We start from the raw sequence: 57671 nt of genomic DNA, 5'->3' as shown, positions 1-57671 counted from the left end.
CGATAAAGGCAAGCTGTATCGTTAGGATTGCATTTGACGATCTCTACTCCCCATATTATGATTAACAGATGTGATCTATTAAACCAACTCATGGATATACACACCCAATAATAAAACGATTTGCATCCACACTTCTTATGACATAGGTAACAGGGGAGATAGCATGACCATACTATACGAAGCGCGTTATCAGCCATTTGGGGTGACATCACAAAGCATTCCGAAAGCTGAGGAGGCGGAAGTGAAAACAAGTGTGGAGCTCGTTCCTCATGATGAGAGCGATGCTCCTTTTTTTCGTCTGCTGGAAGCGCAAGGTTTATTTTTAAATGAAAGACAGATCGAGGCTTGCCGGCACGGTGAGGGACCATTATTGACATTAGCTGGGGCTGGCACAGGGAAAACAACCGTCCTAGTCGCCCGAACCGCCTACCTGATACAACATCTGCAGGTCGATCCCAGACACATCTTGCTCATGACGTTCACTAAAAGAGCGGCGGAGGAAATGCGCCAACGGATTATCCAGCTTGTGGGACAGAGAGGAACACAAGTCGTATCGGGAACCTTTCACTCTATCTTTTACCGCCTACTTCGCCATAAAGGGTTACAGGAGACACTATTAGTGGGAGAAAAGCGTAAACAAACAATCGTCAAGATGATATTAAAAGAGAAAGGACTGGACCAATCACACCAACCAGAAACACTTTTAACCACTTTATCCGATCATAAACGCAAGGGTCAAACAGTCCATAGCCTTCCTCGAGAAAAACCGGGTGAACAAAAGGTTTATGAGGTCCTCACACAATATGAAGAGTGGAAGAAGGCACAGCAATACATAGACTTTGATGATATTTTACTGAAAAGTGAAGCCTTACTTAAACGCCAAACGACGTTACTTGCCCAGCTGCAACGTCGTTTCCAGTATGTCATGGTGGACGAATTTCAGGATACGAATGCGATCCAATACCATTTAGTCCAACAGCTGGCCCAACCGCAAAACAATGTGATGGTCGTGGGAGATGAAAAACAGTGCATTTATTCGTTCCAATCCGCTGATCCCAGTATCATCCTCAATTTCGATCAGGACTATAAACACGCGCGACTGATTGAATTGGATATCAATTATCGTTCATCTAGTCGAGTGGTGGGCTTAGGTAACCAAATCATAAAGCATAATCAAACCACTAAGTCTGGCGATCTCAAAGCCACACACGACGGGCCTATCCCTTGTTACTTGAGACCTCAGGACACAGATGAAGAGGCCAAAGCGATCATACAAATGATTCAAGACGAAGTGAAAACTGACAAGAGACGTTTTGGTGATTTTGCCATATTGCATCGTACATTGACGTCCAGTCGAAGTTTATTTGAGCAGCTTGTCATACAGGATATCCCATTTATCTCATATCATGATGGAGAGCACTTTTACGAGCAACATACGGTTAAAACGGTGATAGATCACTTGCGTCTTTCCTTTCAGCCTTGGGACAAAGATGCGCTGATGCAAGTCATTCCTACACTGTATTTAAACAAAGAGAACGCGATGCGTTGGATAGAGGAAAGGGAGGTGACATCACCTGAAGCGACCCCTTTTGACCATCTCATGCACCAACCTCATCTCCGGCGTTTTCAACAGAAAAAAATAGAAGAAAAAAAGCGGATGATCGAGGGGTTGAAGCGTCAATCGCCGTATGCCGCAATATTAGAGGTTCGTGCCACCTACGATAAATTTATAGAGGCGAGAGATCAAACGAACACCTTAGTGAAGATGATGCTCAAAGAAACATTAGAAGAGTTAGAGACATCCGCGAGACGTTTTGAAACCGTTGCTTCGTTTCTTGAATTCATCGACACCATCATTGAACAACACCATGATATGGGTCAAAGGACGGCCAGTGATGCCCAAGATGCGGTTACCTTAATGACTATTCACAAGGCTAAAGGATTAGAGTATCCTGTTGTCTTTGTGACGGGCGCTTCAGAATCTATTCTTCCTCATAGTAGCGCGTTAACTGAAGATCCACCAAAGGATGTCGCCTCTTCGATTCACAATCCGCTTGAAGAGGAGAGACGTCTCACTTACGTTGCTGTAACAAGAGCAAAAGAGGCGTTATATGTAACCTCCCCCAAACGTTACAGGGGGAAAGAAACGTCCGTCAGTCGCTTTTTTAAGGAAGCTTTTTAAATAAACGCATGCACTAAAAATTTCCTTTTGCATATATTGAAATCATTGAAATATGAATGCAGAAGGTGATGTTTGTGCACAAAAAAGGACCCATTACGTACCGCAATAAAAAGTACGGTTACACCTTAATGTTTCCGAGATGGTGGAAAAATCACGTATTCTTGAACGTGTCAGCTGGAGAGGAGGCAGAAACGGTTTATGAGTTTAATCTAAAGTATAGAAGATGCTACCGTGGCCACTCATGGACCAACATATTTAAATTATGTGTCTTCAACATGAACCGTCAGCAGTGGGAACACCTCTACGGTGATTCTCCGTATACGTATTTAGATGAGCGTGACGGAAACGTTTTTGCCTATCTCACACCACAAGAACCACCAGAAGAATTCTTGAAAAAAGACAAGAAAGAATACAATCGACAGATTCCTGAGTTGCGTTGGTTAATCAAAATGGTCAATGACGATGTTCCGCGTATTGTAGAAACCTTTCGTTTCTATCAGTAAAGCAAAAAACATCCCCACAGGGTGATGACCTTGGGGATGTTTTTGTTCGTCATAGTGATGATAGTGACCATTCATAGATATGAATCGACTCTATGTTGTGGCGTTATGTCTTCTGTTGGTGTAAGGGAGCACAAAACGGTTAATTCACCGCTTCTTTAAGCTGTTTTCCGGCTTTGAATGCAGGCACTCGACTTTCTGGAATCGTAATCTCTTGACCCGTTTGAGGGTTACGTCCTTTTCTAGCAGAACGATTACGTGTTTCAAAATGGCCAAATCCTACGATTTGTACTTTTTCACCAGCTTCAAGTGTCTCTGTAACGGATTCGATGAATGCATTCACTGTTAACTCAATATCTTTTTTAGACAATCCCGTCTTATCCTTTAACTGTTGAATTAACTGTGTCTTGTTCATCCGTCATCCCTCCTTTCAGCAAATAGGATATATATGGTAAAGGGGAATTTATTACGAGTATGGACCGCCTCATCGGGAAATATACCATGTTCTCAAAAAAATAGTGTTGCTCCCTGATCTTAATCAGACCGGAAATTCATAGGTGTGATGTGGGATGAGAGTATTGACGTTTGAAATATGGTTAGAATGGGAAGTGTACATAGATGGTCATAGACTCAATGGAGGAGGTAGAATAATGAAAGCAATTATTATTGAACAGTATGGTGGACCAGAACAGCTAAAGGAAGTAGAAGTACCAATACCAACCCCTGAGGCGAATCAGGTTTTAATAGAAATGCACGCCACATCCGTTAATCCCATCGACTGGAAAGTCAGAGCAGGTCACTTAAAAGAGATGCTCAGCTTTGAATTCCCGATTATCTTAGGCTGGGATGCAGCTGGCGTCGTGAAAGAAGTAGGTGCTGATGTCACGGCCTTTAAGGTTGGAGACCGTGTCTTTGCCCGCCCTGATACGACGTCCAACGGGTGTTACGCTGAGTATATCGTCACAGAAGAGAAGTACTTAGCTAGAATACCTCATAACATGGGTTTTGGAGATGCTGCTTCTGTGCCCCTTGCAGGTCTCACCGCATGGCAATGCCTGATTGATTTTGGTCAACTCAAGTCTGGCGATAAAGTACTGATACACGCCGGTGCAGGTGGTGTCGGAACATTTGCGATTCAAATTGCTAAGAGCGTAGGCGCACACGTCGCTGCAACGGCCAGTGAGAAAAATGAAGCGTTGCTTCAATCACTCGGGGTGGATACTTTTATTAACTATAAAGAGCAAGACTTTGAGAACGTCATTGCAGATTATGATCTCGTCCTTGACTCTATGGGGGGAGACATTCAAGAGAGAAGTTACGACGTATTGAAAGCAGGAGGCAAACTCGTCTCTATTGTAGCACCACCGGATGAAGAGCAGGCCAAGGCACACGATGTAACAGCAGGTTTTCTATGGCTTAACCCCAACGGTGAACAGTTGCAAGAACTCGCTGACTTGATGGAGAACGAGCAAGTTAAGCCTATCGTAGGTCATCATTTTCCTTTGACAGAAGAAGGGCTCCAAGAGGCGCATCAACTGAGTGAAAGTCATCATGCTAAAGGGAAAATCGTGATTAATGTTCGGCCATAATAGATTCTCAAGAGAAGATGACGGCGAAGATCTGTGCAAGACCATTGTACGCTCGTCTTCAATTATTTTAAGCTATACAAGCGTTTGCTATAGATGTCTAAGCTATACAAGTTTTGCTACATAAAAGAGAAAGACAAGAGCAGAAAGCCTATCACGGGACTCTCTGCTCTTTTACATTTTCAATTTATTGTTCAGCCGCCATCCGAATTACATTCTAATACTCTTTTACGATGTCGTTTGATCACTTCTTAACCAAACGAGCATTTCACCTTCTCCCCGGTTAGCCCAAGTGTAATAAGGGATCGCCTTAAACTCGAACGGAATCTTAGGATAGACCTGGGTGGTATAAAGTTGGTCTGGTACATGGGTAGAGTCCGTGCGATACGCTTTCCCGGTAAGAACCGTCACCCCGTTTAGCAGGCTGGGTTCAAAGGTTGATTGAACCGATGCGTCTTGGGCTAAATGGATATCATGGAGGTTGCGACCGTTATCAGCTTCTTCTAGGCAGTACACAATAGGGCCACGCTGTAAAGCGACCTTGCCCGCATTTTCACGAACTTCAGGATGGGCGTGAACGATATTGATTGGCATCTCCATCTCTAGGGTAAGCTGATCACCTGGATGCCATGTCCTTTGAAGTTTGATATAGCCTTTGTTAGTCGTATATGAGAGTGTCTGGCCATTCAGCTGTACGGTTGCCTGTTGACACCACTCCGGTTGACGTATGTTTAGTGTAAAATCAACGGGTTGTGCTGCTGAAACCGTAAAGTTGGCCTTGCCCTCCCATGGGTAGTCGGTCCTTTGTTTTAAACAGACCGTTTGATTGTTAAAATCGAATTGTGTTTCACTGCCAATAAACAGGTGCACATAAGCTTCGGTATCATTTGCTGAGTAAATATATTCCCCTAAAGAGGCGAGCAGTCTGGCAATGTTAGGGGGACAACAGGCACATCCAAACCACGGTTGTCTCGTTGTTTTCACTGTGTGCATATCATGCCGGTGATTCGCGGTATGTGGCCATACTTCTAACGGATTGACATAGAAGTAACGTTTACCATCAAGCGATATGCCGCTTAACGCGCCATTGTATAAGGCACGTTCCATGATATCTGCGTAACGGGCGTGACCATCAACCTGAATCATTCGCTGTGCCCAGAAAATAAGTGCAATCGCAGCACACGTTTCTGTATAGGCGCGGTCGTTAGGAAGGTCATAATCGACGGTGAACCTTTCCTGGTAGGCGGAAGAACCGATGCCACCTGTAATATACATTCTTTTATTGACTGTATTCTCCCATAACGTTCTGCTCACCTGTAATAACTCATCGTCGCTTAATTCAACCGCTAAATCTACAATGCCACTGTATAAATAAACGGCGCGTACAGAATGGCCCTCTGCTGTCGTTTGTTCCCTCATTGGGAGATGGGCTTGAAAATAGTCATAGTTATGAACGCCCCGTTGAACTTGATCATCGCCACGTTGTTCAATTTCCACATCATAATAATGGGGCGATTGCTTCCCGCGTTCATCTATAAAGAATTGGCACAGCTGAAGATACTTTTCCTCTTTTGTGACGCGATAGAGCTTAATTAGCGCTAATTCAATCTCGGGGTGTCCGGGATAGCCTCTTTTTTTCCCGGGTTCTGGCCCCAGCACGGTCATGATGTGGTCGACTAATTGACCCACAATGCGGATGATTTTTTCCTTCCCTGTTGCTTCATAGTAAGCGACAGCGGCTTCTATGAGATGTCCCGCGCAGTATAGTTCATGATCGTCCTTGAGATTGGTCCATTTTTCTTCTGGATGACTCACTGTGAAATACGTGTTAAGGTATCCATCCTCTTCTTGGGCTTGTTCTAGCAGCTCAATAACCTCATCCATGACCTTTTCCCATTTCTCGTCTCGATTAGCTGCGAGAACGTAACTCACCGTTTCCATCCATTTATATAAGTCACTGTCCTGGAAGACCATGCCGTAATGTTGACCTTCTTTTTTCCCTGCTGCGATCTCAAAGTTATCTATCGTGTGGCTTGGTGCCGCCCCTGGGATGCGATCGTTCAAAGCGTCCCACTGATAGGAAATAATGGTATCCTTGACTAGGGCTTGCCATGGTGACCAGAATGCGTCTGTCACTTTCACATATTTTAAGTTGACGGGTCGCATCAGACCTGTTTGGGTATGTTTCATATCATTTCAACTCCTTAAAAAAAGTAAGTTATATAGGAAGGGGTGGCTTGCCCCCATCACTACTCTTTTAAGCCGGATAAAGTAACCCCTTTGATAAAGAAATCTTGTGCCAAAAGGAAAATCATGATCACTGGCAGTATACTAATGACTGTCCCCGCCATCAGAACGGGCCAGTCGGTCGCATACATGCCTTGCATAGAGGCTAACCCGAGCGGTAGCGTCATTTTTTCTATGGAGTTGATAAACACTAGGGGGCCCATAAAATCATTCCATACAAACATGAAGATAAAGACACCGAGCGTGGCCAAGGCAGGTTTACAAAGGGGCAAGAAAATGCGCCAGTATATACCAAACGGTGTACAACCATCGATCTTCGCTGCATCTTCTAGTGACTTAGGGATGGTTAGAAAGAATTGTCGAAGCAAAAATGTACTAAACGCGTTGGCCATCTGCGGGAGATATAGCGCTGCGTGAGTGTCAACGAGGTTATAGTGCGTCATCGTGATAAAGTTAGGAATCATCGTCACTTGAGGTGGTACCATAAGGGTGGCCAGATATAGGGCGAAGAGGACATCACGACCCTTGAACTGTAAACGAGCAAAGGCGAATCCAGCCATAGATCCTGTTATCAGTTGAGCGATGACCACGATACTCGTCACCTTCAGACTATTCACGAAAAACTGACCAAAAGGAAAGCGTTCAGACACTTGCAGATAGTTATCAAATCGAATGTCCTCCCCAAAGAATGTCGGAGGGAAGACAAACACTTCACTGATATCTTTAAGCGAGGTGCTGATCATCCATAAAAAAGGGAATATCATGGTTATGGCGCCCAACCCGAGGAATGTGTGAGCGATTATTTTACTTCTAAGAGACCTTCTCACGTTCGCACCTCCTAGTAAACACTTTTCTTTTTATGGCGCCAAAATTGTATGATGGTGAAAATGAACACAAGAAAGAATAAGACATAAGCCATCGCGCTCGCATACCCCATTTTGAAGTACTCAAATGCGTTTTGGTAGAGATAATGGACAATGACGGAAGATGAGCGTCCAGGTCCGCCTCCAGTCATCAGATAGACGGTATCAAAGACTTGGAAAGAGTTGATTACGGACATGATAGTAACGAAAAACGTCGTTGGTGCTAACAATGGGAGCGTCACATGAAGAAATTTCTGCACCATGGAGGCCCCATCCAAGTCTGCCGCCTCATAATAGTTGTCCGGAATACCCTGGAGTCCTGCTAGAAAGATCAGCATATTAAACCCGATACCCTTCCAGATACTGGTGAGTATAATGGCCGGCATGGCCCAAGTCTCACTGCTTAACCAGTTTGGTCCGTCTATACCGACCACACTTAATAGAAAATTAAATAATCCATACTCTGGGTTATATATCCATTGCCAAATCACGGCAACAGCGACCATTGAAGAGATGACGGGTAGAAAGTAGGCTACTCGATAGAACTTTATCCCTCTTATCTTTTGATTGAGTGCAACGGCGAGTACAAGAGAGAGACATATACCAATAGGCACGGATACGACTGTGAAATAGATGGTGTTCCAAAACACTTCAACAAATACGGCATCGTTTAGCAGTGCCACATAGTGACTGCTCCCCACCCATTCGATGTCCCCTATAAGATCCCACTGTGTAAAGCTTAATAAGAAGGAACCAACAACGGGAAACAACATGAAGGCACAAAATAGGACGAGGTGGGGAAGCAAGAAAATGATGGCCCATGTCCGGTCTTGGTAAAAAAATGATTGAAACCAAGATTGAAATGGACGCTTTTCTTTGTGGCTCAGATTAAATCGATGTTGATCATGACCATTGGGGTGATGTTCAGGCTTCAAAAGACTCCCCCCTTTCTCCCTATTGATTTATTTCCCTAGTTCAGCTTGCCCGCGTTGCTCAATAGCTTGGAGCGTGTCCTCTACAGACTGTTGACCATAAAAGAACTTGTCAAGCTCTTCTGTTATGATATCGTTAATCGCAGCCTTATCATTTAAAGCGAATGGAAACGGTTTCGAATCTTTGAAGAACGAAGTCATGGCCACAAAACCTTCAGGGTGAACATCTGGATTGTGCCATTGATCAATCCATTCTTGTGTATACATATTGGTTCTGTTCGGCATCCACAGTCCTTCACGTATTAAATCTAATTGATAAGACTCAGATGAGAGGTACTTTATTAAAGCCCAGGCCTCCTCTGGATGCTCCGTTTCACTCCAGGCAGCATTTAAATGAGCCTGGCCATGTGTGGTGGCTTGCCCCCCAAACTTCGGTAGCGGGGCCACACCGACGGGGAATCCCATTTGGGCCAGCTCTTGTAAAGCCCAAGAACCGTCTACCATCATGGCTATTTTGCCTGTTTGTAACATCTGGGCTGCATTCATACCCACGTTTTCTAGATATCTCGCTTCCGGGCTAACGCCATGTTCTTCTCTTAGTGCTTTAATCGCTGTTAAGACGTCTTGAGATGCAGGAGAGTTAAGGACGATATTCTTTTGATCGTCCCACACCTGTCCCCCATTGCTCAGGATGAGGCCCACATGCATATAAAAGGCTTCTAAGCCATAGACCCCATACTGCTCCGTTTGACTGCCTTCTGTAAAGGTGAGTTGTTGGGCCACGTCAACAAACTCAGCCCATGTCCAAGCGTCTTGTGGGTCGTGGGGTGGGTAGGGGACATCGGCGGCGTCAAAAATGTCTTTGTTGTAGAACAGGACGGGGGACACGGTCGTACTGCTAATGCCGTAAATCTGGTCATCAATGGTCATAATGTCTTGTGATGAAGGAATAAAGTCATCTAAAGAGAAATCCTGTCCAAATAATTCAGTTAGATTCATAAGAACATCTCGGGATTGAAAATCGCGGTACTGTTCAGAACCTATGAAGAATACATCAGGTGCCGTTGATCCTGCCATCATCGTTAACAGTTTTGAATGGTATTGTTCATTAGGGACCGGTGTATAGACCACATCAATATGAGGATGATCCTGCATGAAATTGTCCAACCCTCTCTGCACGCTTTCGGTCTCTAGCGGGCTTGCTTCCCACCCCATGAACGTAAGGGTCACCTTATCATCGTTTGGATCGTGATTCATAGCCGTTTGTTCAGTGGATCGGTTCAAACAACCGGCGAGTAAACTCATACAAAGCACCATGACTAGGAACATGACAATAGGCCTTCTCAAAATCGATACCTCCTCCTTACACATATTTGATTTAAAACAATATTATCAGCTCATGTTTCACTCGTCGGTAGCCATTAAACAATAAAAGGTGGACGATTTTGACTTTAACTGAGTAATGCGAAAAATAGAAGGTGTGAGAAAAGGGGGATGGAATATGAAATACCTTAAATTAGATATTGAACGTCCGGTGGAATACATCTCTGGGGGGCGGTTTGTCACAGAAGTACCTTGGACACATTCCAAAAGGGTGATTGACAGTTATGAACTGATTATTGGTGTAAATGAAACACTTTATATGGAGCAGGACGGTGTGCAATATGAAGTGAATCCCGGTCAAGCCGTGATCCTCCTTCCCCATTTAACCCATCGCGGTTACCGTGTGTGTCATAAAAATGTGTCCTTTTACTGGTTTCATTTCTTATGTTCAAAATCCTTAATTGACGACCAGAAATTGAACGATGAGATCCTTGCCATGCGTACTCAACCCCACACAAAAAACGATATCAAACAGATTTACTTATCTTTGTTTACAACGCCTTCAGCCATTGAGCGTTTGAACATTTTAGCTAATCAATTATTGCATGTCGATAACGCCAACTACTACACACGAATGAGTATGAACTACTTGATGACGTCAGTCCTCATCGAGCTTTCTGAACAAACATTATCTGATTTATTACTGGATTCGGATAGCGCCAAAGATGACATTCAAATATATGATATTATGGAATGGACGCGTATTCATGCTACTGACATGTTATCAGTCTCAGATATTGCCAATAGATTTAATTATCACAAAGATTACTTATCACGACTGTTTAAAAGGAAAACGGGCATTACGTTACAGGAATATATTCATAGAATGAAGCTATCAAAAGCCAAAGACCTTTTAACGGGTACGAGACTCACGGTAAAAGAAATTTCATATCGAGTGGGGATAGTAGACGAAAAATATTTTATGAGATTATTTAAAAAGTACGAAAAAATAACCCCAACAGAATATCGTAGGGCTTTTTGCAAGATCCATTTTAATAACCATTAGTCATTTGCTGGATAAGGATAAGAGAAGCTCATAAACATGGTTTGACTCACAATTATTGTCATATCATTCTACAAATGGTATAAAAATTTAATAAAAATTGTAGATAAATGAAGTAAAATATGAAACCATTATAGAAGTGTTTCGTATGAGATAATGTAATAATATTTAAGATTGTTTTTTAAAGCGAGGTGAGTGGAGTGGGGATTTTCGATCGTTTGTTTAACAAGAAAAAGTCTGTACCGACAGTAGAGGAAAGAACAGTACATAATATGAAGGTGGGTGACATTGTCACATATGACCTTGAGGACTACCAAGTGGTTGGCCGATTAGATTATAACGATCATGGTTTCAAGTGGACAGCGTACCAGCTTCAAGGAGATCAGAACACCATTTGGTTGAGTGTTGAAATGGACGACGAGCTAGAATTGGGTATTTATCGTAAGGTACCTTCGCTTAAACTGACAGAACCAATACCAAAGGACATCGCATACGATGGGGTGAAGTACCATCTTAACGAGCAGGGTAGTGCGCGCATTAAAGGCACTGGGCGTTGCCAAAATGTGGATGGTATGACCATCGATTATTACGACTTCTCTGATGACGAGGAGGAGCAATTTCTATCCGTGGAAAAATGGGGCAGTCAAATTGAGGTCAGCTCTGGCTATGAGATAGAGGAGTATGAAATAAAAATCCTGGCTGGTAGCTAAAAAATTCGTTATTGGAAAGACTTTTGAAAAAAAGTATGCTGAACCTTTTATTTAATAAAAAAATCATTGGGAGGAATGAAGATGTTTAAAATGTTTAAGCGTGTTAAAACGTTGGTGAGCTCAGAGTTGAATACCATGTTAGACAAAGCCGAAGACCCGGTTAAAATGCTCGATGAGTTCATGCGCGAGATGGAAGCGGATATTCGTGAAGCCGAATCTTCTGTCGCCAAACAGATTGCTAATGAAAAAATGCTCAAGAAAAAGTACGATGATGCCGAGAGCTTGGTGGAGAAACGTGAAGCCCAGGCCATGAAGGCGTTAGAAGCAGGTAACGAAGACCTCGCTCGCCGTGCCCTAGAAGATAAGAAACAACAGCAAGAGCAAGCAGATACGTTAAAAGAGTCTTACGATCAAGCAAAAGCCGATTCCAATCAATTACGTGAAAAGCTAGATGAAATGAAGAAAGAATACCAAGAAATGAAGCTGAAAAAGGATACGTTAAAAGCCCGTGCTGAGTCAGCTAAAACTAGGACTAAAATGAATCGCGCCATGTCCAATGTAGGAAACGATGAATCCAAGCGTGGGTTTGAACGTATGGAAGAGAAAGTCATGCGCTTTGAAGCAGAAGCTGAAACGAGCGAAGACCTTAAATCCGCTAACCGTAGTTTGGATGATGAATTAGATGCGTTAGATGCTAACAGCGATGTCGATGACGAATTAGCAGCGTTGAAAAAGAAGATGGGGAAAGAATAGGCGCGCCTTACTGCCTATTCTCTTTCTTAAGTGTCAGTATAACAAGGCCTTTTATTTAATTAATTTTACTTTAAGAAGTCGTATCATTCGAGGTGTTCTTATGAAGCAACTATTCGGGGGTGTGATGCTCCTTTTTATTCTAATCTTAGCAGGGTGTGGACTACAGGATATTGATGAAATCGTAAGTCAAAAATATACATTCGTGGATGTTATCACAAGCAGTAGCCATCATAGCGATGTATCTCGAGTATATCGGGCAGACGACGAATCTATTGACCAAGTTGTGAACTATTTAACAGAGCAAAAGGAACCACAGGAAATATCGACCAAAGTCGACGATAAGCAATCTCTCATCTATGATGACCACTTTGTGATCTTAACGAAAGATGATGAGAACAATACTTTAATCGAAGTGGCCACTTATGGTTTCGTGCGTGAGAATTACCGACCTAGCTTTTTTCAAGGTATGTACACCTATATGCTACTAGATCGAATGCTAGATACTAGGAATTGGAAAACGAAGCAAGCCAATCGGTGCCAAGAGTCAACCTCTGGTGAATGTTATGGGGGGTATAACACTGTCGGTGGTGGATATTACAGAGGACCAACCGCTCCCCCTATTAGTAGAGGAGGATCAACGCGAGGTGGGGGACCCGGAACGGGCAAGTAAACGGCTACAATAAAGAATAAAGTGACACACGCAAGGGGAATCTGTCATTTGAGGCCCAATGGCGTTGGCGAACCTTGTACGATGTCAAAATTTATAAGAAGTAGGAGGAGTTAAAAGGATGATGAACTTATTTTTAATCACGTTTTACTATTTTATTATTTCAATCGCCATTGTAGGTGTAGGTTTATACGTTTTTGAGCTAGTGACAACCAAATACAAAGATTGGGAAGAAATTGAAAGTGGTAATAAGGCCATCGCGTTATCAGTGGGCGGTAAGATTATAGGGATTTGCGTGATTTTAGCGTTTGCGATTTACCATAGTAACATCATCATGGATACGGTGATCTGGGGATTATATGGTGTGGTCCTTCAAATCGCGGCGTATTTTATCTTTGACTTTTTGACACGTCGTTTTACTGTTGGCGAACAGTTGAAAAATGGTAACATTGCAGTCGGTATTGTCAGTTTCTGTGTTTCTGTTGGGCTTGCGTTCGTCGTTGGCGCGTCTATCACTTAATGGCAATGTGAATGGCTAGTGCCACACATACACAAGACAGGACTCAGTAAGAAAGGCTTGTCATGCACAACGTGATGGCAAGCCTTTTATCAGTATGAAAAACACACGATTTAGGTGATAGTAATGGCAATGGACCAACATAAAGTGACGCAGAGTAAAACGATTTATTGGGCTTCTGGGATCGTGTCCATTTGTGGGATTATCTTCGAAGTTTTGTTTGGAGCTCTAGGTTCCTATTTATTAGGAGACGGTGTCAAACAGTATACCCTGACTATTTCCTTGTTTTTAACGGGAATGGGGATTGGTGCGTCACTAAGTGAAAAGGTAACAAAAGGTCTGATATTATCTTTTATATGGATAGAAATATTGATCGGGATTATCGGTGGATTTTCTAGCTTCCTCATGTTTGGTATTACAGCTTACCTTGGTAGTGGATCGGACGCGTTATTCTTATATCTCGTAACTTTAACGATCGGGGCATTAACCGGTATTGAACTGCCCATTCTTATTCGTAAAGCGAATGAGATCGGTGTGACTCTACAGAGAAGCACCGCCCGTGTGCTGTTCTCAGATTATGCTGGCGGGCTCATAGGGGGACTTTTGTTTGTTCTTCTTCTTCGTCCTCAATTTGGTATGGTCAAAACGGCTTTTTTGGTGGCCATTGTTAACATCTTAGTAGCGATGTGGTTACTGTACATGTTTCGCCATGAAATTAAGCATTTACGCAAGCATGCTGTGCTGGCTAGTGTCATTCTGGCTATACTTGTCGGGGGCGCTATTGTGGGAGAAGAGGCCGCTTTATCCTTTGAGCAAAAGCTCTACCGTGATCCCATTATCCATTCAGAGCAAACCACTTATCAAAAGATTATCGTGACAAAAGAACAGGGGGATACAAGGCTATATTTAGACGGTTCGCTTCAATTCAGTTCAAGTGACGAACATCGTTATCATGAAACGTTGGTACACCCGACGATGTCTGCAAGTAATACTGATCGCGATGTGCTCGTACTGGGGGGTGGAGATGGTTTAGCCGTACGTGAGCTTTTAAAGTATGATTCGGTCCAACGTATCACGTTAGTGGATCTCGATCCAAGGATCGTTGAACTTGCTCGGACGAACCCTCATTTCACTGACTTGAATCACTATGCCTTAGATGACCCTCGCGTGAAGGCCATTAGCATGGATGCGTTTGAATTTATGGAGGATACGGATAAATTCTATGACGTGATCCTCGTTGATCTTCCTGACCCTAACAATGAATCTCTAAACAAATTGTACACTAAAGAATTCTACTCTCTACTTAGAAACCGTCTGCAACCCGGTGGCGCCATGATGGTGCAGGGGACAAGTCCAGTTTTTGCTAGAGAAGTTTATTGGACGATTAGCAAAACGATTGAAAGTACGGGACTCTACGTGGAAAACTTTCATGTTGACATCCCAAGCTTCGGAAACTGGGGATTTGTTATGGCCTCTCGAGAGCCTATAAACGTTAATCAATTGAAGGTGGAGGTAGACACTAAGTTTTTATCTCATGATGTGCTACCTGCCCTCATGCAATTTGGAAAAGATGAAGGGCCAAATGTGGTAGACAAGGATGGTCAACGTGTAGAACTGAAGCCAAACACACTCATAGATCCTCATCTTATAGAGAAGTATGAGAGAGCTTGGCGGCATTATTAAAATAAGGTAGAGATATTGAAGAAGGTACTATTCACGAACATTTCAGTGTGTTTCATCGTCTCCTAGTTCAATGCAAGGAGGCGTTTTTTTTTTTGGCTCTACAGTCAAGCGTGCAATTGAACCGTCAGTAGTTAGTATTAATCTGTTCAAATGGGGTAAAGGAGTAGGCGTGTGCGCTCCAACCCCCACCCATGGTAATGGCTAGATGAACTCAGAAATGCGACATGATGGGAAGTGCTGGCGGGTTTACCTACCGCCCAAAAACACGATTAAAGGCCTAGTTTGCTGATATAGTAAGGGTTTTAACCTTTATTGAGGTTATATTATATGCATTTCTAACAAAATAGGCTCAAACATGATCATTTACGACAAAACATAGACGACCCAATGTGACACAATTCCGTTTGGACAAGCATTAAGATAAAGGTGATGATAAGTGAATCAAAATTTTAGGAAGGAGAAATAATCATGGGACGTTTAAAACGTGTAAGTATGGTGGTATGTAGTTGTTTATTCATGGTGAGCGTATTAGCACCAACGTTAGGGCACGTGGATGCACAGAGGATTCAGTCCCCTGGCACACCAAGCCAGCAACATTATTCCGTAGACGGTTTTATAAGTTATGAACAGTTAGGGCGCAGTCTAGAGCAAATAGAGCATAACAGTAAGGGACGCGTACAGGTTGAAGTCGCCGGAAACTCTCATCAGGGTCGTCAAATCTATAAGGCTACAGTAGGGACTGGAGAACGGGTTATCCTCATACAAAGTGAGATCCACGGTAATGAGAAGACAGGAACGAATGCGCTTCTATCCGTCCTCCAATATTTAGGCTCAAGTCAGTCATCACACGCGAAGGAAATAAGAGACAATGTCACTTTAGTGGCGATACCCATGATGAACCCTGACGCTTCGGAGTTGAACCGAAGAGCGAATGACATGCGTTGGGATGACGTTGTGGAAAAATTTCCTCACCTAGCGGATAGTCAACCGACTTGGAACTATTATACGAGAACGTTACAAGGCCATCCATACGGGGAACGTCCGGGCTTTGATGTCAACCGTGATTTTAACCCTGACCTTGATTATGAACCACAGGTGGCCGATTTTCCTGGCCGTTCTTCGCAGCCCGGGTGGTACATTACCCCTGAAGCCCAAACGGTGAGGGATGTATATAAGTCACTTCTGGAGGAGCATGGCCAAGTAGAAGTCTTTGTTGATTTACACCATCAAGGTCCGTATTACTATGTTGAAGATACGGATGATTTGGTCACCATGTCCATCTCAGGCCAATTTGTCCCACACCCCTCAAGTGAAGAAGGGAAAAAGTATCGGGCATACGCAGAACAGTATCGCTATGATTTCTCAAGACAGTTGAATGTGGCCGTGTATGATAGCCTACAAAAGATGGGGAATTCTCCTTTCGATAACATCACACTCTATCCTCAAGGACTTGACTTACCTGGAACAGCGTTAGGTTCCTTCGCTTTAAATGGCAGTGGCACAGTGTTGTTTGAAGTGCGGGGGCAAACCCAGAGCTTTGGTCAGAAGAAGAAGGGACAACTCGTGAAGGCTGTAGAGACAGGTATTTACGGAATATTAGAAGGTGTTGCAGATGGATCGGTGTATGATCTAGATCCTGAAGCTTATGAGCATATTCCTCTGACTGATCGATAGGCAGATGGTTTTGGCGGACAACAATGGCACCCTTCATGCGAAAATATAGAATATATCGAGACCGTAGATCCTCTCTGCGGTCTTTTTAATGTCTCTATGACTGCTATGCTTATAAGTATGGTATAAAATACGAGGTACATCATCGTTATTGTCACTTTAGAAAGGAGCTACACCATGACACACCATGATTTTAACGCACTGATATTCTTTATGCTTACGATTATATGGGCCTTTGGCATGATTAATCCTAAACTGATCCTCCGAAGCACGAGACGCCCAACAAGAAAAAAGTTAACCTCGATTATCATCATTTTGTTGACGTTGCTTTTCCCCGTAACAGAACCCGGAGAAGAGTGGATGCAAGACAACTTTGAAGCGAACCTAACCGCACTATCACAAACCTTATTGTCTGGCGCTGCAGAAGATGGGCAAGATGTCCAGGATGAGGATCAGAACCTGTCCGGAGCAACGCATCCATCGGGCGAGCTAACAGTGCATTTTATAGATGTAGGTCAAGGAGATGCGACGTTGTTCCAAGGGCCCGATTTTACTATGTTGATCGATGCCGGACGTCACAATAGAGATGACGTCGTTTCGTATTTACAAACGCTCGGGATAGAAGAAATAGATGTGATTGTAGGCACACATTCACACGCAGACCACATTGGGCAGATCGATGAAATTTTACATGTATTTGAGGTGGAAGAGATATGGTTGAGTGGAGAACCGCATACGTCACGTACTTACGAGAATATGCTTGAAGCAATAGATGCTACGGATGTGACCTACCACGAACCACGAGCGGGTGAACATTATGACGTAGGATCCCTTATCATTGATATCTTAAACCCTGATACCTTAACAGGTGATGTACATGGATCTTCGCTCGCTGTACGTCTTCGTTACGGAGAGATTAACTTTGTGTTCACCGGAGATGCGGAAGCTGAAACAGAAGAAGCAATCATTGCTCGCGGACAAGATATACAAGCACAGATCTTTCACGCTGGACACCACGGAAGCGCGACCTCGAATACGACAGTATTTTTAGAGGAAGTCCAGCCTGAAGTGGCCATTTATTCAGCAGAAGAAGATAATTCCTACGAGCATCCACACAGGGAAGTGGTAGAACGCTTTGAGCAACGCGGCATCCCTCTTTACGGTACAGATGTATATGGTACAATGCTTGTTACAACGGATGGAGAAGACTATGAAGTAGTACTAGACTAGCATACTGCAGGGAGTGTACGAAGATGAACACTAAGAATCAGAAAAAGAGAGCGGTCATCGACCGTATGGACGCTCAGCGGGCGACTTTGTTAGTGGGAGATGAGGAGACAGAACGTACGGTTCTAGTAGAGAATTTGCCCCAAGGCGCAAAAGAAGGGATGTGGCTCACTTTAGAGGAAACCGAAGAAGATCTTCTCCATATTCAAATAGATGAAGAAGAGACCGTAAGGCGGAAAAAACTGATGAAACAGAAGTTGGACAAATTGCGCCAACGTTCCAAAGGCAGTAAGTTTAGAAGGCTTTAACACTTAACGGCCTGAGGCAAGCTGAAACGACTAAGAAGCTGAAACTGCTAAGGCAAGCTGAGCAACACCATGGTTTGACTGACGATAAATAGTAGTTTAGAGGGGGATGGCACATGGAGCAGGCAGTGTACAGACCCCACAACTAGAATTTCTTAGCTGTGGGCAGAAAAATCGTTACGGTGGTACCTTGGCCCGGTTCGCTGGTAAGTCTTAATCGTCCCCGTAAGGACTGAATAATCCGGTAAGTGACCATAAGGCCAATCCCTGTCCCTTTGTCTTTGGTCGTGTAAAAAGGCTGCCCCAGTCTGTTTAACTGTTCTTTTGACATACCACTTCCCGTATCTTTGATTTGCACGATGACATACTGTCTCTTTTGAAAGGCATGAATCCATACGTCTCCTACATCCTCATGGCTTTCAATAGCGTTCTTCACTACGTTCATGAAGACTTGCTTCAGTTTCGGGGGATCTCCAAAAACATACAAGTCCTGGTTGATATCCGTGTGAATGCTCACGTTACGGATTACAGCATAGGACGAAATGATCGAACTCACTTCATAGAGGAGATCACCAACTTCTAATACTTCTCTCACCTCTGTTTGAGGTTTAGCTAAATTGAGGTATTCTGTGATCATTCTTTCGGCACGGTCAAGTTCTGAGATGACGAGCTTCGAGTAATTTTGTTTCGTTTGGTCTGTAGGATCGTTTAATAGCTGAATAAATCCACGTACGACAGTAAGAGGATTACGAACCTCATGAGCGACACTTGCAGCAAGCTCGCTTACCATGTTAAGTTTCTCTGATGCCGCTAATTGTCCTCTGATAAATGTCATCTCCCTCACATGCTCACACAACATGATCACAAGTAAAAGACTAAGGGTGTGGGCAATACCTGAGTAAAGCAGAAAATCGATATTCTCCTGACCTAGAATAAAAGATTGCGTATTCACTTTCCCGTGAATCGCAATGGCGCTAAAACTAGCAAGTTGCTGCAATACCCCAAGGCCCAAGGCGACCTGGATTTTTTTTCTTTTACCAAGACGGAACCATTTAGAGGTCATAAGCAGCGGCGCCCATATGTAAAGGGAAAAAGCGATCGCGGTAGGTAGCATACTTTGTGAACCAAATTGAAAGAATTCATAAGCAAACATAACGGATGCGCTGCTGATCCCAATACTCATACCACCATAGAGGGTGCCGACTATAATAGGTATAGCTCGAAGATCCACAGATAATCCCTGGTCGATCACGATTGGGAAAGTCATACATAATAAAATGGAAAAAATGGCAAGAAGACCTATCAGATAGCGATTCTGTTTCACATTGGTAGCATGGAACTTGTCCAACCACAAGGATTGATAGAGTAAGATCGGAAAAATAATAAAGAAAAGGTGTAACAGGACGTCCTTTATAAAAGACAACAGTATCTCACCACTTTATAGTAGAATTTTCCCACCTATCTATAAAGTACCATGAAACAAGGGGAAATAAAACTAAATTTTATAAATATTATAAAAACAGTGCGATGTTTGTCGTTTTTAAATTTAAAAACAGTAGCAACCCGGATAGGCTGCTACTGTTTGATGATCGTTCTATGGTCCTATAGATCTGTTTTAGATAGATGGAATGACAGTTACTGACACTAACGAAAAATTTGGACGTAAGGGTCTTCTATTATTCAATAAACTGATCAAAGAAATCTAAAACAGCCCGATAAACTTTCATTTCGTTTTCTTTTTTGGAAAAGCCATGTCCTTCGTCTTCTAACACCATATAGGAGATAGCCGTGCCGTTCTTATTTAACGCTTCAACCACTTTATCAGATTCAGCCTTGACGACCCGTGGGTCCTTTGCCCCTTGTATGACTAGCATCGGTTTGGTCATCATGTCGACATAAGTGATGGGTGAGTCCTTAATAAACCTTTCTCTGTCCTCAACGGGATCTCCAACCCATTGTTTCATGATAGGCTTCCAGTGTTCAGGAACGGAGTCGACAAAGGAAAACAGATCACTGACCCCAAAAATATCAACGACCGCCTTAAAGTAATCAGCATGTCTCCCATGCAGGAGAAGCGCCATATAACCCCCGTAGCTCCCCCCCATTAAGAGGATTTTATCTCGGTCAGCATAACCTTGCTTGATGATATACTCTAAGCCTTCAACGTTATCCAGCCGGGGCCCATGACCCCAGTCTCCTTCAACCATCTTCATAAATTTAAGTCCATATTGACTAGATCCGCGGAAATTTGGCGCAAATATGCTATACCCACGGTTCACTAGAAATTGAAATAACGCTCTGAACCATTTTCGCTCAGCAGATTGTGGCCCGCCATGTGGCCACAAAATCACATGACCATTGTTTACATCCTCTTTTGCCTTGAAAAACAGGGCTTCGATTTCCATTCCGTCAAAGGAAGGATATTTGAGGATCTCGGGTTCAACGAGGGTGTTTTCAGGTACGCCTGGCACTTCATACGCGGTTAAGGGTGACCATTCGGTAGCGTTGTGTGGTTTAGTATAGATATTATGGGGGCGAGTGGCGTTACGCCCTAAAAGGTATAAGTTGCCTTTCTCACTGACAACCAGCTTCTCAATGACGCTCGTTGGAGAATCGATAGAATTATTCTCACCCGTATTTAGATCGTACTGGTATAAACGGTCTTCAACCCCTTTGGCCCCAATGAGATACAAGTGTTGATGTGTTTGATCATAGTGAACAGTGCTCAAAGAGATGCCCTCTATGTCTATGACTTTGGAAAATGATTGTGTTTGAAGGTCATACTTTGCGAGATAGGATGTATCGGCGTGATAGTTTGTAACCATATAGATGTCGTGTTCAGAGATGAATGTAGCGTCACTCACCGTATGTTGTTGGTCCGTTGGTGGCGTTAGCAGGATATCTTCTCCCTTATGACGCACGTACATCAAGCTATATGTATTGGCGAAGTGCTTAGAGTATAAGTAACTCGATTCCTCCGGGCCCACTTCGACGAGAGTGGTCGCCGCCTCCGTTCCTTCAATGAGGCGTGATTCCTCATCCTTCTCTAGGTCATAAACATAGACGTTCAAGTATACTTCGTTATCCTTGTTAGACGTATAATATAGTCTTTGACCATCCTTAGAAAGTTGCGGTTCCATATGTCTGTAGCCTTGTTTGGTGCGCACTGGTTGTAGTGTCCCGCCTTGTGGAGGTAGCGCGTATAATTGTGTATTCTCATCTCCATCCTGATCAAAGCCTGCAATCATATAACGTCCGTTCTTATCGAAGGTAAGCGCTTGACAGCTCTGGTCAATAAATGTCAATGGCTGAGGAAACTGATGAGGGAGATTCATAGACCATAAATTATATTTCCCACTTAAATTGGTACTAAACACGACCTGGGATTCATCAGGACTGACGGCAAAGGTCTGTATGCCGTAGGTACGAAAAAATTGTTCAACATCCGGTTTGTTAAAAGTGATCATAAGGACATTTCCTCCTATCATGTTATTGTTATGGTACTGAATTATAGTTACTATTCCATAAAGAGAAGCAAAATCCTTTTGAATTATTTCGTTATTCGAAAAAAAGCGAGGGAGATGCCTGCTGGGTATCTCTTTTTGTATTTTAAAAAAGGGCTGTATCTAGAGTCGATACATGGAGCAAAAGGTTGTACAAATCTCCCACTCATATTCTTTTAAATCGTCTATATACATATAACAAGTACTCTATGCTCGGAAGGGTCGAGGGTCAATGTTCATGAGGAGGGATCCTATGCTTCACATCGTGGCCTGTATTAAACAGGTGCCTGACACCAAAGTGATTAAAATGAATCCAAAAACAAATACCATGGATCGTGCCAGTGCACCCGCCATTCTCAATCCATATGATGCACACGCTGTTGAAGAGGCAGTGAGAATCAAAAAACGCTATGGTGGGACGGTATCAGTTCTAACCATGGGACCACCCCCTGCCGTTAAGGCCATTCGAAAGTGTATTGAAATCGGTGCCGACGAAGGTTACATGATCTCAGACAAGCGTTTTGCTGGTGCAGATACGTTAGCGACGAGTTACGCTCTAACAAAAGCGTTAGATAAGATCGGTAAGCAAAAACCGATTGACCTTATCGTTTGCGGCAAAATGACGATCGACGGGGATACGGGACAGGTCGGGCCAGGGATCGCAAGAAGATTAGATATCCCACCTTTAACGTCAGTAAAGGAAGTGAAAGAAGTCAATAAGCAGGACGGGTATGCTATTGTGCACCGTAAACTTGAAGACGGATATGAGGTGGTGCGTTCCTCTCTGCCTTGCTTATTCGCTGTTGAGAAGGACATTAACGAAGTCCCTTACTCTCCGTTACCTAATATGATTAAGGCTGCTCAGTATAAGCCCCAAATCTGGGCTGTGAATGACTTGGAGGATGTTGATGTTAAACAGCTGGGTCTAAAGGGGTCACCAACGATCGTGGCCAAAGTATGGCCGCCAGAAAAGCCCCAAGGAGGCGAAATGATAGAAGGTTCAGCTGAGGACCAAGCACGGAAAGTCGTCAATATTGTCATGGAAAAGAAAGAACTGTTTCGTGAGCGGGGAGGGGTATCATGAGCTTTGAAGATTATCGGGGGACGTGGGTATTTTTAGAGGTGAAAGAAGGCAAGATCGCCCAGGTGTCACTGGAATTACTTGGTGCGGGGCGAGAGTTAGCGGATAAACGAGGGGATCAACTTGGAGGGATTTTGATCGGTGAAGGGGTGAAGGAACTAGCAACAGACGCTTTTACATACGGAGCTGACGTCGTTTATGTGTACGACGACCCCATCTTTAAACATTATCGAACGGAGCCGTTTATGGAAGCCCTCATGCATTGTACCAACAAGTACAAGCCGGAAGTTATTCTGTACGGCGCCACATCAAAAGGAAAAGACCTCGCCAGTGCTGTGGCAACGGATTTACCAACCGGGTTAACCGCGGATACCACCCTCTTGGACATCGAAGAGGACACGGGACTGCTATTAGCCAGTCGACCTGCCTTTGGTGGAAACATCATGGCTACGATCCTCTGTAAAAAATATCGGCCTCAGATGGCGACCGTGCGTCCTAAAGTGATGAAAGCCTTAGAACCTGAGCCAGGAAGAAAGGGGGAAATAGTAGAGGAATCGTTGTCCTTAAAGGAGGAGGACGTGCGGACGAAGGTCCTAGAAATCGTACTGGATACGCAAAAACGTGTACGCATCGACGAAGCGGATATTGTCGTCGCTGGAGGCAAAGGGTTAGGAAGTCAAGAAGGCTTCGAACTTATTCACCAATTAGCCAAGGTGCTCGGAGGGGCTGTCGGAGCGAGTCGTGATGTCGTAGAGTCGGGGTGGATCGATCATCATCACCAAGTAGGACAGACCGGAGTAACCGTAACACCGAAGATATACTTTGCCATCGGCATATCTGGCTCTATCCAACATCTCGTGGGAATGCAAAACTCCGGGCTTATCATCGCGATCAATCATGATCCGGACGCCCCTATATTCCAAGCATCACATTATGGCATTGTAGGAGATGCGTTTGAAATCGTGCCGTTACTCATAAAAGAATTTGAAAACGTTTTAGGGTTAGGAGATGTGAGCCATGTCGGAAAAGTTTGATGTGATCGTTGTCGGTGCCGGGCCAGCAGGAACGGCTTGTGCTTATGAATTAGCAAAAGCGGGGGGCGACGTCCTACTGATGGAACGCGGGGAGTATCCTGGTTCTAAAAATGTAATGGGCGGGGTGCTCTATCGTCAAATGATGGAGGACGTGATTCCTGAGTTTTATAAAGAAGCACCGCTCGAACGTCCGATCGTTGAACAACGGTTTATGATGATGGATAAAGCTTCAGCCGTTACCTTTGGATATAAAGGTTTAGAATGGGGAGAAGAACCGTATAACAACTTTACTGTGTTACGGGCCAAGTTTGATCAGTGGTTTGCGGAGAAAGCCGTTGAACAAGGCGCCCTACTCGTAAACGAAACGGTGGCTAGAGCATGTATCGTTGAAAACGGCAAAGTCGTGGGTGTACGAACGGATCGGCCCGACGGTGATGTGTATGCGGATGTGGTCGTTTTGGCGGACGGAGTAAATTCTCTTCTGGCAAAGCAACTCGGCTTTCACCGTGAATGGAAACCGGATGAAGTGGCATTAGCGACCATGGAAGTGATTAAACTCGACAGTAAAACGATTGAAAGTCGATTTAATCTAGAGAAGAACCAAGGCTGCACCATTGAAATGTTCGGAGACGCCACCAAAAACCTTATGGGCACAGGATTTTTATATACGAATAAAGACACGATCAGTATTGGCATTGGAACGTTACTTTCTGGCTTCATCAAGCATAAAATGAAACCATACGATCTACTCGAATATGTGAAGGAGCACCCGATGATTCGACCGTATATCCAAGGTGGCGAATCGAAGGAATACTTGGCTCACCTTATACCGGAAGGGGGCTATCATTCTATGCCACGCGTCGCTGGAAACGGGGTTGTTGTGGTCGGAGACGCCGCACAATTAGTGAACGCCATACACAGAGAAGGGTCTAACATGGCGATGACCTCGGGCAGACTGGCAGCAGAGACCATATTAAAAGCCAAAGCAGAGGATGATTATTCTGAGGACGTATTAGATGAATATCGGATGAAACTCATGAATAGTTTTGTTGGTAAGGACATGGAAAAATACAAGGATACCGTACACACCTTTGATAAATTTCCGCAATATTTTGAAGAATATATACCCATGATGAACAAAGCGGCCAGTCAAATGCTCACTGTAGATGGTGTCCCCAAAAGAGAGAAACAAAAGAAAATATGGAGAGAAATCGGGACCGCTGGAGAGAAATTAAAAATCGCCCGAGACATATACCGGGCTTGGAAGGTGATGAAGTGATGAGCGAGCCAAAACTGGCACAGACCATTGAAGAAAAGCAGTATTTGGTCAGGTTTAACGCGGACACGGAATCCCATCTTCACGTCAAGGATCCCGAAATCTGTATGACTGATTGTCCCGATAAGCTGTGTACCATATTTTGTCCTGCAGAAATCTACAAGTGGGAAGACATCCGCATGCATGTCGGCTATGAGGGCTGCCATGAGTGTGGAGCCTGTCGCATCGGTTGCCCTTATGAGAACATCGACTGGGTGTACCCAAAAGGCGGCCACGGTATCGTCTTCCGTTTGGGGTGAATCATGTACAAGATCGGTGATCATGTCATTTATGTTCGCGATGGTGTTAGAGGGGTTGTGATGGGCGTACATGAGCGGAAGTGTCATGTCATTTGGGAAGATCATTTTTGTAGCTGGGAGGCGTTTGAGCTTATTCAGCTAGATCTGTCGGCTAGAGAGAAAGATCTAAGATAATTAAGCTCAAATCATGATAATTGAAGTTTACACGTCATGAAGGTAAAAGGAGACGTAAAGTCTCATTTTGCCTTCTTTTTATTTTACCGCCCATAAACGAGTCTCGTTATGATATTGTAGATGTAAAGGACCTTGTTCCTGTCATAAGAAACATTATCACTTGGAGGACACCATACTATGTCACCGACGAATGTGGAGCACAATACATCCACTCAACTACCAGTACATAAACAAAGAAGTTGGATTAAAAGAATGTTTAGTAAGAAGGGCTTATATGCAGGTGTGGTGTTAACCTTACTCATAGCTCTACTCGCGGGACAACTCGTTGCTTTGCCTTTGTTGTCCATCATGGGCGTTATGATTTTATCTATATTACTCGGGATGGGATGGAAAGCCACTTTCGGCGTTCCAACGTTTGCCACTGAGGGCGTACAATTCAGTACAAAGTATCTGTTAAGGGCCGGTATTATCTTAATGGGACTTCGCTTAAATTTAGAACAGATATATGCGGCAGGTATGACCGTTTTAGCCGTGGACCTTATTGTCATTGTGTTCACCCTAGTCATCATGCTTTACTTAGGGCATAAGCTTGCAATCGATGCGCATTCATCCGCTTTAATAGCAGTAGGGACTGCTGTTTGTGGGGCAGCCGCGATTGTCGCCGTAGCCCCCCTGATTGGGGCTAAAAAAGCCCAAACGGCGATCGCTGTCTCCTATATCGCGGTGTTAGGGACGATTGGCACCATGATTTATACATTTATATACCCGTTCCTCGGGGTGACACCTGATACTTATGGCCTATTTGTAGGTGCGACGTTACATGAATTGGCCCATGTGATTGCCGCCGCAGCACCCGCAGGTGAAGTGAGTAGTGAAACGGCTATTCTCGTCAAGCTAGGTAGAGTCGCTCTGCTCATTCCTGTCGCTTTATTCCTTGCGTATTGGTTTGAACGAAAGGAAGGTGCTCAACACCCGCATCACCGTCAGGATAACCAGACATTAATGCATCGTTTTAAAAACCTGCCGATCCCTTGGTTCGTCATCGGATTTTTATTGCTCAGTATGATTAATACGCTAGGTGTTGTACCTATAGGGCTTACACACTTTCTCATTGCATTAAGTGTGCTATTCTTATCGATGGCTATGGCCGGACTTGGACTAAGTATTCATGTTAGAGAATTTAAGCAAATAGGACTACGCACCGTTAGCTACGGTGTGCTGGGTTACGCAAGCCTAGTGATACTAGGGGTGCTTCTCGTAAACATCCTTTCACATTGATGTTCTAGTAAAAGTCACGCTAGCTAGTGCTAATTAAGGCTAGCTTGTGAACCCGCGTAAAAGGAGTGTATTAAAGAAAATCTTAATCTATAGAGGGAGGTTCAATGATGAGCTTTAGTTATGTTACGCATTTATACTGTCCCAAATGTGATGCACATTACGATGTTAATCAAGCGCATCATTTGTGTCAGTGTGGCTCGCCCTTGCTCGTCGACTATGATCTTGATGCCCTATCAGACAATTTTAAAACAACGATGTTAAAAGAGCGTAAGCCCACACTTTGGAGATACCATGAGTTACTCCCCGTTAAGCGTGAAAAACATGTCGTATCCCTAGGAGAAGGGATGACACCGCTTCTCTCCATGCCTCGTATTGGCGAGAATATGGGCATTCCTCATTTATATATGAAGGATGAAGGGATGGTCCCTTCTGGTTCATTCAAAGCGCGTGGCGCTGCTGTCGGTGTGTCAAAAGCAAAGGAGTTAGGGGTTGAGGCGATCGCCATGCCAACCAATGGGAATGCTGGTGCGGCATGGGCCTTATACGCTGCGAGAGCGGGTATAAAATCATACATTGTCATGCCCGTGAGCGCTCCCACCATCACAAGACTTGAAGTGGCACTGTCAGGGGCTCATTTAAACCTTGTGGACGGATTAATCAGTGATGCCGGTCGTATTGTGGCGCAGGCCGTACAAGACGTCGGCTTCTATGATGCCTCCACCTTAAAGGAGCCTTACCGTATTGAAGGGAAGAAGACAATGGGTCTAGAAATAGCAGAGCAGTTGGACTGGCAGATGCCGGATGTCATCCTTTATCCTACTGGAGGTGGCGTAGGTCTCATCGGCATCTATAAAGCGCTGAAGGAATTGATGGCTATGGGGTGGATAGAAGGGCCGTTGCCTCGACTTGTGGCTGTACAATCAACGGGGTGTGCGCCGATTGTTCAGGCGTGGGAGGATAAGAAAGAAGAGTCGACCTTCTGGACAGACGCTTCGACCATTGCCTTCGGCATTAACGTTCCTAAAGCGATAGGGGATTTCCTTGTATTAGAGGCGATCTATGAGACTGACGGGTGTGCCATGGCCGTAGACGATACAGCCATTGTGCAGGAACAACAGTGTATAGCTTCACTTGAAGGTGCTTTTATTTGTCCTGAAGGGGCCGCGACGTTTGTAGCCGCTCGACAGTTAAGGGAGCATGGATGGATAAAAGATCATGATACTGTGATCGCCCTCAACACAGGTCAAGGGATTAAGTATCCGGACACGATGCAAGTAGAAGCCCCTGTGTTAAAGCCGGGAGATCGACTAAAGTTAAAAAATTAAGACAAAAAACCTATTGAAATAAATGCTAAGATGAGGTTTAATGTAGACAAGGTTACACATAAAATAACAAAATATGCCATTTAAAAGTGCTTAAGTTTTCATTGCAAGCTTAAGATAATAGGGAAACCGGTGTGAATCCGGTGCAGCCCCCGCTACTGTATACGTGATGAAATTGTCAACCACTGGCGATTTGCTGGGAAGGGACAAGAGTAAGATGAACGTGAGCCAGGAAACCTGCTTTTAAATGTAACGACCATTCTTCGGAGGGGAGAATTAAGGTGAAGACAACGCGTACTCATGTCATCTCGTTACTGACAATAGATGAGTGCCCGTGCTTAACGATTGTCAACGTATGTCTCAAACCTTAACCTTCGTGTTAAGGTTTTTTTAATAGCATGAATGCTAGATTGGTGAGCTAGTTGTACAACTGAATACAAACAGGATTAGGTGCGGTTCTTATGCAGCCAACGTTCATTCGGCGTTGCTAAGGATCGCTTAAAAGGGAAGAACGGTGAAAGTCCGTCACGGTGCCCGCCACTGTAATGGGGAGTGAGTGGTTGATGTCACTGAGATAATTCTAGTAAAAGGAGCTAGATTGTTTTGGGAAGACGCCACATCAACGATGAACCTAAGTCAGGAGACCTGCCTACTATCCTGTTCGCTTCACAGCCTACGGGTTATAGGTGTGTGTAGAAATCGAGTGGACAAGTTTACGGTCTCGTACGTTATTTCTGCACCTCTATCTTCGTAGAGGTGCATTTTTTAGTTGTATCTATACCATTATTATTCATTCATGCAAAAAGGAGGTAAAAAAATGGAGTTAATGTCATTTGCGCTGTTTGCCATTATGGTAGGCATGCGCCATGGAGTTGATGGCGACCATATCGCCGCCATTGCTGACATGGTTGGAAGTGAAGAAGAAAAAAGTAGACAAGTCACGCTAGGTGTCATGTATGCCTGCGGACACGGGATGATGGTTTTGTTCGTAGGACTGTTAACCATTTTCTTCGGAACCCGACTTTCAAGTCCTGTTCAACAATGGATGGAAGGGCTCGTAAGTTTAACATTGATTATCTTAGGAGGTGTCATCATTTACAGTGTCTATCGGACTAAGAAAGATGATCAGCTCAAAAGTCGCATCACCCTCATCCAAGAGTGGTTGACTGCAAAGTTGCCAAGTGCTTCATTCTCACCTGTGAAAATGGGGGCTGTAGGGGCCATGATTGTAGGTATTATTCACGGTATAGGCGTTGAGAGCCCAAGTCAGATTGCTATCATATCGTCAGCATTTGGTTTAGATACTTACTCAGCGGCAACCATTCACCTTTTGTTATTCGTCGTTGGGCTCCTGTTTTCTACGATTTTAGTGACGCTTCTATTATCTTGGGGTTTTATTAAAGCGAGATTTAAACGACATCTGTACATGGTATTGGGACTCATAACGGGAGTGTACAGTATCGGATTAGGACTGTTTATGATCACAGAAATCATGGGTGGAGGTGTGTAGAATGAAAGGAAAATTATGGGTAATTGGATTCGGTCCTGGGAGTTTTGACCATATTACGAAGCGGGCACAGGAAGCCATTGAAGATAGCGATTGTGTCATTGGATACAAAACGTATATCCAATTGATCGAAGGTTTACTAAGTGGACAAGAAATCATAAGTACAGGCATGTCCGAAGAAGTGAGCAGGGCTCAAGCGGCTGTGAAACTAGCGGAACAGGGACGCAAGGTTGCCGTCATTTCCAGTGGTGATGCTGGGGTATATGGGATGGCAGGGTTAGTATATGAGGTCCTCGTTGAAAAAGGTTGGAAGGAGGACACGGGTGTCGCTGTAGAGGTGGTGCCTGGCATATCCGCCATCAACTCTTGTGCTTCACGACTCGGGGCACCCGTTATGCATGACGCTTGTACCATCAGTCTTAGTGATCATTTAACGCCATGGGAGCTCATTGCCAAAAGAATTGAGGCGGCGGCAGCAGCAGACTTCGTGGTGTCATTGTATAACCCTAAAAGTGGTCGACGTACAAAACAGATAGTCGAAGCTCAAAAGATACTACTGCGTTACCGTTCACCGGAAACGCCTGTGGGTCTAGTTAAAAGTGCGTACCGGGATCGTGAACATGTCGTCATCACGACATTGAAGGACATGCTTGAGCACGAAATAGGCATGCTAACCACGGTGATTATCGGGAACGCATCCACTTTTCTATACGATAACAAAATGATTACACCGAGGGGTTATCAACGCAAGTATACGCTGGATAAAGAGGAACAACGCCTAAAGCCGGCAGAACGTCTAAAACCTGAGAACGAGCCGTGGGCTTTACATGCAGGGGATCATCATGAGACGTCCTCGTCGTCTGCAACACCGGCGTCAAGACCTTTAGATTGGGCGAGTCAAGCCCTCCAAGCCGTCACTCAAGACGGTTATGAGAGCCAATCGCATGTCGCTTATGCTCAGTCACAAGGGCAGGAGCAAGCCCCCATTTTTGAATTAGCAGTGAGCCCAGGGGTTGCTAATAAGAATTTGACATCGCAACAACTGCTCACCATTGCTCAGGTCGTGGGAGAGCAAGGGCAGATGTCCTATACACCAGACCATCATCTGCTTCTTCAAATACCGACACATAATCCAGACGATATAACAGAAGCACTAGAGCGAGAAGGATTGATCTTGACTCCTGTTGGAGACGTTTTTCAATTGAAGGCGTGTGACTTCTGTGAAGGGGAGAAAAAGGATGCTATTCCATACGCAGAAGAAATCCAAGAGAAACTCGGGGGCATCGATCTCCCCAAAGAACTTAAATTAGGTTTTAACGGTTGCGGGATGGCTTGTTACGGTGCTGTTAATGACGATATTGGTATCGTCTATCGGAAAGGTGCCTTTGACCTATTCTTAGGTGGAAAAACAGTTGGGCGTACAGCACACCCGGGACAAATCGTGGCTGAAGGCGTATCCCCTGAAGATATCGTCAACATTGTAGAGCAAATTATTTTAGAGTATAAAGAACGCGGACATCCCAACGAGAGATTCCATAAGTTCTTTAAGCGTGTCCAAAGCATACAAGGCTTTCCTTATCGAGATGTGACACCGAAGCTCGATATCGAACCAGCTGCCTGTGGAGAGGATTAAAAGGAGGAATGGAGATGAAAGGAATCTTATTTGTCGGTCACGGTAGTCGTGATCCTGAAGGAAATGATGAAGTCCGTCACATGATCGAAAAAATTGCACCAACGTATGCATCTGACCATATTGTTGAGACTTGTTTTTTAGAATTTGAAAGTCCGAACGTTAATCAAGGCATTGACAAGTGTGTGGCCAGAGGTGCTACACATGTCGTCCTCATTCCTATCATGCTTTTACCCGCAGGACATTCGAAAATACACATCCCAGCTGCGATTGATGAAGCGAAACAAAAACACGCTAATGTCAGCTTCACCTATGGGCGTCCGATAGGGGCTCATGAGCAAGCGCTTGAGATCTGCCAGCACAGACTGGAGGAGCAGGGTGAGAATGTATTTGCACCAGAAGAAGGTACCGCTGTCATTGTCTTAGGACGAGGTGGAAGTGACCCGGACGCTAACGGTGAACTTTATAAAATAACGAGGCTTCTATGGGAAAAACTTGATTATGCTCTTGTCGAACCAGCCTTTATGGGGGTGACGACACCTTTATTAGAAGAGAGTGTCTCGCGCTGCATAAAGCTGGGTGCACAGAAAATTGTCATACTGCCCTACTTCCTGTTTACCGGCATCTTGATCAAACGCTTAGAACGCATGGTACAAGACTTTGAGCTGCAATACCCCAAACACCAGTTTATGTTAACACATTATTTTGGTTTCCACGAAAACCTTGCAAATATCATCAGAGAGCGTACAGAAGAAGCGTTGAAAGACGATGTACAAATGAACTGTGATACTTGCCAGTACAGACTTGAAGCGATGGCACATATCGATCATCACCACCATCATGACCATGATCATCATCACGATCACGATCACCATCACCATCACAAGCCTGGGCTTGCAGCACAACACCACCAAGACTAATCGTGTGTGGAAGGAGAAAACGTCATATGATTCTGTGTTTGACCGGGACAAGTGATGCGAGAGCGCTCGCGATACGAATGAAACAAGAAGGATTTCAAGTTTTAACCACAGTGGTGACTGAGAATGCGGCCATCGCCTTACAGGAGGTAGGCCTAGAGGTGCAAATTGGACGGCTAACCGCGCAGGATATGATGGCCCTCATTCGTGACCGACACATTCGGCTCATTGTCGATGCGAGCCACCCTTTTGCCGAGGAAGCGAGCAAACACGCACGTCAGGCGGCTGATGAATGTCAGATTCCTTATATTCGTTATGAACGGGAGAACCAAGTGTTTGATGACGAGAATATGATTCGAGTGAATGGATATGAGGAAGCAGCCGAGGTGGCCGCTCAAAAGAGAGGGGTGATCATGCTCACGACAGGAAGTAAAACCTTACACGTATTTACCGAGCGATTGCAAGATCTTCCGGGGACGAGACTGCTTGCCCGTATGCTTCCCCGCAAAGATAACATGGAAAAGTGTGAACGACTGGGGGTAGCACAGAAAGATATTATCGCCATACAAGGCCCCTTTACAAAAGAACTGAACCAAGCTTTATACAAGCAGTATGGTGTGACGTTGATGATTACCAAAGAAAGTGGCAAGGCAGGGGCTGTAGACGAGAAAATTCAATCGGCCCGCGAGCTAGGCATCACAACGGTACTGATAAAGCGACCTGATATGGACTATGGCACCTGCTACTCTACGTTTGATGAGGTGTTGAGCCATATTCAGCACTTAGCCTTGAAATAGACATGCGAGGAGGAATCAGGATGGATTTTAAAACGACGTTTAAGCCGACGACGATTCAACCACAACAAATTGAGGGAAATAGCTTTGACATCATTGACCAGGAGATAGGCGAGCACACTTTTACTGAAGCGGAGTACAGAGTGGTGCAGAGGGTCATACACGCTTCAGCCGATTTTGATCTTGGTCGTAGCTTAGTGTTTCACCCGAAAGCGATGCAGGCAGGGGTTGAGGCGGTACGTGCAGGGAAGACAGTGGTGGCAGATGTCCAGATGGTGCAAGTGGGCATTAACAAACCCCGGTTGGAGCGATTTGGATGTGACGTTCATGTATATATCTCTGATCCGGACGTCATTCAAGAAGCGAAACGTTTAGACACCACACGTGCCATTATATCCATGCGCAAAGCCATCAAAGAAGCGCAGGGAGGTATCTTTGCTATTGGGAATGCGCCCACAGCATTATTAGAGCTGATACGACTCATCAAGGAGGGCATAGCAAAGCCTGCGTTGGTGGTTGGCCTGCCCGTAGGCTTCGTCTCTGCTGCCGAATCTAAGGAAGAGCTGTCCAAGCTTGACGTCCCATTCATCACCAACATTGGAAGGAAGGGTGGAAGTACAGTTACTGTAGCGGCTGTGAACGCCATCACCAACTTGGCTCATCAGGAGTAAATGGTATGAGTAAATCAATCGTCAAAGAAGAGCGTTTGAGAGAAGGCTATACCACAGGGGCTTGTGCCACGGCAGCGACAAAAGCTGCTCTTCTCACTTTGATAAAAGGAAAAGCCATTCAATCGGTCACCATACGTCTTCCGGTCGGAAAGGATGCCACATTCACCTCACAGTGTTGTGAGTGGACGGCAAATCAAGCCACCGTGGGGGTGATTAAAGACGCTGGAGATGATCCAGATGCCACGCATGGCATGCTTATAAAATCAACGGTGTCGTGGTCTGCATCAGCGGGGATTTCTCTTGATGGCGGACAAGGCGTAGGTCGGGTCACGAAAAAGGGGCTCCCTGTTCCAGTCGGGGAAGCGGCCATTAATCCCGTCCCACGAAAAATGATAAGAGGTATCGTTGAAGACATCGTCGAGGCGTATCACATTTCACAGGGCATTCACGTTGAGATATCTGCTCCTGCAGGAGAGGAAGTGGCTAAAAAGACCTTAAATGAACGCTTAGGGATCATCGGTGGGATTTCAATACTGGGGACACGAGGCACGGTCAAACCTTTTTCCTCGGCCGCCTTCAAAGCGAGCATTGCCCAGGCAATAAGTGTGGCCCAATCGAGTGGTTGTCAACACGTCGTCATCACGACCGGTGGGCGGAGTGAGAAGTATGCTATTCAACAATATCCTCATCTGCCGCAAGAGGCGTTTATAGAAATGGGAGATTTTGTAGGCTTTACGCTCAAGCAATGTAAACGACAAGGGATCAAAAAGGTGTCCATGGTTGGCATGATGGGGAAATTCTCCAAAGTGGCTCAAGGTACGATGATGGTTCACTCAAAAAGCGCGCCCGTCGACTTTGATTTTTTGGCCCGTCTCGCCGAGCAAGTGGGAGCCGCATCCCCTCTACTAGAGGAGATTCGTGAAGCCAATACGGCGTCTGAAGTAGGCGAATTGATGACATCTCATGGTTATCATACTTTCTTTGAAAAGCTATGCCAATCTTGCTGTTTGTCAGCCTTAAAAGAAGTGAATGGAGGAATGGAAGTGGAAACAAGCTTATACACATTAAAAGGCGCATTTTTAGGAAAGGCAGTCGAAAAAGATGAGCATGCAAGCAAACGTTAGACCCGCAGAAGTGGAACCCAACATAAAAGTGATCGGCATGGGTGATGATGGCAGACAGAGCTTGCTTCCTCTGTATGAAAAATGGGTGATGGAAAGCGACGTGCTCTTCGGTGGAGAGCGACTGTTGGCTAATTTCAATGAGTACACAGGTGAAAAGCGCGTCATAAAAGGCGGTCTAACGACACTCGTCGAGCAGCTTAACCACTTGAAACAACAGCAGAAGGATGTTGTCGTGCTCGCTTCGGGGGACCCACTGTTCTACGGTATCGGGGGTTACCTGGCCAAAAAGGTTAACGCCACCATCTATCCCTACATCAGCGCAATCCAGCTTGCATTTGCCCGTATTCAGGAAAGCTGGCAGGACGCCTATGTCACGAGTGTACACGGACGGAGTATGAGGGGGTTAGCCCAACGTATTGACGGGCGTCCCAAAGTCGCCATCCTCACAGATCAAGAGAACACACCGGCTAGCATCGCACAGTACTTATTGTCATTTGGCATGCATGAATATCGTGCCTTCGTAGCTGAGAACCTCGGTGGAGAACACGAACGGTGTGAGTGGTACGATCTTGAAACCCTAGCAGAGACGACTTGTTCGCCGCTCAATACCCTTATATTAAAGCAAACGGAGAAAAGCCCAACCTGGACGATCGGGATTGAGGATGATGCCTTTGCGCAACGCAAGCCAGAAAAAGGGTTAATCACGAAACGGGAGATACGCACCTTAAGTCTCAGTGCACTTAAGTTAGAACAAGACAGCATCGTGTGGGATATCGGTACCTGTACCGGTTCCGTTGCTATAGAAGCAGCCAGATGTGCACCGGATGGCGCCGTTTATGCCATAGAGAAAAATGAGCAGGATCTAGAAAACTGCCGACGTAACATGGCCCGCTTTCGGACAGATATCACGTTGGTGCACGGGAAGGCCCCGGCTCATCTTGATCAGTGGCCAGAGCCAGACGCCATATTTATTGGTGGCACAGCAGGCGGCATGAATGCCATTTTGGATATCTGTTGTCAACGCCTGAAGTCTGAGGGCAGGGTGGTGTTGAATGCGGTGACCATTGAGAACCTCTATCAAGCACTAGAAGCCTTCCAAGCACGAGGCTTTCATGCGGAGGTGACGCTCGCCCAAGTGTCTAGGAGTAAGCCCATCCTTAACCTGACACGTTTTGAGTCACTGAATCCCATTTATATCATAACAGCTTATCGACAGAAAGGAGCATCATAATGCCCGGAACATTATACGGATTAGGTGTCGGACCTGGAGACCCTGAACTAATCACAGTCAAAGCGTTTCGTAAGTTAAAAGAGTCTCACGTGATAGCCTACCCGCAAAAAAGAAGAGGGAACAAAAGCTATGCTCACCAAATCGTAGATGTTTATTTACAGCCGGATGAACAAGAAAGGCTCGGTCTCGTATTCCCTATGACAAAGGACCCCAAGATTTTAGAACGAGAGTGGGGGAAAACGGTTCAGCGCGTATACGAAAAATTAGCCCAAGGGAAGGATGTGGCCTTTGTCACAGAAGGTGATCCACTACTATACAGCACATTCATACACTTGATGAAGCTCATGAAGCAACAGCATCCCGACGTCGTAATCAAGACAGTACCCGGCATTTCATCCGTTAACGGCGCAGCGTCCCGTTTGGGTATCCCTCTTGCAGAAGGAGATGAGCAGGTCGTGATCGTCCCCGCTACGGCTGATGAAACGGCCATGAAGCACGTGATAGAGAACCATGATTGCGTCATCTTTTTAAAAGTGGCCAAAGTAATGGACAAGCTACTAAACATATTGAAAGAACTCGACCTTGTAGAAAAGGCTTCGGTTGTGACCAAGGTCACGTCTGAGGAGGAAGTGATTTGGCCTATCGAAGAGTTAGAACGAGCTGAATTAGAATACTTATCTTTAATGGTGGTGAGAAAATGAGTGGTGTGACGATAGTAGGAGCAGGTCCTGGTGATCCAGATTTGATCACCGTCAAGGGACTGAAACGCATTCAAGAAGCAGACGTGATTCTCTATACTGATTCGCTTGTGGATGAGGCGTTGCTTCAAGGGGATAACATTCAAGCCGAGGTATTAAAAACGGCTGGCATGCACTTAGAAGAAATGGTGGCCATCATGATCGACCGTGTTCAACAAGGAAAGCAGGTGGTGCGTGTGCATACTGGTGATCCGACCGTTTACGGGGCTATTTTAGAACAAATCGCTTTACTAAAAGAAGCGCAAATTAACGTTGACATCATCCCCGGGGTCAGCTCTGTGTTTGCCTCTGCGGCCGTGGCTGGTGTAGAGCTCACAGTACCGGATTTAACGCAGACCGTCATATTAACCAGAGCGGAAGGGCGCACCCCGGTGCCGGAATTAGAAAAATTAAAAGATCTGGCACAGCATCAATGTACGATCGCGTTGTTTCTCAGTGCCACATTGACGAAAAAGGTGGTCAAAGCATTTTTGGAAGCCGGGTGGTCAGAGCAAACCCCTATCGTGGTCGTGTACAAAGCAACGTGGCCAGACCAAGTTATTTTAAGAACGACATTGCAGAATTTAGATACAGATATGGCTCAAAACGGGATTAGAAAGCAAGCCATGATTTTAGCTGGGTGGGCACTCGATCCCGATATTTCCAAGAAAGCGTATCGTTCCAAACTTTATGATCAAACTTTTACGCACGGATTTCGCCAAGGAGTGAAAACAGAACAATGACCATCCAATTAGCCACCGAGACGGATATAACGATAGAACAGCGGGGAACGATCGCCGTTGTGGCCATTACGAAGCATGGGGTCGCTTTGGCACGTCAACTCCAACAGACCGACCCTCACGCCGACCTGTATTATATGAGCAAGTTTGAACAAGGTGATGAAGCAGAGCTTCATATTCAATTATTTGAAGGGAGTGTGAGACGTTTATTACCGACGCTTTTTAAGCATTATCAGGGTATTGTCCTGGTGATTTCTCTTGGTGCGGTGGTGAGGATGATTGCGCCGCTATTAAAGGATAAAAAAACAGACCCGGGTGTGGTGGTCATTGACGATAAGGGCGCATTTGTGATTAGTGTATTATCCGGTCATTTAGGAGGGGCCAACGCCCTTACAAGAGAGATTGCAGCAGCTTTGAAGGCGACACCTGTGATCACGACCGCTTCTGATGTGCAACAAACCATCCCTGTTGACATCTTTGGTCAATCATTCGGTTGGACTTGGGAGTCGGCGGAAAAACTGACGCCAGTGAGTGCAGCTGTGGTAAATGAAGAACGTATTGCCGTGATACAAGAGTCTGGTGAGAGACACTGGTGGCCCCATGATCGTCCGCTCCCAGAGCACATCAAATTGTATCATTCACCCCAGGAGGTCCTTTCTTTGGCAGAACCTCCGGATGCCACGCTTATCATTACCCATCGCCACCTCTCTAAGGAAGAACGTACTTTACTAGATAACGGGATTCTTTATCGACCCAAAGTCATTGTCCTAGGCATTGGCTGCAATAAGGGCACAACCAGCGATGAAATCGAAGCGACCATACACGAGACCCTCGATGAACTTAACTTTTCAATTAAAAGTGTCAAAGCGGTCTGTACTATTGACTTAAAAAAAGACGAAGTAGGTCTCAGAGCAGTTGTGCAGAAACACGCCTGGGATTTTCACTATTATACGCCTGAAGCGTTGAATGAGGTTGAGATAGAAGAACCGTCACAGACCGTATACAAGTTTACCGGAGCGTACGGTGTGAGTGAACCTGCTTGTCGATTATACTGCCGAAATGAGGGTCCAAATGAGGGGCATAATAGGTCACTTGCTTTAGTGAAAAAGAAAAAAGGCAATATGACCCTATCCGTTGGCGTGCTTTCCTTTGCCTAAAGCTTCACCAATTCAGGCCATTTTTTATCACGAAAGTGGTAGGAAATCTACCATAAAGATGGAACATATATCTTATACATGGTAAATATAATAGTTAAATTGTTTCAAATAAATGTGGATATGATACTACATTTACTTACGCTTATTCTATTAAGACATTTAAGACATTTAAGACATTTAAGACATTTTAAGAGGTGGTTTATCATATGGGACAACGGAGACTCGTCATCGCTGGCACAGGAAGTGGGGTCGGTAAAACGACCGTCACAGTAGGACTGATGGCAGCTTTAAAGCAACAAGGCTACACCGTACAAGGATTTAAATGCGGGCCAGATTATATAGACCCGACTTACCATACGGCGGTCACTGGTCGAGCGTCACGTAATGTGGACAGTTGGATGCTTCAGCATAATACGGTAAAGGAAATCTATCAGCGTGGGAGTGTCGGTGCAGATATCTCTATCATAGAGGGTGTGATGGGATTTTACGACGGTAAAGACCCCCTTAAAAACACCGGAAGTACAGCAGAAATCAGTCAACTATTGCAAAGTCCCGTGTTGCTTGTCGTCAATTGTGCCAGTATGGCTCGAAGTGCAGCGGCGATTGTGAAAGGGTTCCAAACGTTGTCTGAAGGGGTGAACATTGCAGGTGTTTTCGCCAATCAAGTGGGGAGTGAAGGTCATTACAAGCTCGTAAAGGCCGCCATTGAACAAGAATGTGATGTGCCTGTTATAGGGTATATGAAAAGAGAGGCCGACATTGACATGCCTGAACGTCATTTAGGTCTCGTGCCCGCGATTGAGAGGGGAGAATTGGATGCATTCTTTCAATCGTTGGGTAACCGTCTACGAGAGACCGTGAACATAGATCTCCTGTTGGAGATCGCAACAGCACCTCCTGTAGAACCTGAGGCAACAAATCTTCTATTCCATCCGTCTGAACAGGAGAGAGATAGCTCTTCAAGCTCTTCAGTATCCATCGCCATTGCTAGAGATGCGGCGTTTAATTTTTATTACCCAGAGAACCTCGAACTCTTGCAACAGTATGGCGCGGATCTAGTTGAATTCTCCCCTTTGAGAGGGGAGACCTTACCAGATGGTATCGATGGTTTATACTTAGGGGGTGGTTTTCCTGAAGAATTTGTTTCTGATTTGGCAAAAAACACGGAAGTGAAAGCGTCGATTAGACAAGCGATTAAGGATGACCTTCCGACACTAGCAGAGTGTGGCGGTTTTATGTATCTCACTGATAGCATCGAAACGACAGACCAAGACGTATATGAGATGGTAGGGGTGATCCCTGGTCGTGTCACCATGCAAACCCGTCTAGCCGCATTGGGGTACCGAGAAGTGACCGGAATAGAACCAAACTTTTTACTTCCACAGGGCATGAGTGCCAAAGGCCATGAATTTCATTATTCCACCTTCACAGCAAATAGCTCGACAGACCACTTTCCCTACGCTTATACCAGTCAAGGGCTCAGAGGCTTAAAACAAGAAGGTTATGTCTTGCCACATCTCGTAGCGGGCTATACGCATCTACACTTCGCTTCTAATCCCTCTCTCGTCAAGCATTGGATCAGAGTATGCCAAAAAAGAAAGCGAACAAAAGCTGAACAAGCGAATAAAAGCTGAACAAGCGAACAAAAGCTGAAAGTGAAACATGGAACAATGTATAAGAGGGTGAAGAGTGAGAAAAGGGAGTGTCGAGTAGATGAGCAAAGCCCAGTTTTTAATGATACAGGGAACACATTCTGATGCCGGAAAAAGTGTCCTAGTAACGGCGTTTTGTCGTATTTTTGCCCAGGATGGTTACCGGACAGCGCCATTCAAGTCCCAAAACATGGCCCTCAACTCTTATGTTACTTTAGACGGCAAAGAGATTGGTCGCGCGCAAGGGGTTCAAGCAGAAGCAGCCTGTACGATTGCCACGACGGATATGAATCCGATCCTCATCAAACCGAGCCGTGACCATGAGTCCCAGATCGTGGTCCACGGCAAACCATACAAGAATATGCAAGCAGGGGAATACAGAGAAACGTTTTACGAGCGTGGCCTGAACCTGATACAACAATCGATTCAGTCATTGGCCCAATCGTTCGATAGAGTCGTGATAGAGGGGGCGGGAAGTCCCGCTGAGATAAACCTCAATGATCGTGAATTGGTGAACATGCGCGTAGCTGAACTGGCCGACGCCCCAGTTATTTTAGTAGGGGATATTGAAAGAGGAGGCGTGTTTGCAAGCTTAGTAGGGACGTTACAACTCCTGTCTCCACAGCAGAAGGAGCGCGTAATCGGGGTTATCATCAACAAATTTCATGGTGATATTAAGCTGTTGGAGCCCGGATTAGAATGGTTTGAGAATTATACTGGCAAACCGGTGCTCGGGGTGATTCCTTACCTGCCCAATCTTAATATCGAAGCGGAGGACTCTCTTGTCCTTGACCACTATGACAAAGGGCAAAGTGATCATATCTCCCCAACGGAGGGGGTAAGTGAGCATGATACCATTGACGTTGTGGTCATTCGCTACCCCAAAATATCTAACTTTACCGACGTAGATCCTTTCAGGCTAGAACCTGATTGCCGCGTGCGCTTTATAACACATGCTGCGGATATGGGGCACCCTGATGTTGTCATTTTACCGGGGAGCAAAAATGTGCTAGAGGATTTGATCTACCTTAAAGATCATGGTTTTATTCAAAAATTAAGCTCATTGTACAGAGAGCAGCGTACAGCCATCGTCGGTATTTGTGGGGGATACCAAATGCTAGGATTAACGATTGCTGACCCCCATGCGGTTGAATCCACCCGCGTACAAGAAGAAGCGCTCGGCTTCTTGCCAATCAAGACAACACTAACCAAAGAAAAAACCACCATTCGCTCTCAAGGTCGGCTCCAATTTGGACACACTTCCTATGACATTGAGGGATACGAAATACATATGGGCCTATCTGAAATGGTTGACAGACACACCCATCATAATCAGCCTCATCAGGCCCATATCTTATATGACAATCAGCGAGGTAGCGCGAGCTCACATTTTTCACCGCTCATTGAAATGGATGGACGAGGAGATGGCTTGAAATCTGTTGACGAACGTGTCTGGGGCACTTATTTCCACGGGATATTTGACAATGACCACTTTCGTACAGGTTTTCTTAATGAGAGACGGGCATGTAGTGGCCTACCGAGGAAAGATGAACCTTCTATTTTATTTCAACAGTTGAAATCATCCGCTTTTGATAGACTAGCCGCTCATGTCAGGTCCCATGTGCAACTTGAGGTGATTAACAAATATATGAAGAATGATGACGACATTGCAAGTAAAAGAGGGGGAAAAAATATGTCTGTAGACAACAGTTAATCATCCTTTAAAACCGTTAATAGACCCATCCCTTCATAGGAGACTAAAAAAACAGAAGGCAGGTGACCCGACCCGCATGAGTCGATTCTATGATATTACCGTTCCTGAACTGAATAAGGATACAGGAAGACATACAAGTGATTATTTGGATACACTCACAAAACCGCCAGGGAGTTTAGGCCGCCTCGAATCTCTTGTCATTGAATTAGCGGAGATGAGGGCGGATGCCTTTCCGACGGTTACTCCCCCAGGCGTGATCGTATTTGCCGCTGATCACGGTGTAACGGCCGAGGGTGTCTCAGCCTTTCCGCAGGAAGTGACCAAACAGATGGTAAGTAACTTTTTACAGGGTGGGGCAGCGATTAACGTCTTTAGCCAGCAAATAGGCGCTGTATTAGAAGTTGTGGATATCGGGGTGTCCGGTCATATTGATGCGTCCGGTCTCGTGAGACAAAAAGTGCGCCACGGCACTCGGAATATGTTTATAGAAGATGCGCTGACGCGTGAAGAAGTGGAACAAGCGTTAGAGATTGGCTACCAACAAGCGAAGGAAATGATACAAGACAAAGGCATCGGGTGTTTAATTGTAGGAGAGATGGGCATCGGTAATACGACGACAAGTAGTGCCGTGTTGGCTGCCCTCAGTGGGGAAGACGTCTCACGGTTGGTGGGAAGAGGGACAGGCATACCAGAGGCAAAATTAAGGCATAAACAAAACGTCATTGAACGATCCCTTGAACGTGGTCGACCCGACAAGCGTGATCCGATCGATATCTTGAGTAAGGTGGGGGGACTAGAGATTGCGGGTATGGCCGGCGCGATGTTAGCTGCCGCAAAATATCGCGTGCCCATTCTACTAGACGGATATATCTGTGGCACCGCTGCTCTTATTGCTAAGTTGTTGGTCAAAAGAAGTACAGATTATATGCTGAACAGTCATCGATCAGCAGAGCCGGGGCATGATTTGGTCCTCCATTTACTAGGTAAGGAACCGTTGATAGATCTAGACCTGCGCTTAGGAGAAGGGAGCGGTGCGGCTGTCGCTTTTCCATTACTCTTATCAGCGACAAGCATGCTGAAAGAAATGGCGACCTTTTCTGCCGCGAACGTATCGACAAACTAGAGCAAGGGGAAAGGGGGTGGCGTAGTTGTCTGATGGTTATCCGGTGACGTTGTATTTGAGTGGGAAGCGAGTGGTTGTGATCGGTGGCGGTTCGGTGGCAGAGAGAAAGATCAATAAGCTATTAAATGCGGAGGCTTATTTGACCGTTGTAAGTCCTAGGATCACCCCTAATATGCAGACATGGGTAGACGAGGGAAGATTAGCTTGGAAGCCAAAAACGTTTGAACCGGAGGATGTTCGAGGGGCGACATTAGTGTTTGCGGCGACGGATGATGCCAACGTGAATAAGCACGTGGTGCGCGCAACGCAAGCTGATCAATTTGTATGCTGCGTGGACAACCAAGCAAAGAGTACGTTCACAGTCCCCTCTACGTTGGAGAGGGGTAGGTTACGTTTGTCTGTCTCGACTTCAGGTGCCAGCCCAGGACTAGCAAGACAAATCAAACAAGCGTTATCCGAAAGATATGATGCGTCTTATGAAGACTACCTCGATTTTTTATATGAGTCCAGAAAAAGAGTGCAGGAGCAGGTCACTGATCAGAGGGTGAGAGAGGCGATATTAAAAGCATTACTTGACGATGAGTATCTAAGATTAACAAAAGAAAAAGCGTACGAAGAAAGAGAAGCACGTTTTCTAGCGCTTATCACGCATAGTGCAGGTACCGATGTCCGGTAGTTTAGTAGGGTAAATTAAGAGCGATCTGTAGATAACTAGAGTTGTAGAGCAGAGAAAAGTTAGACCAAGACTGGTTGAGTGGAGGGAAACAAATGAAAAATGGAAAAGTCTATCTTGTAGGTGCAGGGCCAGGAGATCCAAAATTAATTACTGTTTATGGTATGGAATGTATCAAAAAAGCAGAGGTCATTCTATACGACCGTCTCATCAACACATCATTACTAGAGTATGCCAGTGAGGATACCGAGTTTATCTATTGTGGCAAAGAACCAGGAAAGCATGCGCTGATTCAAGAACACATTCATCAGCTGATGATAGAGAAGAGTCAACAAGGCAAGGTTGTCGTTCGTTTAAAAGGCGGCGATCCTTGTGTCTTTGGTCGTGTTGGGGAGGAAGCAGAAATATTAGCTGCCCATGATATCCCTTACGATATTGTGCCTGGCATTACAGCAGGTATTGCAGCCCCTGCTTACGCGGGAATACCCGTCACGCACCGTGACCACGCCTCTTCTTTTACGATCGTGACCGCGCATGGTAGAGAGGATAAGGACCAGGATGAATTGAACTGGGAGGCTTTAGCAAAAGGGAGTGACACCATTGCGTTTTACATGGGCGTTGGTAATCTTGCGCATATTTGCCATAAACTGATAGACCATGGCAAGTCAGAAGAGACGCCAGTGGCTGTTATACAGTGGGGGACGACGCCGGACCAGAGGACTGTGATAGCAGATTTAGCTACGATTGAAGAGGCAGTGAAGCGGAATCAAATCACGCATCCTGCCATCGTTTTAGTCGGTGAAGTCGTTCGGCTACGTGAGAAAATACAATGGTTTGAAAAGGCTGTGATGTTATAATGGAACCTAAACATATAGAGAACGCTCAATGGAAAGATCAAGAGGTAGAAGAGCCTTCCAAGTCGGACACTCAGCACAAGACCAATCACCAGAACAAGATCAGTCATCAGCAGCGGAATGAAAAAGGGAAGTTACTCGTTTATACTGGAGACGGTAAGGGAAAAACGACAGCCGCCTTGGGACTAGCGCTACGAGCAACAGGGAGAGGCAAACGTGTGGTGGTCATACAATTTATTAAGTCTCCACAGCGGACGTATGGAGAACATCTCATGTTCCAGAAAATCGGTATTGATATGTACCAAAAGGGCGCAGGATTCACGTGGACCAAAACGCCTGATGTTCACCGTGAAGCACTCCGTGAAGCGTGGACATTTGCTAAGGATATCATCAAATCAGGGGAGTATAACCTCGTGATCTTAGACGAGTTAAACAACGCTTTGGCTATTAACCGTTTTCCTATAGCTGATGTCCTGCCCTTTCAGGATGTATTGGACACGATACGTACGAGACCACGGAGTATGGACGTCGTTGTGACCGGTCGTAACGCTCAATCCGCGCTATTAGACCAAGCGGATTTGGTCACGGTGATGTCCTTAGAAAAGCACTATTATAATGAAGGGGTAAACGCCATCCTTGGCCTTGAGTATTAAAAAGTTAAAATAGTAGTATTGAAAACAGGTATGTCCGATAAGTTCTGATGACGAAAGTTGCTGTTGAGAAAAATGTGGTAGAGAAACATGTGATAGAGAAGCATGTGGTAGCGTAATATGTTAGTGAAGCATGATGAAATAATTGAACAAGAAAGGACACTGATACATGATATGATACACGCCTCCCGCATGAGTTACATATTATCCATTGGATTATTACTAGCGTCGGCCATCTATTTTATAGCCGCTAACTGGCAGGGGTTCGCAAGGATAGAAAAGTTAGGTTTCTCTGTCTCCCTTTTAGCCTTCATCTATGTCCTGAGTACGATTTTTAATGTCAGTTTCAATAGGCACAAACAGTTGGCGGCTTGGTTATTCATGGCGGGTTCGTTGGCATTTGGGGCTAGTCTAGCACTCGTCGGTCAAATTTATAATTCACATGCAGACAGTTATATCTTATTTTTATTATGGCTGATCCCGTCGCTTGGATTTGCTTGGGTAAGCAAACATCCCTTTTATCTTTTGTTATCCTATGTCCTTTTTCATCTCAGTTACTACTTTTATTTCTTTCCAAGCGCTTATACCTATTACTGGGACGATGTACAGCGGATTTTCATTTTCTCTGCGCTCGGCCTTTTAAACTTACTCTGTTACGCCCTCGTTCGTCATAAAGTTTTACAATATGTCAGTTTTATTGTGGGTATCCTGATGCTCATTTGGAGCACGTCAACCGTCCATTTCACAAGCAGTTGGATATATGTGTTGAACGCATTTTTTATAGGTTACCTATTATGGCAAGGGTACCTCCTTAAAAGGAGACATCATAACCCTATGTTCATCATTTGGACCATTTTATTGTCCGTGTATGTTTTCTTCCGGCTTATAGAATGGATTGTTCGCTACTTTCATGGAGACCTGGTTTATTTTGTCATCATAAGCTTGATTGTCTTTCTCGTGTTCAGTGTATGGGTGTTTAAGCGTATCCATTCGTCACTGTGGAAACGAGGATTCGTTGTCGTTTCTTCTGTCGTAGGAACCGTCATATTACTGCTTAGTGTGATTGGCTTTTTCTATATGATACTCGATATCACCGAGTGGCTCATTTACATCATTTTAGGCTTATGTATGTGTGTGCTTGCCGTTCTGTCTTTCAGCAGAATACCTCCAATGGTGGGATACACGTTTTTATTTGCGGGCTTAGTCGTTAGTTTGATTCCATTCGTCATATCAGGATCTGTGTTAGGACCACTTGTACTCTTAATCTACGGTGTGTGTTGGGTTCTCAGCCCATCCATTTATGCTCGGATACTCGTTTATTTATTTATTAATATCGCATTTTATGCCATGTTAATCGAAGTAATGGGCATACATGAACTCACGGCACAATTATGTCTCGCTGCATTTAATTGTGTCGCGTACCTTCTTGGTCGGGGGGAACGTCTAAAAGCATATAGATTGAAGGGGTTATCTTTCTTTTTCTTTGGTGTTGCTATGCTGGCAGCACTGATGCATTCACATCCTGAATGGTATATCGTCATTGACGCTGGCTATTTTATTATATTTACAGCCCTCGTCTATTTTTATAACAAAACGCATCAGACGTTGTTATTCTGGTTTTCACTAGGGTTCTGGGTGTTTTTCCTTGGGGTGAAATACTATGATTGGTTGTGGCTATTACTACACAAGTCTATCGCTTTATTGGTTTTGTCCATCCTCTTTTTGGCGGTTGGTCTGTGGTTGGATCGACAGTTAGGCGAAGCACAGTTACGCCACCTAGATAGGAAAAGCGATCAAAGGCATCCGTTTCTATCATATCTCGTGTACTCACCGTTACAGGACGAAAACGATGGTGATGTAACCGATGGACGCCCCGGTAAGCTGTGGCGCAAGGTAACCATACAGAAGATACTTATAGGAGCATTGGTCATTTTACAATTTGTTATTTTATCAATGAGCATCGCCGTTAATGTATATGATTATAGACGAGGAGAAGAGATTACATTAGCCTTAGCACCCATAGATCCGAGGAGCCTTTTGCAAGGCGATTATGTTATCTTAAACTACGACATATCTAACATTGATGTCAGGAACGAAAATATACGTGTAAAAGATAAGGTACAACTCTTACTAAGAGAGGATGAACAAGGTTTTTACACTTACGCGAATATTTATCGCCATAAAGGGATGGTTAACCGATCATATACGCCACAAACGGGTGATGTATGGATAACTGGACGATACCAGGGAGCTGACCGCTTCACGTATGGTATCGAAACGTACTTTGTACCTGAGGGGGCAGGAGCTGAAGCAGAACGAAAACGAGCGGCAATTGTACGGGTATCAGAGAACGGGAACGCTATATTACGAGGGCTTAAGTGAGGAACGTTTAGGTGTTGTGATTAGTAGCATTTTGGCCTTCAGTTTATAAAAAAGGATGGTCAGGGCCATCCTTTTTTGTGTTAAGATTGCTCAGATTTTCTTATTAAGGTCATTGTTATCTTCGTTATCACAAGGAGAAATATAAATACAACGGCAACAGACAACCAAAAATGAATCCAAGATGTCATGTAGAATGAACAACAGTTACCACTGTAAGTCCATGGCAAGGGCGGATCAATATGTGGGTAACGCAATTCTGCAAATTTAAACGGGAACCCCGTCTTCATGGGAAAAGCATGTGCTAGTTCATCATGAGATTCAACGCGCTGACCTTGGAACCCTGTGCCGAAGACAAAGCCAACGGCCATTAATCCAAGTAAAGCATAGAATAGGATTTTTTTTATGTCCTTCAACGTATCACACCCTCTAGTTGTTGTCTCTGTTTGTTAAATGTACGAAACATTATTTTTCGCTCAATGCGATTTGTAACCCGATCATCGCCAGCAACACGCCTTTGACAATATTAATACGACCCATGATGACAGGCTTGTTCAATAATAAGGCTTTGACCTTATATGAAAAAATGCTGACGAGAGAAAATACAATAAAAGCTTGCACTAAGAAAAGTAAGCCTAATAGCAACATTTGTACAGGAACATACCCTGTTTCATGATGCACGAATTGAGGAAGAAGGGCAAGGAAGAATAAAGACACTTTTGGGTTGAGTAGATTCATGAGCACGCCTTTTCGAAATAGCTTATTGCTCATCTTGGGTTCTTGCTGTTCAAATGACACGTCTGTTTCTTTTTCGTGGAATGCTTGCCAAGCTAAGAATAGGAGATAGGCAGCCCCAGCATATTTGACAATAGCAAAGGCGATAGCAGATTGATAGATCAAAGCAGAAATACCAACAGTGGCTGCTGTAATGTGGACGACGAGGCCAGTACACAAACCTAACGCCGTTGTTATACCTGCCTTACTGTTTTGGGACATGCTCTGGGCCATCACAAACAAAATGTCTGGACCGGGCATGACGGTGAGTAATATCGCAACACCTAAAAATGATAGAATACTGTTCAGGTCCATGTATACTCCTCCTGTAAAAAATATAGGACTTCTAGTTCAGTTTTGTAAAACCAACGTCCATCTTTCCAACATTTGTGATAAAATATTCATATCTAAATGATACCATGTCTGAGCAAGGGGGCAACGCGACTTGAATCGGAAATATTTAGGCTTATTTTTATTATTCATATTTTTATTCGTTTTAACGGGATGTAATCTCGATCAACCCATAAAAGCGGACGGTGGAATGTGGGATCGCTTCTTTGTCTATCCACTGGCATGGTCGCTTGAATACATCGCTCAGACCATGAATCCAACAGGGGAAGAGGCGCATGACCGCTATGGTTGGGCGATTGTTATTCTGACTATTGTGATCCGTTTCGTTATTTTACCGCTTACGATTAAACAAAGAAGTGGGTCACAAAAGATGCAGGCACTCAAACCTGAGATAGAAGAGATACGTCAAAAGTATGAAGACGAAGAGGTTGCGCACGAGGAAACGATGAAGCTGTTTGAAAGACATAAAGTCAACCCCGCCGTGGGATGTTTACCGTTGTTCATCCAGATGCCGATCATTATTGCCCTGCTTCATGCCATCAGGCGCCATGACATGATTCCAGGCCATCAGTTTTTCGGGGTCGAATTAGGAGAACCTTTCTGGGGCTTTGCATTGTTGGCAGGGTTTACTACTTTTCTCCAACAAAAAATTGCTGGATCAACGGATCACTTAATCTTACAGTTTTTATTAGTTGCCTTACCTATATCCGTAACGGTGTTCGCTTGGTTCTTTCCTTCAGCACTATCATTATACTGGGTTGTGGGTAATCTATTTATGATGGCTTATACACTGGTCACCAAAGCGTATAAGCAAGAAGAAAATGTTATGGTAGAAGCGAAACAATAACAACCGGCAACTATACTATGATATTTATCAATCTTTTGTCTATTAAGCTATCTACCGCTCAAATCAAAACACCTCCTCCATTCGTAAGAATGGGGAGGTGTTTTTAGCTTATCTAAGTATGTTTTTTAATTGTCTTTTTAGCGGCGTTAATAAAGATAAAATGGCATCGTGGCGTTTTTCGTATTGATAATTGTAATGGTTTCTGAATGAAAGTTCTGACCGTTTCCGTACGGGTCGTAGTTTCTTTCAATATTGCCACTGGCGTCAACGGCAAACCATTGAATGGTCGTTGTGTCAGTGATCGTCAGTGTTTCTTGTCCTTCGCGTAAACCGCTCACGGATAATTTCTCCGAGTCAAAAGTTGGCCGACTTCCATCTAACGTATAATAGATGGTAGCAGGTTCACTCGTTTCAAATGTGACTTCTACCTCATCGTCGTACGTTCCTTTGCCAGGTGTGATACTAGATTTAGGCGGTTGATTGTCTTTTCCGTAGTTGTAGGCGACCTCAAATAGTGAGATCAGTCCGTTCGCAAATTCCATTGCTTCCTCATGACCTTCTTCAAACGGCGGTTGAAAACCAACAGGACGCCAACGTTCTGCCTCTTCATCGTATAGGTCGGCGCCCACTTCAAAATTCCAAGCATAAATGTCATGGTTATACCATAAAGTGTCAGCTGAGTTCCCTGCAGCGGAGTATAATACGTCTGGAATAGGCCCCGTGCGTCCCGGTAAGATGACGGTACCTCTATGTTCCTGTATCGATGAGAGAATATGTTCGGAAGCTGCCCAGAAAAACGCTTCTTGACCTGCTGTTGGACGCTCTAACGTTTCTCTGCCTTCAGCTTTGTAGGCGCCTGGTGGCCACATAAAGTAACCGCCGTAGCTATGAATATTCATGGCAAAAGAAATGTGAGGAAATTGTTCCGCAACCCAGATCAAATTTCGTGCTTCCGGTTCAGAGTTATAGTCTGGTCCTGCATAAACAGCGCTTGTGCAATTTGTTGACGCACCAGTGTAGCCGTTATAGATGGAACCTACCTCGTGGTTACGATTAAGGTCAACGCCCCAGGTGTCACGCAACGTGGGGTCTGACAACGCTTCGTCACAATAGTTTGTCATATTCTTACGTTGCCAGGTATAATCGTAAAAGCTGTAATGTGACCCGTCTGGGTTGACAGATGGTATTAAGAAGATATCTAAGTGATCAACGAGCTTTCGCGTATCGGGATCGTGAGCATAGTTACGAAGTAAGCGCTCTGCCGCTTCGATGGTCACCAATGGTGTGACCCATTCTCTGGCGTGCTCTTGGGCATAAGCGAAAACGCCAGGTTTGGACCCATCACGGTCCCGTCCAATGCGCAGCATTTTGATATCAAAAGGTTCACGTGAAATCTCTTCCGATGCGTTAAGGTTGTCACTAAGGCTTCTCTCCTGTGGAACGACGATACCTTTTCCGTCTTGTTGCCGATATAAAGAAGCAGTCACGAGATCATTGGCTTCAAGGTTGAGGGCTTCTACGAGATCATGGGCTGTTGTGACGATTTCTCCGTTGTCATCCGTTTCAAGCGTAACGATGATGTGTTGCTCATCCTCAACTTCGATGAACAAAGATTGTCCTGCTTCCCGATTATGGTTCACCTCGACGGTGATGTCATTGCCTCCTTCGTGTCCCCAAAGTAATGAAGTCAGCGTAAAGGCATTAGCTGGTTCTGTACCAAATAATGCTTGGGCATGTCTCCGATACCCGTTAGATTGGTGGGGGAGGGTGACCACTTCTGCTAAAGATGGAAATTCCTCAGCTAGACTTTCAATGCGTTCTGTCAGTTCTGTCGGTGTCATGTAATGATCAATGAAATCTGAGACATAATGTTTAGATGGCTCGTCCGGTTCACCTGCACCAAGCCACTCACTCACTTGTTCTTCCGCTTCGGCGCCTAAGCTACTTTCGACACGTACAGTTTCTGGAACCTCAACGACGGGGACCAGCATGGTATGATACATATACTCTCCTGCGTCCACCTTACGATTGAGTGTGACGTTGTGTTCTTCATCACCTTCTGTCCAGTGAGCTGTAAGGAGCACTTGAGACACTGAACCGGCGCTTGATTTGGCTTCAACATAGAGGAAGGTGCCACTATGATTTGTAAAGTAGTCAGCTCTAAGAATGTTGATGTCGTCTTCGGTGGAAAGGATCTCCTCATTTTCTGCTATCTGTTGTTCTCGGGTAGCAAGGTTATCCTCCCAAGCCTGTTGTGAGTATATAGTATCTGACACCCACCCTAAGTCTTCTAGCTCCTCTCGTTCAGCCTCAGTGACGATTGCGTCAACTTCGTAGCCCTCGCCTTCATGTTCGTGTAAATGCTCAGCCAAATCGATGCCCATGTCTAACAGCTGGTTGAGCGCATCATGATCAGGCAGCTCTAAACGAACCATGGTGGTGCTTTGAGGTGCGTTGTCCAAAAAGTGGTTCTCAGGATTTATAGCAGGTTCATCGGTTGCAGTCGTTGGAGGGACACCCATAGTAGATAGTAGAAGTACCACGACTCCCAAGAGACTGATCCAAATTCTAAGCCGCTGGTGGAACGTGTGAGTCAATACAAGTCACTCCTTCAAGCGTCGTTTTTTAGTCTCAATCGATAAGAGATTATTTAGAGATGCATGGTGATCATGTTGCGAATCTATTTGATCGAGACTACATTTATTCTATCTTGTATGAATAGAAAATAATGTCAGCTCTTGATGTCGATGATAGAAAAGTTTTCGACCTCATACAGTTCGGTTGTAGGTCATAAGTCTCATCATCGTGTAAGTTCTTATACCCATATAGAACACAAATGTAATGCGATGGATATGATAGTGGTGATTATATCAATGTCAACAGATGAGTCTTTATGACTATAAAAAGAAGGAGATCAATACACGGATGTGGAAGAATGGTGTCGAATCATTTAAATAGAAGCTGGGATGAGGAGGGAAGATATGTTAGGTTTTATATTTGGCAAGCGCTGCGCGTTTTGTAAAAAGCGGACGTCACACCCACGCCAATATCTTAATGATGATGATAAAATCATACATGTGTGTGAAAAGTGTGTGTTATATGCGGAGAGAAGAGCGTACCGTAAGCAATAAGCAAGGTGACATATATCACGCTTTATATTTTTAAAGGGATTTTTAGGGGGAGTACCATGCACAGTTATGATTTAATCGTGACACTTACCGTCATTATACTCGTCATTATATTCATTTACTTATTCGCCAAACGAGAAGAGCGTAGAAACAAGAAACGTTATACGTTTAACCCGTATAAATTAAACATTAAGCGGCTTGATCAGCTAGATGGACGCCAATTTGAATTGTACCTTTACGTACTACTAAATGAACTCGGTTATTCCGATGTCAATTTGACAGCTGAAAGTAGGGATTTTGGTGCTGATCTCATTTTCACAGATTCAAAAGGAGTGAGAAACGTCATTCAAGCCAAACGGCAAGCACCTGATAATCTTGTCGGCATTAGTGCCATTCAGGAGATATATACCTCCATGAAGTATTACCAAGCGAAGAAAGCGATCGTTCTCACCACGTCAACCTTCACTAAGACGAGTGAAAAACTAGCAGCCGTCAACGGTGTGTTGTTGATCAATAGGAACGATTTACATACATTAATAGAAGAGTTGAAAAAAGGTAATCGGTTTAGAGCGCGAAAAATACTAGAGTCTGAACCTTATGTCATCTCCGAGCCCTGGGTGGGGTATAAAGATATGAACCCGGTGATTAAGAAGGGATATACAGTAGAGGTACCGGAAAAAGAAGCGCTTTGAGAAAGGACATTCCTAGAATTGGATGACAAAGAACAATAGCTCCCTTGTCACTAAATGTGAAAACAGAGTGGCAAGGGGTTTTTGATTTTATTAAGCTTTAATTTGTTTTATGATGCTCAAACGAATGCGAAAGGTTATGAGTGTCGCTTTAACCAACTAATACCTTAAATCAGATTTGTCAAGAAATTTAACGAATTTAGATAATTGAAATGTCCAAAAACATGCCTTAGATAGATTTATTCCCACTAAAAGGTAATGGCATAACTCACACGTTCCAAATGCGTTAAAATGGTCCAACATCCTTAACTTTAGAATGATATATACTAGGAAATGATACTTTACACTAACAATCACTAACAAATGACGGTCACAGGTGACTCATGCGTATGAGAGCCGATTTAATCATAGTTTATGTACATCAAACCATTTTGACATCCCTTAGCGTTATTTATATTATGGGAATCGCAAAGCACACGTACGCAAGCTTGGTCCAACTGAAACAGGTTTAAGTATGACACGGAGAGGGTACGTACGATGTGTGTTTGATAAAAAATAAGTCGGTGGTGAATTTTTCGTAATGGGTATAGTAGCAGAATCGGAGAGGAAAACGAAGGTTCAATTTAGAGAACCAGTTATGGAGGACGGCGCTAAATTGTGGGATTTAGTGCGCAGGACAGGGGTGTTAGATGTCAATTCCTCCTATAGTTATCTGATGATGTGTGAATACTTTAAGAACACCTGTGTGATTGCAGAAAATGACAGTGAAATTGTTGGTTTTGTAACTGCTTTTATCCCACCAGAAAAACCCGACACCATATTTGTTTGGCAAGTAGCTGTTGATAGCTCTATGAGAGGAGAAGGTTTGGGCTCTAAGCTCCTTCAAGAGCTGATAAAAATGGAATCCTGCAATGATGTACAATTCCTTGAGGCGACCATATCCCCATCGAATCGACCCTCATTCTCTTTATTCCGCAAATTCGCACGTGACTTGGATACACATTGCCAAGTAACCGAATTGTTCCCAGAGGATGCTTTCCCGAATTCAGACGAACAACATGAGAAAGAAATGCTCAATCGCATTGGTCCTTTTTAGGATAGGATCCTTGAATAGTGAAGTGTATCATTGCGACAACGAAAGTTAGTGAAGATAACAGCACGATTATATGTCATAGAAAAAAGTAACGTTTATGTATAAAAAGAATGACGAATATTTCAGACATTAACAAGGTTCACTTTTTTCAGATACCCATACAACGGGGTGTAAATTATACTTAGGAGGTATGCACAACTCTCTATGGATACGACAGTGTTAGACAAACAATCAACTGAAATGAAGGTTTTTGAACAATATGAGTCTGCAGTGAGAAGCTATTGCAGAAGCTTTCCTACCATTTTCACCAAAGCGAAGGGTTATAAAATTTGGAATACCGAAGGAACAGAGTACATTGATTTCTTTGCGGGTGCTGGTGCACTCAATTACGGACATAACAACCCTCGATTTAAGGAGAAACTGATCGAGTACATCCAAGAGGATAATATCACGCACAGCCTAGATATGGCCACGGAAGCTAAGAAAGACTTCTTACAGAAGTTTCATGATGTCATCTTAGCGCCACGTCACATGGACCATAAAGTGATGTTCCCAGGGCCAACTGGTACTAATGCGGTAGAAAGTGCATTGAAGATTGCACGTAAAGTGACAGGAAGACAGAACATCATTAGCTTTACAAATGCTTTCCATGGTATGACAGTGGGTTCTCTAGCCGTTACAGGTAACGCCACCAAAAGAGCTGGAGCAGGAATTCCGCTTTCTCATAGCGTCACAATGCCATTTGATAAGTATTTAGATCAAGGCGATACCGTGCAGTATCTAGAACGTTTTCTAGAAGACAGCGGTAGTGGGGTAGATCTACCTGCAGCTGTTATTATGGAAACCGTACAAGGAGAAGGTGGAATTAATGCTGCTGATTTCGAATGGATGAAGCGCATCGAAGAAGTATGCCGTCGTTGGGATATCCTACTGATCGTCGACGACATTCAAGCTGGGTGTGGCCGTACGGGTACATTCTTTAGCTTCGAGCCAGCAGGGTTGAATCCGGACATTATATGTCTATCTAAATCCATCGGGGGGTACGGTCTGCCATTAGCTCTTACGCTAATGAGACCTGAATATGATGTTTTCACCCCTGGTGAACATAACGGTACATTCCGTGGCAACAACCTCGCTTTTGTCACTGCAACTGAGGCACTCTCATACTGGGAGGATGATGTGTTCTCTAAAGACGTTCAACGTAAAAGTGAGAAGATCAAAACGGCTTTAGAAACGATCGTTCAGGAATTCCCTCAATTGAAGGGCAAAACACGCGGACGAGGATTCATGCAAGGGATTGCTTGTGGTGCTGATGGCATTGCAGAAGAAGTATGTGCCGAAGCCTTCCAACGAGGATTAATCATGGAGACATCTGGCCCAAAAGATGAAGTTGTGAAGCTTCTTATTCCACTCATCATTGATGATGAAGGACTAGATAAAGGGATTAATATCCTTCGCGATAGCGTTCAAGCAGTCGTCTCTCGCAAACAGTAGTAATTAGAGAAAACCATTTGTTCTAAACGTGGCAAACATGAGCCTATTTAAATGACAACTAACGATGAGGTGAAAAGACATGAAAATTGTAAAATTAAGTGAAGTCAATGGAAGCGAACATGATATCAATAGTGAAAACTGGAGAAGTCGCAGACTTTTACTAAGAAAAGACGGGATGGGTTTCTCTCTCCATGATACAATTATCCGAGCAGGTACAGAAACATTCATCTGGTATAAAAACCATCTAGAAGCTGTTTACTGTATCGAAGGTAAAGGGGAAGTAGAAACAACGGAAGACGGCAAAGTCTATCCGATTGAAGCGGGCACAGTTTACGCTTTAGACAAACATGATAAGCATTTGCTACGTGCAGAGGAAGATATGCGTATGGTATGTGTGTTCAACCCACCAGTGACGGGTAAAGAACACCACGATGAGAATGGTGTGTATCCACTCATCGAAGATGATGACGAATAATGAAGTTTTTATAACGCCAACAGGCTAACATTAAGTTTAATAGGTACGATTAACTAATCATATAGGTATAGGAGCTTGTAGACGTATAGTACCTTAGGGGTACATGGTCTACAAGCTTTTTTCATACATACTATGACGAGACCATCTGCCCGCCGTTGACATGAATGACCTGCCCCGTCACGTAGCGCGAATCGTTCGATGCTAAATATACGTATGCAGGGGCGAGCTCAAACGGCTGGCCTGCTCGCTTCATCGGTACATTTAATCCAAACGTACTAACATCTGCTGCGGAAAAACTTGAAGGAATGAGTGGTGTCCATATCGGACCAGGTGCCACGGCATTGACTCTGATGTCTTGCTGCACGACATTTTGAGATAAAGCTCTAGTAAACCCTATAATAGCACCTTTTGTGGCTGTATAATCAATAAGCTGTTCATGACCCTCATAAGTAACGACAGAAGCTGTATTAATGATGGCATCCCCCTTTTTGAGATGTGGCAATGCCGCTTTCGTTAAGTAAAAGAAAGCGTCAATGTTCGTTTGAAATGTGACATCCCATTGTTCATTGGATATATCTAAAAGACTTGCTTGAGGAAACTGAACAGCGTGGTTATTAATCAGAATGTTTAACTGACCAAATTGCTCTAGCGTGAGATCGACAACATATTGACATTGAGTAGGGTAACGTAGGTCACCCGGGACAAGGAGGCACTGTTGACCAAGCGCTTCAACCCGTTGTTTGGTACGATAGGCATCTTCATTTTCATACTCGTCATAATAAGCAATCACAAGATCGGCACCTTCTTTGGCGAAAGCAATAGCCGTCGCAGCTCCTATCCCACTATCACCTCCCGTTATAATGGCGACCTTACCCTCCAGCTTTCCGCTACCTTGATACTCCGGATCTTCAACGATCGGTCTAGGGTACATTAACGATTCAATACCTGGTTGTCGAGGTTGGTGTTGAGGTGGAAATGTCTGAGGCTGTGCTTGACATTGAGTCGTCATACTATAGTAAGGATATATAGGATCACTAGCATTGCATTAATTAAGTTTGAACATTCATAATA

Annotated in this window: 54 protein-coding genes and 2 riboswitches (1 of these 56 running past the window's edge); of the genes, 43 read left to right on the top strand and 11 right to left on the bottom strand. The window is 44.5% G+C overall.

The genetic code is table 11. The annotated features are described in order from the left end of the window. The 3 genes from JKM87_RS14890 to JKM87_RS14880 all read left to right on the top strand — a co-directional run. On the top strand, positions 1-25 hold the end of the coding sequence (locus JKM87_RS14890) for an esterase/lipase family protein (RefSeq protein WP_202081160.1). It extends 1610 nt beyond the left edge of the window; the window shows 25 of its 1635 coding nt (coding positions 1611-1635); its start codon lies beyond the left edge, outside the window; it ends in the stop codon at positions 23-25. Between the two features lie 138 nt (positions 26-163). Further along, positions 164-2182, top strand: a complete 2019-nt coding sequence (locus JKM87_RS14885; RefSeq protein ID WP_202081159.1) for an ATP-dependent helicase — start codon at positions 164-166, stop codon at positions 2180-2182. Positions 2183-2256: 74 nt separating this feature from the next. Further along, positions 2257-2685: a hypothetical protein gene (locus tag JKM87_RS14880; RefSeq protein WP_202081158.1), complete on the top strand. Its 429-nt coding sequence runs from the start codon at positions 2257-2259 to the stop codon at positions 2683-2685. 139 nt (positions 2686-2824) lie between these two features. On the opposite strand, the gene JKM87_RS14875 is transcribed toward JKM87_RS14880, so the two are convergent. Further along, positions 2825-3097, bottom strand: coding sequence for an HU family DNA-binding protein (locus JKM87_RS14875; protein ID WP_202081157.1), 273 nt, complete (start codon positions 3095-3097; stop codon positions 2825-2827). Between the two features lie 235 nt (positions 3098-3332). Between JKM87_RS14875 and JKM87_RS14870 the strand changes: the two genes are divergently transcribed. Continuing rightward, the gene (locus tag JKM87_RS14870) at positions 3333-4271 is read left to right on the top strand and encodes an NADP-dependent oxidoreductase (protein ID WP_202081156.1); all 939 of its coding nucleotides are present in this window, start codon (positions 3333-3335) and stop codon (positions 4269-4271) included. 225 nt (positions 4272-4496) lie between these two features. On the opposite strand, the gene JKM87_RS14865 is transcribed toward JKM87_RS14870, so the two are convergent. From JKM87_RS14865 to JKM87_RS14850, 4 genes are all read right to left on the bottom strand, one after another. After that, positions 4497-6458 carry a glycoside hydrolase family 127 protein gene (locus JKM87_RS14865; RefSeq protein WP_236838861.1) on the bottom strand — a complete coding sequence of 654 codons (1962 nt, stop codon included), beginning with the start codon at positions 6456-6458 and terminating at the stop codon, positions 4497-4499. Between the two features lie 59 nt (positions 6459-6517). Then, positions 6518-7342, bottom strand: a complete 825-nt coding sequence (locus JKM87_RS14860; RefSeq protein WP_336885190.1) for a carbohydrate ABC transporter permease — start codon at positions 7340-7342, stop codon at positions 6518-6520. Positions 7343-7353: 11 nt separating this feature from the next. After that, a complete protein-coding gene (locus JKM87_RS14855; RefSeq protein ID WP_336885192.1) occupies positions 7354-8193 on the bottom strand; it encodes a carbohydrate ABC transporter permease in 840 nt (279 codons plus the stop codon). Positions 8194-8340: 147 nt separating this feature from the next. Further along, positions 8341-9657 carry an ABC transporter substrate-binding protein gene (locus JKM87_RS14850; protein WP_236838860.1) on the bottom strand — a complete coding sequence of 439 codons (1317 nt, stop codon included), beginning with the start codon at positions 9655-9657 and terminating at the stop codon, positions 8341-8343. Positions 9658-9811: 154 nt separating this feature from the next. On the opposite strand from JKM87_RS14850, the gene JKM87_RS14845 reads away from it, so the two are divergent. From JKM87_RS14845 to JKM87_RS14805, 9 genes are all read left to right on the top strand, one after another. Further along, a complete protein-coding gene (locus tag JKM87_RS14845; RefSeq protein WP_202081155.1) occupies positions 9812-10699 on the top strand; it encodes a helix-turn-helix domain-containing protein in 888 nt (295 codons plus the stop codon). A 197-nt stretch (positions 10700-10896) separates the two neighbouring features. Continuing rightward, positions 10897-11406, top strand: coding sequence for a DUF4178 domain-containing protein (locus tag JKM87_RS14840; protein WP_202081154.1), 510 nt, complete (start codon positions 10897-10899; stop codon positions 11404-11406). A gap of 81 nt (positions 11407-11487) precedes the next feature. Further along, positions 11488-12159 (top strand): PspA/IM30 family protein, encoded by a 672-nt coding sequence (locus JKM87_RS14835; RefSeq protein ID WP_202081153.1) that lies wholly within the window; start codon positions 11488-11490, stop codon positions 12157-12159. 100 nt (positions 12160-12259) lie between these two features. After that, on the top strand, positions 12260-12829 hold the full coding sequence (locus tag JKM87_RS14830) for a DUF4247 domain-containing protein (protein ID WP_202081152.1): 570 nt from the start codon (positions 12260-12262) through the stop codon (positions 12827-12829). 121 nt (positions 12830-12950) lie between these two features. Further along, positions 12951-13346 (top strand): DUF350 domain-containing protein, encoded by a 396-nt coding sequence (locus tag JKM87_RS14825; RefSeq protein ID WP_202081200.1) that lies wholly within the window; start codon positions 12951-12953, stop codon positions 13344-13346. Between the two features lie 129 nt (positions 13347-13475). Next, on the top strand, positions 13476-15026 hold the full coding sequence (locus JKM87_RS14820; RefSeq protein WP_202081151.1) for a polyamine aminopropyltransferase: 1551 nt from the start codon (positions 13476-13478) through the stop codon (positions 15024-15026). Between the two features lie 468 nt (positions 15027-15494). Further along, entirely contained in the window at positions 15495-16700 is a 1206-nt protein-coding gene (locus JKM87_RS14815; RefSeq protein WP_236838859.1) for a M14 family zinc carboxypeptidase, read from the top strand. 174 nt (positions 16701-16874) lie between these two features. Beyond that, positions 16875-17927 carry a ComEC/Rec2 family competence protein gene (locus tag JKM87_RS14810; RefSeq protein WP_202081150.1) on the top strand — a complete coding sequence of 351 codons (1053 nt, stop codon included), beginning with the start codon at positions 16875-16877 and terminating at the stop codon, positions 17925-17927. A gap of 23 nt (positions 17928-17950) precedes the next feature. Beyond that, on the top strand, positions 17951-18232 hold the full coding sequence (locus JKM87_RS14805) for a DUF3006 domain-containing protein (RefSeq protein WP_202081149.1): 282 nt from the start codon (positions 17951-17953) through the stop codon (positions 18230-18232). A gap of 142 nt (positions 18233-18374) precedes the next feature. Here the strand turns inward: JKM87_RS14805 and JKM87_RS14800 are convergent, their stop codons facing one another. Next, positions 18375-19652 (bottom strand): ATP-binding protein, encoded by a 1278-nt coding sequence (locus JKM87_RS14800; RefSeq protein WP_202081148.1) that lies wholly within the window; start codon positions 19650-19652, stop codon positions 18375-18377. 253 nt (positions 19653-19905) lie between these two features. Beyond that, entirely contained in the window at positions 19906-21696 is a 1791-nt protein-coding gene (locus JKM87_RS14795; RefSeq protein ID WP_202081147.1) for a S9 family peptidase, read from the bottom strand. A gap of 289 nt (positions 21697-21985) precedes the next feature. On the opposite strand from JKM87_RS14795, the gene JKM87_RS14790 reads away from it, so the two are divergent. The 24 genes from JKM87_RS14790 to JKM87_RS14675 all read left to right on the top strand — a co-directional run bounded on the left by JKM87_RS14790 (position 21986) and on the right by JKM87_RS14675 (position 47752). Continuing rightward, positions 21986-22816, top strand: a complete 831-nt coding sequence (locus tag JKM87_RS14790) for an electron transfer flavoprotein subunit beta/FixA family protein (protein WP_202081146.1) — start codon at positions 21986-21988, stop codon at positions 22814-22816. Further along, positions 22813-23847: an electron transfer flavoprotein subunit alpha/FixB family protein gene (locus JKM87_RS14785; protein WP_202081145.1), complete on the top strand. Its 1035-nt coding sequence runs from the start codon at positions 22813-22815 to the stop codon at positions 23845-23847. Before JKM87_RS14790 ends, JKM87_RS14785 begins: the two co-directional genes overlap by 4 nt. Continuing rightward, a complete protein-coding gene (locus JKM87_RS14780; protein WP_202081144.1) occupies positions 23831-25126 on the top strand; it encodes an FAD-dependent oxidoreductase in 1296 nt (431 codons plus the stop codon). The genes JKM87_RS14785 and JKM87_RS14780 overlap by 17 nt, the downstream gene beginning before the upstream one ends. Beyond that, positions 25126-25422: a ferredoxin family protein gene (locus JKM87_RS14775; RefSeq protein ID WP_202081198.1), complete on the top strand. Its 297-nt coding sequence runs from the start codon at positions 25126-25128 to the stop codon at positions 25420-25422. Before JKM87_RS14780 ends, JKM87_RS14775 begins: the two co-directional genes overlap by 1 nt. A 3-nt stretch (positions 25423-25425) precedes the next feature. Continuing rightward, a complete protein-coding gene (locus tag JKM87_RS14770; RefSeq protein WP_202081143.1) occupies positions 25426-25596 on the top strand; it encodes a hypothetical protein in 171 nt (56 codons plus the stop codon). Between the two features lie 177 nt (positions 25597-25773). Further along, entirely contained in the window at positions 25774-26874 is a 1101-nt protein-coding gene (locus JKM87_RS14765; protein ID WP_202081142.1) for a YeiH family protein, read from the top strand. Between the two features lie 107 nt (positions 26875-26981). Next, entirely contained in the window at positions 26982-28199 is a 1218-nt protein-coding gene (locus tag JKM87_RS14760; protein ID WP_202081141.1) for a threonine synthase, read from the top strand. 67 nt (positions 28200-28266) lie between these two features. Further along, a riboswitch (cobalamin riboswitch) is annotated at positions 28267-28455 on the top strand. Between the two features lie 177 nt (positions 28456-28632). Next, a riboswitch (cobalamin riboswitch) is annotated at positions 28633-28863 on the top strand. 150 nt (positions 28864-29013) lie between these two features. After that, complete coding sequence (locus JKM87_RS14755; protein ID WP_202081140.1) at positions 29014-29706, top strand: High-affinity nickel-transporter; 693 nt, start codon at positions 29014-29016, stop codon at positions 29704-29706. Position 29707: 1 nt separating this feature from the next. Beyond that, positions 29708-31336 carry a precorrin-3B C(17)-methyltransferase gene (gene cobJ, locus JKM87_RS14750; RefSeq protein WP_202081139.1) on the top strand — a complete coding sequence of 543 codons (1629 nt, stop codon included), beginning with the start codon at positions 29708-29710 and terminating at the stop codon, positions 31334-31336. Positions 31337-31350: 14 nt separating this feature from the next. Next, complete coding sequence (locus tag JKM87_RS14745; RefSeq protein WP_202081138.1) at positions 31351-32253, top strand: sirohydrochlorin chelatase; 903 nt, start codon at positions 31351-31353, stop codon at positions 32251-32253. A 26-nt stretch (positions 32254-32279) separates the two neighbouring features. Then, a complete protein-coding gene (cobK, locus tag JKM87_RS14740; RefSeq protein WP_202081137.1) occupies positions 32280-33047 on the top strand; it encodes a precorrin-6A reductase in 768 nt (255 codons plus the stop codon). Positions 33048-33067: 20 nt separating this feature from the next. Continuing rightward, on the top strand, positions 33068-33715 hold the full coding sequence (locus tag JKM87_RS14735) for a precorrin-8X methylmutase (RefSeq protein WP_202081136.1): 648 nt from the start codon (positions 33068-33070) through the stop codon (positions 33713-33715). Between the two features lie 17 nt (positions 33716-33732). Beyond that, positions 33733-34839 carry a cobalt-precorrin-5B (C(1))-methyltransferase gene (locus JKM87_RS14730; RefSeq protein ID WP_202081197.1) on the top strand — a complete coding sequence of 369 codons (1107 nt, stop codon included), beginning with the start codon at positions 33733-33735 and terminating at the stop codon, positions 34837-34839. A gap of 10 nt (positions 34840-34849) precedes the next feature. Continuing rightward, a complete protein-coding gene (cbiE, locus tag JKM87_RS14725) occupies positions 34850-36070 on the top strand; it encodes a precorrin-6y C5,15-methyltransferase (decarboxylating) subunit CbiE (protein ID WP_202081196.1) in 1221 nt (406 codons plus the stop codon). Then, positions 36070-36771: a precorrin-2 C(20)-methyltransferase gene (gene cobI / locus JKM87_RS14720; protein WP_202081135.1), complete on the top strand. Its 702-nt coding sequence runs from the start codon at positions 36070-36072 to the stop codon at positions 36769-36771. The genes cbiE and cobI overlap by 1 nt, the downstream gene beginning before the upstream one ends. Next, positions 36768-37550 (top strand): precorrin-4 C(11)-methyltransferase, encoded by a 783-nt coding sequence (cobM, locus tag JKM87_RS14715; protein ID WP_202081134.1) that lies wholly within the window; start codon positions 36768-36770, stop codon positions 37548-37550. The genes cobI and cobM overlap by 4 nt, the downstream gene beginning before the upstream one ends. After that, complete coding sequence (locus tag JKM87_RS14710; protein WP_202081133.1) at positions 37547-38704, top strand: cobalt-precorrin 5A hydrolase; 1158 nt, start codon at positions 37547-37549, stop codon at positions 38702-38704. The genes cobM and JKM87_RS14710 overlap by 4 nt, the downstream gene beginning before the upstream one ends. A 206-nt stretch (positions 38705-38910) precedes the next feature. Beyond that, on the top strand, positions 38911-40338 hold the full coding sequence (locus JKM87_RS14705; RefSeq protein ID WP_202081132.1) for a cobyrinic acid a,c-diamide synthase CobB: 1428 nt from the start codon (positions 38911-38913) through the stop codon (positions 40336-40338). A gap of 79 nt (positions 40339-40417) precedes the next feature. Beyond that, positions 40418-42070, top strand: coding sequence for a cobyric acid synthase (locus JKM87_RS14700; RefSeq protein WP_202081131.1), 1653 nt, complete (start codon positions 40418-40420; stop codon positions 42068-42070). A gap of 76 nt (positions 42071-42146) precedes the next feature. Beyond that, positions 42147-43193, top strand: coding sequence for a nicotinate-nucleotide--dimethylbenzimidazole phosphoribosyltransferase (cobT, locus tag JKM87_RS14695; protein ID WP_202081130.1), 1047 nt, complete (start codon positions 42147-42149; stop codon positions 43191-43193). A gap of 25 nt (positions 43194-43218) precedes the next feature. Beyond that, positions 43219-43869 carry a precorrin-2 dehydrogenase/sirohydrochlorin ferrochelatase family protein gene (locus JKM87_RS14690; protein ID WP_202081129.1) on the top strand — a complete coding sequence of 217 codons (651 nt, stop codon included), beginning with the start codon at positions 43219-43221 and terminating at the stop codon, positions 43867-43869. Between the two features lie 92 nt (positions 43870-43961). Continuing rightward, positions 43962-44723, top strand: a complete 762-nt coding sequence (gene cobA, locus JKM87_RS14685) for a uroporphyrinogen-III C-methyltransferase (RefSeq protein ID WP_202081128.1) — start codon at positions 43962-43964, stop codon at positions 44721-44723. Further along, on the top strand, positions 44723-45373 hold the full coding sequence (locus JKM87_RS14680; protein WP_202081127.1) for a cob(I)yrinic acid a,c-diamide adenosyltransferase: 651 nt from the start codon (positions 44723-44725) through the stop codon (positions 45371-45373). Before cobA ends, JKM87_RS14680 begins: the two co-directional genes overlap by 1 nt. A 189-nt stretch (positions 45374-45562) precedes the next feature. Continuing rightward, on the top strand, positions 45563-47752 hold the full coding sequence (locus JKM87_RS14675; protein WP_202081126.1) for a GDYXXLXY domain-containing protein: 2190 nt from the start codon (positions 45563-45565) through the stop codon (positions 47750-47752). Positions 47753-47832: 80 nt separating this feature from the next. On the opposite strand, the gene JKM87_RS14670 is transcribed toward JKM87_RS14675, so the two are convergent. Further along, entirely contained in the window at positions 47833-48165 is a 333-nt protein-coding gene (locus JKM87_RS14670) for a hypothetical protein (protein ID WP_202081125.1), read from the bottom strand. Between the two features lie 49 nt (positions 48166-48214). Next, positions 48215-48838: a LysE family translocator gene (locus JKM87_RS14665; RefSeq protein ID WP_202081124.1), complete on the bottom strand. Its 624-nt coding sequence runs from the start codon at positions 48836-48838 to the stop codon at positions 48215-48217. A gap of 130 nt (positions 48839-48968) precedes the next feature. Between JKM87_RS14665 and yidC the strand changes: the two genes are divergently transcribed. Continuing rightward, positions 48969-49721 (top strand): membrane protein insertase YidC, encoded by a 753-nt coding sequence (yidC, locus tag JKM87_RS14660; RefSeq protein WP_202081123.1) that lies wholly within the window; start codon positions 48969-48971, stop codon positions 49719-49721. Between the two features lie 146 nt (positions 49722-49867). On the opposite strand, the gene JKM87_RS14655 is transcribed toward yidC, so the two are convergent. Further along, positions 49868-52318 carry a M14 family metallopeptidase gene (locus JKM87_RS14655; protein ID WP_202081122.1) on the bottom strand — a complete coding sequence of 817 codons (2451 nt, stop codon included), beginning with the start codon at positions 52316-52318 and terminating at the stop codon, positions 49868-49870. Positions 52319-52702: 384 nt separating this feature from the next. Here JKM87_RS14655 and JKM87_RS14650 point away from each other — a divergent pair, with 384 nt between their 5' ends. From JKM87_RS14650 to JKM87_RS14630, 5 genes are all read left to right on the top strand, one after another. Continuing rightward, positions 52703-52852, top strand: coding sequence for a hypothetical protein (locus tag JKM87_RS14650; protein ID WP_202081121.1), 150 nt, complete (start codon positions 52703-52705; stop codon positions 52850-52852). 56 nt (positions 52853-52908) lie between these two features. Further along, positions 52909-53541 (top strand): restriction endonuclease, encoded by a 633-nt coding sequence (locus JKM87_RS14645; RefSeq protein WP_202081120.1) that lies wholly within the window; start codon positions 52909-52911, stop codon positions 53539-53541. Between the two features lie 577 nt (positions 53542-54118). Beyond that, on the top strand, positions 54119-54634 hold the full coding sequence (ectA, locus tag JKM87_RS14640) for a diaminobutyrate acetyltransferase (RefSeq protein WP_202081119.1): 516 nt from the start codon (positions 54119-54121) through the stop codon (positions 54632-54634). Between the two features lie 201 nt (positions 54635-54835). Beyond that, positions 54836-56125 carry a diaminobutyrate--2-oxoglutarate transaminase gene (gene ectB / locus JKM87_RS14635; RefSeq protein ID WP_202081118.1) on the top strand — a complete coding sequence of 430 codons (1290 nt, stop codon included), beginning with the start codon at positions 54836-54838 and terminating at the stop codon, positions 56123-56125. Positions 56126-56204: 79 nt separating this feature from the next. Beyond that, positions 56205-56600 (top strand): ectoine synthase, encoded by a 396-nt coding sequence (locus tag JKM87_RS14630; RefSeq protein WP_202081117.1) that lies wholly within the window; start codon positions 56205-56207, stop codon positions 56598-56600. Positions 56601-56730: 130 nt separating this feature from the next. On the opposite strand, the gene JKM87_RS14625 is transcribed toward JKM87_RS14630, so the two are convergent. Further along, complete coding sequence (locus tag JKM87_RS14625) at positions 56731-57609, bottom strand: SDR family oxidoreductase (RefSeq protein ID WP_202081116.1); 879 nt, start codon at positions 57607-57609, stop codon at positions 56731-56733. Positions 57610-57671 lie beyond the last annotated feature (62 nt).

Origin of the sequence: Caldalkalibacillus salinus (assembly GCF_016745835.1) — a bacterium.
In the GTDB taxonomy this organism is placed as follows: domain Bacteria; phylum Bacillota; class Bacilli; order Caldalkalibacillales; family JCM-10596; genus Caldalkalibacillus_A; species Caldalkalibacillus_A salinus.
The sequence above is the reverse complement of the archived record's forward strand: the minus strand, read 5'-3'. Positions and strand labels throughout refer to the sequence as shown.

Bases quoted from the DNA above. Each gene is read 5' to 3' on its own strand.
- JKM87_RS14810 (WP_202081150.1), top strand. From the start codon at position 16,875: ATGACACACCATGATTTTAACGCACTGATATTCTTTATGCTTACGATT.
- JKM87_RS14680 (WP_202081127.1), top strand. From the start codon at position 44,723: ATGGAACCTAAACATATAGAGAACGCTCAATGGAAAGATCAAGAGGTA.
- cobA (WP_202081128.1), top strand. From the start codon at position 43,962: ATGAAAAATGGAAAAGTCTATCTTGTAGGTGCAGGGCCAGGAGATCCA.
- JKM87_RS14775 (WP_202081198.1), top strand. From the start codon at position 25,126: ATGAGCGAGCCAAAACTGGCACAGACCATTGAAGAAAAGCAGTATTTG.
- cobK (WP_202081137.1), top strand. From the start codon at position 32,280: ATGATTCTGTGTTTGACCGGGACAAGTGATGCGAGAGCGCTCGCGATA.
- JKM87_RS14875 (WP_202081157.1), bottom strand. From the start codon at position 3,097: ATGAACAAGACACAGTTAATTCAACAGTTAAAGGATAAGACGGGATTG.
- ectB (WP_202081118.1), top strand. From the start codon at position 54,836: ATGGATACGACAGTGTTAGACAAACAATCAACTGAAATGAAGGTTTTT.
- JKM87_RS14745 (WP_202081138.1), top strand. From the start codon at position 31,351: ATGAAAGGAATCTTATTTGTCGGTCACGGTAGTCGTGATCCTGAAGGA.
- JKM87_RS14735 (WP_202081136.1), top strand. From the start codon at position 33,068: ATGGATTTTAAAACGACGTTTAAGCCGACGACGATTCAACCACAACAA.
- JKM87_RS14870 (WP_202081156.1), top strand. From the start codon at position 3,333: ATGAAAGCAATTATTATTGAACAGTATGGTGGACCAGAACAGCTAAAG.
- JKM87_RS14795 (WP_202081147.1), bottom strand. From the start codon at position 21,696: ATGATCACTTTTAACAAACCGGATGTTGAACAATTTTTTCGTACCTAC.
- JKM87_RS14705 (WP_202081132.1), top strand. From the start codon at position 38,911: ATGGGACAACGGAGACTCGTCATCGCTGGCACAGGAAGTGGGGTCGGT.
- ectA (WP_202081119.1), top strand. From the start codon at position 54,119: ATGGGTATAGTAGCAGAATCGGAGAGGAAAACGAAGGTTCAATTTAGA.
- cobM (WP_202081134.1), top strand. From the start codon at position 36,768: ATGAGTGGTGTGACGATAGTAGGAGCAGGTCCTGGTGATCCAGATTTG.
- JKM87_RS14770 (WP_202081143.1), top strand. From the start codon at position 25,426: ATGTACAAGATCGGTGATCATGTCATTTATGTTCGCGATGGTGTTAGA.
- JKM87_RS14825 (WP_202081200.1), top strand. From the start codon at position 12,951: ATGAACTTATTTTTAATCACGTTTTACTATTTTATTATTTCAATCGCC.
- JKM87_RS14755 (WP_202081140.1), top strand. From the start codon at position 29,014: ATGGAGTTAATGTCATTTGCGCTGTTTGCCATTATGGTAGGCATGCGC.
- JKM87_RS14780 (WP_202081144.1), top strand. From the start codon at position 23,831: ATGTCGGAAAAGTTTGATGTGATCGTTGTCGGTGCCGGGCCAGCAGGA.
- JKM87_RS14845 (WP_202081155.1), top strand. From the start codon at position 9,812: ATGAAATACCTTAAATTAGATATTGAACGTCCGGTGGAATACATCTCT.
- JKM87_RS14815 (WP_236838859.1), top strand. From the start codon at position 15,495: ATGGGACGTTTAAAACGTGTAAGTATGGTGGTATGTAGTTGTTTATTC.
- JKM87_RS14710 (WP_202081133.1), top strand. From the start codon at position 37,547: ATGACCATCCAATTAGCCACCGAGACGGATATAACGATAGAACAGCGG.
- JKM87_RS14645 (WP_202081120.1), top strand. From the start codon at position 52,909: ATGCACAGTTATGATTTAATCGTGACACTTACCGTCATTATACTCGTC.
- JKM87_RS14700 (WP_202081131.1), top strand. From the start codon at position 40,418: ATGAGCAAAGCCCAGTTTTTAATGATACAGGGAACACATTCTGATGCC.
- JKM87_RS14835 (WP_202081153.1), top strand. From the start codon at position 11,488: ATGTTTAAAATGTTTAAGCGTGTTAAAACGTTGGTGAGCTCAGAGTTG.
- JKM87_RS14820 (WP_202081151.1), top strand. From the start codon at position 13,476: ATGGACCAACATAAAGTGACGCAGAGTAAAACGATTTATTGGGCTTCT.
- JKM87_RS14885 (WP_202081159.1), top strand. From the start codon at position 164: ATGACCATACTATACGAAGCGCGTTATCAGCCATTTGGGGTGACATCA.
- cobT (WP_202081130.1), top strand. From the start codon at position 42,147: ATGAGTCGATTCTATGATATTACCGTTCCTGAACTGAATAAGGATACA.
- JKM87_RS14790 (WP_202081146.1), top strand. From the start codon at position 21,986: ATGCTTCACATCGTGGCCTGTATTAAACAGGTGCCTGACACCAAAGTG.
- JKM87_RS14830 (WP_202081152.1), top strand. From the start codon at position 12,260: ATGAAGCAACTATTCGGGGGTGTGATGCTCCTTTTTATTCTAATCTTA.
- JKM87_RS14665 (WP_202081124.1), bottom strand. From the start codon at position 48,838: ATGGACCTGAACAGTATTCTATCATTTTTAGGTGTTGCGATATTACTC.
- JKM87_RS14625 (WP_202081116.1), bottom strand. From the start codon at position 57,609: ATGACGACTCAATGTCAAGCACAGCCTCAGACATTTCCACCTCAACAC.
- JKM87_RS14765 (WP_202081142.1), top strand. From the start codon at position 25,774: ATGTCACCGACGAATGTGGAGCACAATACATCCACTCAACTACCAGTA.
- JKM87_RS14760 (WP_202081141.1), top strand. From the start codon at position 26,982: ATGAGCTTTAGTTATGTTACGCATTTATACTGTCCCAAATGTGATGCA.
- cobJ (WP_202081139.1), top strand. From the start codon at position 29,708: ATGAAAGGAAAATTATGGGTAATTGGATTCGGTCCTGGGAGTTTTGAC.
- JKM87_RS14630 (WP_202081117.1), top strand. From the start codon at position 56,205: ATGAAAATTGTAAAATTAAGTGAAGTCAATGGAAGCGAACATGATATC.
- JKM87_RS14805 (WP_202081149.1), top strand. From the start codon at position 17,951: ATGAACACTAAGAATCAGAAAAAGAGAGCGGTCATCGACCGTATGGAC.
- cobI (WP_202081135.1), top strand. From the start codon at position 36,070: ATGCCCGGAACATTATACGGATTAGGTGTCGGACCTGGAGACCCTGAA.
- JKM87_RS14675 (WP_202081126.1), top strand. From the start codon at position 45,563: ATGAGTTACATATTATCCATTGGATTATTACTAGCGTCGGCCATCTAT.
- JKM87_RS14650 (WP_202081121.1), top strand. From the start codon at position 52,703: ATGTTAGGTTTTATATTTGGCAAGCGCTGCGCGTTTTGTAAAAAGCGG.
- JKM87_RS14785 (WP_202081145.1), top strand. From the start codon at position 22,813: ATGAGCTTTGAAGATTATCGGGGGACGTGGGTATTTTTAGAGGTGAAA.
- JKM87_RS14865 (WP_236838861.1), bottom strand. From the start codon at position 6,458: ATGAAACATACCCAAACAGGTCTGATGCGACCCGTCAACTTAAAATAT.